General features: G+C 73.1%; 49 protein-coding genes and 1 pseudogene (2 of these 50 running past the window's edge). 27 read left to right on the top strand and 23 right to left on the bottom strand.

The window, feature by feature from the left end; translation table 11 throughout:
- Together E4623_RS01510 and E4623_RS01505 are read right to left on the bottom strand one after the other, a co-directional pair.
- A protein-coding gene (locus tag E4623_RS01510) for a hypothetical protein (RefSeq protein ID WP_134764753.1) crosses the window boundary here: on the bottom strand, positions 1-1,095 show its 5' portion. 288 nt of this gene lie to the left of the window's left edge; only the first 1,095 of its 1,383 coding nucleotides appear in the window; it begins with the start codon at positions 1,093-1,095; the stop codon falls past the left edge of the window.
- Positions 1,095-1,535 carry a hypothetical protein gene (locus E4623_RS01505; RefSeq protein WP_134764752.1) on the bottom strand — a complete coding sequence of 147 codons (441 nt, stop codon included), beginning with the start codon at positions 1,533-1,535 and terminating at the stop codon, positions 1,095-1,097. The genes E4623_RS01510 and E4623_RS01505 overlap by 1 nt, the downstream gene beginning before the upstream one ends.
- Before the next feature lie 153 nt (positions 1,536-1,688).
- On the opposite strand from E4623_RS01505, the gene E4623_RS22430 reads away from it, so the two are divergent.
- Positions 1,689-2,318: a hypothetical protein gene (locus E4623_RS22430; RefSeq protein WP_167736424.1), complete on the top strand. Its 630-nt coding sequence runs from the start codon at positions 1,689-1,691 to the stop codon at positions 2,316-2,318.
- A gap of 7 nt (positions 2,319-2,325) precedes the next feature.
- Here E4623_RS22430 and E4623_RS01490 read toward each other — a convergent pair whose 3' ends face one another.
- The 3 genes from E4623_RS01490 to E4623_RS01480 form a co-directional block, all read right to left on the bottom strand.
- Positions 2,326-3,525 carry a hypothetical protein gene (locus tag E4623_RS01490; protein ID WP_134764750.1) on the bottom strand — a complete coding sequence of 400 codons (1,200 nt, stop codon included), beginning with the start codon at positions 3,523-3,525 and terminating at the stop codon, positions 2,326-2,328.
- Positions 3,522-4,046, bottom strand: a complete 525-nt coding sequence (locus E4623_RS01485; protein ID WP_134764749.1) for a SigE family RNA polymerase sigma factor — start codon at positions 4,044-4,046, stop codon at positions 3,522-3,524. Before E4623_RS01485 ends, E4623_RS01490 begins: the two co-directional genes overlap by 4 nt.
- Positions 4,047-4,171: 125 nt before the next feature.
- Entirely contained in the window at positions 4,172-4,702 is a 531-nt protein-coding gene (locus E4623_RS01480) for a hypothetical protein (protein WP_134764748.1), read from the bottom strand.
- 88 nt (positions 4,703-4,790) lie between these two features.
- On the opposite strand from E4623_RS01480, the gene E4623_RS01475 reads away from it, so the two are divergent.
- Together E4623_RS01475 and E4623_RS01470 are read left to right on the top strand one after the other, a co-directional pair.
- Positions 4,791-5,903, top strand: coding sequence for an S-(hydroxymethyl)mycothiol dehydrogenase (locus E4623_RS01475; RefSeq protein ID WP_134764747.1), 1,113 nt, complete (start codon positions 4,791-4,793; stop codon positions 5,901-5,903).
- Positions 5,900-6,538, top strand: a complete 639-nt coding sequence (locus E4623_RS01470; protein ID WP_134764746.1) for an MBL fold metallo-hydrolase — start codon at positions 5,900-5,902, stop codon at positions 6,536-6,538. Before E4623_RS01475 ends, E4623_RS01470 begins: the two co-directional genes overlap by 4 nt.
- 60 nt (positions 6,539-6,598) lie before the next feature.
- On the opposite strand, the gene E4623_RS01465 is transcribed toward E4623_RS01470, so the two are convergent.
- Positions 6,599-7,774 (bottom strand): class I SAM-dependent methyltransferase, encoded by a 1,176-nt coding sequence (locus tag E4623_RS01465; RefSeq protein WP_134764745.1) that lies wholly within the window; start codon positions 7,772-7,774, stop codon positions 6,599-6,601.
- Positions 7,775-7,829: 55 nt separating this feature from the next.
- On the opposite strand from E4623_RS01465, the gene E4623_RS01460 reads away from it, so the two are divergent.
- The 7 genes from E4623_RS01460 (at position 7,830) to E4623_RS01430 (ending at position 14,507) form a co-directional block, all read left to right on the top strand.
- Positions 7,830-8,876, top strand: a complete 1,047-nt coding sequence (locus tag E4623_RS01460; RefSeq protein WP_134764744.1) for a hypothetical protein — start codon at positions 7,830-7,832, stop codon at positions 8,874-8,876.
- A 48-nt stretch (positions 8,877-8,924) separates the two neighbouring features.
- Complete coding sequence (locus E4623_RS01455; RefSeq protein WP_134764743.1) at positions 8,925-9,998, top strand: hypothetical protein; 1,074 nt, start codon at positions 8,925-8,927, stop codon at positions 9,996-9,998.
- Positions 9,999-10,172: 174 nt separating this feature from the next.
- A complete protein-coding gene (gene groES / locus E4623_RS01450) occupies positions 10,173-10,466 on the top strand; it encodes a co-chaperone GroES (protein ID WP_134765380.1) in 294 nt (97 codons plus the stop codon).
- A 138-nt stretch (positions 10,467-10,604) separates the two neighbouring features.
- Entirely contained in the window at positions 10,605-12,227 is a 1,623-nt protein-coding gene (gene groL, locus E4623_RS01445) for a chaperonin GroEL (RefSeq protein WP_134764742.1), read from the top strand.
- A 202-nt stretch (positions 12,228-12,429) separates the two neighbouring features.
- On the top strand, positions 12,430-13,008 hold the full coding sequence (locus E4623_RS01440) for a hypothetical protein (protein ID WP_134764741.1): 579 nt from the start codon (positions 12,430-12,432) through the stop codon (positions 13,006-13,008).
- A complete protein-coding gene (locus E4623_RS01435; protein WP_134764740.1) occupies positions 13,008-13,544 on the top strand; it encodes a hypothetical protein in 537 nt (178 codons plus the stop codon). The genes E4623_RS01440 and E4623_RS01435 overlap by 1 nt, the downstream gene beginning before the upstream one ends.
- 78 nt (positions 13,545-13,622) lie before the next feature.
- A complete protein-coding gene (locus E4623_RS01430; RefSeq protein ID WP_245154774.1) occupies positions 13,623-14,507 on the top strand; it encodes a GNAT family N-acetyltransferase in 885 nt (294 codons plus the stop codon).
- 157 nt (positions 14,508-14,664) lie between these two features.
- On the opposite strand, the gene E4623_RS01425 is transcribed toward E4623_RS01430, so the two are convergent.
- Together E4623_RS01425 and zwf are read right to left on the bottom strand one after the other, a co-directional pair.
- On the bottom strand, positions 14,665-16,509 hold the full coding sequence (locus E4623_RS01425) for a glycoside hydrolase family 15 protein (protein WP_245154773.1): 1,845 nt from the start codon (positions 16,507-16,509) through the stop codon (positions 14,665-14,667).
- On the bottom strand, positions 16,506-17,921 hold the full coding sequence (gene zwf / locus E4623_RS01420; RefSeq protein ID WP_134764737.1) for a glucose-6-phosphate dehydrogenase: 1,416 nt from the start codon (positions 17,919-17,921) through the stop codon (positions 16,506-16,508). Before zwf ends, E4623_RS01425 begins: the two co-directional genes overlap by 4 nt.
- Positions 17,922-18,008: 87 nt before the next feature.
- On the opposite strand from zwf, the gene guaB reads away from it, so the two are divergent.
- A complete protein-coding gene (gene guaB, locus E4623_RS01415; RefSeq protein ID WP_134764736.1) occupies positions 18,009-19,511 on the top strand; it encodes an IMP dehydrogenase in 1,503 nt (500 codons plus the stop codon).
- Between the two features lie 80 nt (positions 19,512-19,591).
- Here the strand turns inward: guaB and E4623_RS01410 are convergent, their stop codons facing one another.
- A complete protein-coding gene (locus E4623_RS01410) occupies positions 19,592-20,272 on the bottom strand; it encodes a hypothetical protein (RefSeq protein WP_134764735.1) in 681 nt (226 codons plus the stop codon).
- Between the two features lie 126 nt (positions 20,273-20,398).
- On the opposite strand from E4623_RS01410, the gene rnhA reads away from it, so the two are divergent.
- The 5 genes from rnhA to E4623_RS01385 all read left to right on the top strand — a co-directional run bounded on the left by rnhA (position 20,399) and on the right by E4623_RS01385 (position 26,375).
- Positions 20,399-20,860: a ribonuclease HI gene (gene rnhA / locus E4623_RS01405; RefSeq protein WP_134764734.1), complete on the top strand. Its 462-nt coding sequence runs from the start codon at positions 20,399-20,401 to the stop codon at positions 20,858-20,860.
- Between the two features lie 117 nt (positions 20,861-20,977).
- On the top strand, positions 20,978-21,793 hold the full coding sequence (locus E4623_RS01400; RefSeq protein ID WP_134764733.1) for a hypothetical protein: 816 nt from the start codon (positions 20,978-20,980) through the stop codon (positions 21,791-21,793).
- Between the two features lie 25 nt (positions 21,794-21,818).
- Entirely contained in the window at positions 21,819-22,925 is a 1,107-nt protein-coding gene (locus E4623_RS01395) for a GuaB3 family IMP dehydrogenase-related protein (protein ID WP_134764732.1), read from the top strand.
- Between the two features lie 183 nt (positions 22,926-23,108).
- Positions 23,109-25,082: a PPC domain-containing protein gene (locus E4623_RS01390; protein ID WP_134764731.1), complete on the top strand. Its 1,974-nt coding sequence runs from the start codon at positions 23,109-23,111 to the stop codon at positions 25,080-25,082.
- 354 nt (positions 25,083-25,436) lie between these two features.
- Positions 25,437-26,375: a DMT family transporter gene (locus tag E4623_RS01385; RefSeq protein WP_134764730.1), complete on the top strand. Its 939-nt coding sequence runs from the start codon at positions 25,437-25,439 to the stop codon at positions 26,373-26,375.
- Here the strand turns inward: E4623_RS01385 and E4623_RS01380 are convergent.
- Entirely contained in the window at positions 26,335-27,573 is a 1,239-nt protein-coding gene (locus E4623_RS01380) for a CapA family protein (protein ID WP_167736423.1), read from the bottom strand. The two genes, E4623_RS01385 and E4623_RS01380, sit on opposite strands and share 41 nt — an antisense overlap.
- A 198-nt stretch (positions 27,574-27,771) precedes the next feature.
- Here E4623_RS01380 and E4623_RS22425 point away from each other — a divergent pair, with 198 nt between their 5' ends.
- The 3 genes from E4623_RS22425 to E4623_RS01365 are packed head-to-tail and all read left to right on the top strand — an operon-like array spanning position 27,772 to position 30,217.
- Positions 27,772-28,527: a serine hydrolase gene (locus E4623_RS22425; protein ID WP_167736422.1), complete on the top strand. Its 756-nt coding sequence runs from the start codon at positions 27,772-27,774 to the stop codon at positions 28,525-28,527.
- On the top strand, positions 28,524-29,651 hold the full coding sequence (locus E4623_RS01370) for a dipeptide epimerase (RefSeq protein WP_134764727.1): 1,128 nt from the start codon (positions 28,524-28,526) through the stop codon (positions 29,649-29,651). The genes E4623_RS22425 and E4623_RS01370 overlap by 4 nt, the downstream gene beginning before the upstream one ends.
- Positions 29,648-30,217 carry an NlpC/P60 family protein gene (locus tag E4623_RS01365; RefSeq protein ID WP_134764726.1) on the top strand — a complete coding sequence of 190 codons (570 nt, stop codon included), beginning with the start codon at positions 29,648-29,650 and terminating at the stop codon, positions 30,215-30,217. Before E4623_RS01370 ends, E4623_RS01365 begins: the two co-directional genes overlap by 4 nt.
- 96 nt (positions 30,218-30,313) lie before the next feature.
- Here E4623_RS01365 and E4623_RS01360 read toward each other — a convergent pair whose 3' ends face one another.
- Both E4623_RS01360 and E4623_RS01355 read right to left on the bottom strand, forming a co-directional pair.
- Entirely contained in the window at positions 30,314-31,945 is a 1,632-nt protein-coding gene (locus tag E4623_RS01360) for an acyl-CoA dehydrogenase family protein (RefSeq protein WP_134764725.1), read from the bottom strand.
- A gap of 125 nt (positions 31,946-32,070) precedes the next feature.
- The gene (locus E4623_RS01355; protein WP_134764724.1) at positions 32,071-33,690 is read right to left on the bottom strand and encodes a sulfatase-like hydrolase/transferase; all 1,620 of its coding nucleotides are present in this window, start codon (positions 33,688-33,690) and stop codon (positions 32,071-32,073) included.
- Positions 33,691-33,839: 149 nt separating this feature from the next.
- On the opposite strand from E4623_RS01355, the gene E4623_RS01350 reads away from it, so the two are divergent.
- From E4623_RS01350 to guaA, 3 genes are all read left to right on the top strand, one after another.
- Positions 33,840-35,462, top strand: coding sequence for a succinic semialdehyde dehydrogenase (locus E4623_RS01350; RefSeq protein ID WP_134764723.1), 1,623 nt, complete (start codon positions 33,840-33,842; stop codon positions 35,460-35,462).
- 13 nt (positions 35,463-35,475) lie between these two features.
- A complete protein-coding gene (locus E4623_RS01345; RefSeq protein ID WP_209020441.1) occupies positions 35,476-37,188 on the top strand; it encodes a GMC family oxidoreductase in 1,713 nt (570 codons plus the stop codon).
- 231 nt (positions 37,189-37,419) lie between these two features.
- Complete coding sequence (gene guaA, locus E4623_RS01340; protein WP_134764721.1) at positions 37,420-38,982, top strand: glutamine-hydrolyzing GMP synthase; 1,563 nt, start codon at positions 37,420-37,422, stop codon at positions 38,980-38,982.
- A 54-nt stretch (positions 38,983-39,036) separates the two neighbouring features.
- Here the strand turns inward: guaA and E4623_RS01335 are convergent, their stop codons facing one another.
- Together E4623_RS01335 and E4623_RS23095 are read right to left on the bottom strand one after the other, a co-directional pair.
- On the bottom strand, positions 39,037-40,368 hold the full coding sequence (locus E4623_RS01335) for a cation:proton antiporter (RefSeq protein ID WP_134764720.1): 1,332 nt from the start codon (positions 40,366-40,368) through the stop codon (positions 39,037-39,039).
- A 230-nt stretch (positions 40,369-40,598) separates the two neighbouring features.
- A pseudogene (locus E4623_RS23095) lies at positions 40,599-40,862 on the bottom strand (integrase core domain-containing protein); the annotation flags it as partial.
- A 175-nt stretch (positions 40,863-41,037) separates the two neighbouring features.
- On the opposite strand from E4623_RS23095, the gene E4623_RS23090 reads away from it, so the two are divergent.
- The gene (locus tag E4623_RS23090) at positions 41,038-42,300 is read left to right on the top strand and encodes an HNH endonuclease signature motif containing protein (protein WP_134764719.1); all 1,263 of its coding nucleotides are present in this window, start codon (positions 41,038-41,040) and stop codon (positions 42,298-42,300) included.
- Between the two features lie 184 nt (positions 42,301-42,484).
- On the opposite strand, the gene E4623_RS01325 is transcribed toward E4623_RS23090, so the two are convergent.
- Entirely contained in the window at positions 42,485-42,958 is a 474-nt protein-coding gene (locus E4623_RS01325) for a DUF5709 domain-containing protein (RefSeq protein ID WP_134764718.1), read from the bottom strand.
- A gap of 21 nt (positions 42,959-42,979) precedes the next feature.
- On the opposite strand from E4623_RS01325, the gene E4623_RS01320 reads away from it, so the two are divergent.
- The gene (locus E4623_RS01320; protein WP_134764717.1) at positions 42,980-43,366 is read left to right on the top strand and encodes a VOC family protein; all 387 of its coding nucleotides are present in this window, start codon (positions 42,980-42,982) and stop codon (positions 43,364-43,366) included.
- 70 nt (positions 43,367-43,436) lie between these two features.
- On the opposite strand, the gene E4623_RS22420 is transcribed toward E4623_RS01320, so the two are convergent.
- From E4623_RS22420 to E4623_RS01310, 3 genes are all read right to left on the bottom strand, one after another.
- Entirely contained in the window at positions 43,437-43,598 is a 162-nt protein-coding gene (locus E4623_RS22420) for a GPGG-motif small membrane protein (RefSeq protein ID WP_167736421.1), read from the bottom strand.
- 119 nt (positions 43,599-43,717) lie between these two features.
- On the bottom strand, positions 43,718-46,303 hold the full coding sequence (locus tag E4623_RS01315; RefSeq protein ID WP_209020440.1) for a bifunctional FO biosynthesis protein CofGH: 2,586 nt from the start codon (positions 46,301-46,303) through the stop codon (positions 43,718-43,720).
- 67 nt (positions 46,304-46,370) lie between these two features.
- Positions 46,371-48,539: an MMPL family transporter gene (locus tag E4623_RS01310; protein ID WP_134764715.1), complete on the bottom strand. Its 2,169-nt coding sequence runs from the start codon at positions 48,537-48,539 to the stop codon at positions 46,371-46,373.
- A gap of 148 nt (positions 48,540-48,687) precedes the next feature.
- Between E4623_RS01310 and E4623_RS01305 the strand changes: the two genes are divergently transcribed.
- On the top strand, positions 48,688-50,226 hold the full coding sequence (locus tag E4623_RS01305) for an acyl-CoA synthetase (RefSeq protein ID WP_134764714.1): 1,539 nt from the start codon (positions 48,688-48,690) through the stop codon (positions 50,224-50,226).
- Positions 50,227-50,244: 18 nt separating this feature from the next.
- On the opposite strand, the gene E4623_RS01300 is transcribed toward E4623_RS01305, so the two are convergent.
- From E4623_RS01300 to E4623_RS01290, 3 genes are all read right to left on the bottom strand, one after another.
- Positions 50,245-51,078: a class I SAM-dependent methyltransferase gene (locus tag E4623_RS01300; protein WP_134764713.1), complete on the bottom strand. Its 834-nt coding sequence runs from the start codon at positions 51,076-51,078 to the stop codon at positions 50,245-50,247.
- Positions 51,079-51,082: 4 nt separating this feature from the next.
- Positions 51,083-52,960 carry an AMP-dependent synthetase/ligase gene (locus tag E4623_RS01295; protein WP_134764712.1) on the bottom strand — a complete coding sequence of 626 codons (1,878 nt, stop codon included), beginning with the start codon at positions 52,958-52,960 and terminating at the stop codon, positions 51,083-51,085.
- A 76-nt stretch (positions 52,961-53,036) separates the two neighbouring features.
- Positions 53,037-54,185 carry an acyl-CoA dehydrogenase family protein gene (locus E4623_RS01290; RefSeq protein WP_134764711.1) on the bottom strand — a complete coding sequence of 383 codons (1,149 nt, stop codon included), beginning with the start codon at positions 54,183-54,185 and terminating at the stop codon, positions 53,037-53,039.
- A 59-nt stretch (positions 54,186-54,244) separates the two neighbouring features.
- On the opposite strand from E4623_RS01290, the gene E4623_RS22885 reads away from it, so the two are divergent.
- A complete protein-coding gene (locus E4623_RS22885) occupies positions 54,245-54,976 on the top strand; it encodes a MerR family transcriptional regulator (protein WP_209020439.1) in 732 nt (243 codons plus the stop codon).
- Between the two features lie 66 nt (positions 54,977-55,042).
- Here E4623_RS22885 and E4623_RS01280 read toward each other — a convergent pair whose 3' ends face one another.
- A complete protein-coding gene (locus tag E4623_RS01280; protein WP_280633618.1) occupies positions 55,043-56,083 on the bottom strand; it encodes an LLM class F420-dependent oxidoreductase in 1,041 nt (346 codons plus the stop codon).
- Positions 56,084-56,151: 68 nt separating this feature from the next.
- Here E4623_RS01280 and npdG point away from each other — a divergent pair, with 68 nt between their 5' ends.
- Positions 56,152-56,829 (top strand): NADPH-dependent F420 reductase, encoded by a 678-nt coding sequence (gene npdG, locus E4623_RS01275; RefSeq protein ID WP_134764709.1) that lies wholly within the window; start codon positions 56,152-56,154, stop codon positions 56,827-56,829.
- Positions 56,830-56,850: 21 nt separating this feature from the next.
- Here the strand turns inward: npdG and E4623_RS01270 are convergent, their stop codons facing one another.
- Positions 56,851-57,103, bottom strand: the final stretch of a protein-coding gene (locus E4623_RS01270) for an ABC transporter ATP-binding protein (protein WP_134764708.1). 1,493 nt of this gene lie beyond the right edge of the window; 253 of the gene's 1,746 nt are visible here — the last part of the coding sequence; its start codon lies off the right edge, out of view — the gene reads right to left on this strand; it ends in the stop codon at positions 56,851-56,853.

The raw sequence follows: 57,103 nt of genomic DNA, 5'->3' as shown, positions 1-57,103 counted from the left end.
CGGCACGGCACCCGCCGCGCCTCCGCGTCCGAGGGCGCCGGTCGTGCCGGCCGGCCGTCCGCTCGCACCGATGGGGCGCGCCCCGGCCGGCGTGCCGGGCGTGACGACGCCGGGACGCACGCCGGCACCGATCGCGGCACCGGCCGCGGCGCCACCGGCGCCGATCCCGGCCGCCGCGGCGGGCGACACGCCTCCCGGTGCCCCGCCGGACCCCGGGCTCGGCGGCATCGCCGACGGCGAGACGGGTGAGATCGGGGCGATCGGGGTGGTGGACCCCGGCGTCGTGGGCGTGATCGGGGCGGTCGGTGCGGGTGCCCCCGGGGCGGTCGGCGGGAGCGGCGCACCGGGTCCCTGGGGCGTGCCCGGGGTCGGGCCCTGCGGGTAGCCCGGCTGCGTCGGGGTGCCCGGCGGCGGCGAGGACGGCGGCGGCGCGGTCGGCGGCGGCGCCGTCGGCGGTGTGGGGGGCGAGGACGTCGGCGGGCGCGGCGAGGTCGGTGCCTCGGGCGCGTTGCCCCCCGGGGTGGTCGGTCCGGTCGGCGGCACCTTCACGGGCGGCTCGGAGCTCCCCTGCTCGCCGTGGATCCGCTTGATGTCGCCGAGCTCGGCCCCGAACACCTCGTCGAGGCGGCGGGTCCACTCCCCGGAGATCCGCTCACGGGCCTCGAGGTTGTCGTTGTACTCCTTCACGGACTCACCGTGCTTGCGCTGCGCGGTGACGTCCTCCTTCGTCGCCGGCCCGACCGGACGACGGTAGGGGCCGGGCTTGTCCAGCTCGGGGCTGCTGACGTCCATCTGCCGGCGCGCCTCCCTGGCCTCCCGGATCGCCTTGGCGGTCCGGTCGAGCGCCCGGCTGCCGTCGCGCAGCAGCTCGACGCGCTCGTCGAGGCCCCGCGCGGTCTCCACGAAGGAGCGCCCCATCGCGGGACCCGTCTCGCCGCCGATGACCTTGTCGCGCTGGGCCGCCTGGCGCATGGACGCGGCCACCACGTTGAGGAGCTCGGCGCACCGGTACCACTCCGCCGACCCCTCGTCGATCTGCTCGTCGTCGGCGCCGTCGAGGTAGCGCCGGAACTCGATCTCGGACGGTCCGGCCATCAGTCCTCCTCCGCCGGGATCTCGCAGGTGTTGTTGCTGAAGTCGGGCGGGGCGGTGCAGCTCTCGACCGCCTCCAGGGTCGGGACGGGGGCGCCGGCCACGCGGTCGGTCGAGCGCCGCGAGCCGTCGCCGCTGGTCTCGTCGGTGAAGACCATGTCGTCGTGGAAGCGGTGGATCTTCACGACGTAGCCCTCGAGCCCGGCGACCAGGTCGCGCATCGCGTCGGTCACGTGCTGGTGGGCGAGGTTCACGTGGTGGCCGAACTGCTGGCCGGGGTCCGAGGCGCCGAAGACGGCCGGGGCCACGCCCTTCGGGCGGGAGTTCCGGTCGACGTCGTCGGCGTTCTCGGTGAGGATCTTGACGATCTCGCGGATCGTCTCCTCCTCGACGTTGATCGCGCCCAGCGCTGCGCCTGCCTGTGCGGCCAGACCGATGGTCATCCGTCAACTCTCCTCTGCTGGTCTGCTGCGGGTCCCGGGACGCGGTTCGCCTACCCCTGGCCCACACCGGTAAACCTGCGGCGCCCCGCCGGCCGCGCGGCACCGCACTGGCTAGGGTCGGCGTAGTCCCGATCTCGGAAAGGGGTCCCGCTCGTGCGATCCGTGTCCCGCTGCAAGGCGCTTCCCGCTGCCGTCCTGGTGGCCGTGCTCGTGCTGTCCGGCTGCGACGGTGGTGACGGCGGGGACGGCGGTGGCGGCGGGGGAGCGGAGGCGTCCTCGTCCGCGAGCGCCACCCCGTCCGAGGCGGGCTCCCCGTCCGAGGAGCCGACGACGGCGGAGCCGACCGAGCCGGCCGTCGTCCCGGCGTCCGGTCCCGAGCTGACGATGGACGTCGCCACGGTGCGGCTCCCCGAGGGGTGGGAGCTGACCGACGGCCAGGCCAGCTTCCTGGCCACGGGCACCGACCCCGGGGCCGGTGCGACGAGCTTCATCGGGCTCTCGCAGTTCCCCTCGCTGACGCCCGACCCGACGCCGGCCGAGCTCGAGGAGACGGTGCTCGACGGCGACCTCCGCGGTCGCGGGGAGGTGCAGGACCCGGTCGAGGTCGACGGGGTCGAGATGCGCCGGCTGACGGGCCGGGACGGTTCGTCGTCCCTCGAGGTGTTCATCGCCCTCGTCGACGGCGACCTGGTCACGCTCAAGATCCGGCAGGGCAAGGACATCCCGCAGGACGCCCGCGACGAGGTCGTCGCGAGCGTCCTGGCGAGCTTCAGCTGGACCTGAGTGCCGCTCAGTCGGCCAGCACGAACGGCGGGTCGAGGTCCTCGCCCGGCTCCGGGCCGAGCACGGTGGTGGGCTCGCCGCCGACGTCCTGGGTGATCACCGTCCAGGCCCCGTCGTAGGCGGTGGCGATGATGGTGTCGTCGTCGAGGAAGCGGACGTTCGGGAAAGAAGTGCCCTCGACCTCGAGGCGTCCGACCTCGTTCAGGTCGGTGTCGAGGACGGAGACCCACGTGTTCCCGAAGCCGTCGGCCTGCGGGTCGCCGGCGAGCAGGTAGCGGCCGTCGGGGGAGACCTCGAGGAACCTGTAGTCGCACGTCTCCGGGATGACCGCCCGCTGCTCGGCCGGGTCCCACAGCGCGTTGCAGCCCGTGAGGTCGTCCTCGAGCACCCGGGTGGCGACGACCAGCAGGTCGCCCTCGGACGTCGCGCTGGTCACGTTGAGCGTGCCGGGGGCGGGACTGCTCTCGCGGCCGTCCTGGTTCACCTCGATCGGGTCGACCTTGTACTCGTACAGGAAGACCCGGCAGTCGACGGTGCAGTCGTCGCCGGTGGCGACCATCGGGGACTGCACCTCCGGGTCGTAGCCCTCGGCGATCACCTTCTGGCCGTCGTCCCACACCGTCTGCAGGTCGCCGTCGGGTGTCATGAAGACGACGTAGGTGCCGGTGACCGAGACGATCGGCGGGTTGGAGGCCGAGTAGCTGTCGACCACGGCGCCGTCCTCGACGACGTCGACGACGGTGTCGCCGTTGTCGGCCTGCGACACGGCGACGACCCGGTCACCGAGGTCGGTGGCTGAGGTGTAGTCACCCGGGAGCGTGACGACGGTGCCGTCGGCGCGGTGCAGGTCGCCGTCCTGGAGGTAGGCGAAGCCGGGCCCCGCGGGCTCGGGCGGGGCCGGCGTCTCGCTGTCGATGGCGGTCGGGGTCTGCGTGGCGACCGGGGCGTCGTTGCTCCGGTCGCTGCCGAAGCCACCGCCGGCGGCGACGGCGACGGGGGTGATGACGGCCGCGGCGGCCACCAGGCTCGCCGCGACGACGGTACGGCGGCGGCGCTTGATGCTCACGGCCCTGCCTCTCACGTGCTCGAAGGTCAACGGGGACTCGCGGAGGTCGCGGACGCGGCGGTCGAACTCGCTGCTCATCTCGCTCTCCCACTGGTCGTCAGGCTGGTCGTCCGGGTGCTGGTCGGGTCGGTTCTCGTTCATCGGTCCTCCTCCGGTCGTCCGGGGTGCAGGTCGGCGGGCACGCGCTCACGCAGCGCCGCGATGGCGCGGCTGCACTGCGACTTGACGGTGCCGACCGAGATGCCGAGGACGTCGGCGGTCTCGGCCTCGCTCAGCTGCTCGTAGTAGCGCAGCACCACCACGGCGCGGGCCTTCGGTGGCAACGACGTCACGACCTCCCAGAGCGCGGCGCTGCGCCCCTCGTCGTAGGCGTCGACGTGGGGGCTCTCGGGGAGCACCTCGGTGGCGTGCTCCTTGCGCTTCCACGCCCGGCGCCACAGCGAGTTGTTCTCGTTGACCATGATCCGGCGCACGTAGGCGTCGACCGAGGCGCGGTCGTTGACCTTGTCCCAGGCCAGGTAGAGCTTGGCCAGCGACGTCTGCAGGACGTCCTCGGCCTGGTGCCGGTCGCCGGTCAGCAGGTACGCCGTCCGCAGCAGGCTGGGCTGGCGCGCCTCCAGGTACGCCGTGAACTCGGCGTCGCGGCGTCCGTGCCGGGTCATGTCTCCAGTGTCGGGTCTGTCCCGGCCGTGCAGCAGCATCATCGCGGCTCCTCCCTCACGTTCATGCCACCAAGACGCGAACGTGCTCGGGAAGGTTGCAGTCGTGGGCCGGTGGGCCGTCGTCCTCAGTCGACGAGCAGGTGGCCGGTGCCCCGTCCCGGCCGGAGGACCGGCGTCGTCCGCTCCAGGGAACCGTCGAGGCCGAGCCGGACGACGGCCTGCCTCCCGGCGCTCGCGCACCCGTCGAGCTCCTCGACCCCGTCGGCGGTGACCACGCTCAGGGCGGTCGTGCCCTCGAAGTAACGGCCCTCGTCCACGAGCAGCCCGCCGTCGAACGCGGCCGCCCCGCCGAGGACGAAGCGGCTCCGCGGCAGCTCGACGTCGCCACCGTCCGGGTCGACGTACGTCGTGCCGACGACGTAGCCCACCCGCGGGGCGGCGCCCGGCGGGAGGTCGTCGAGCGGCCGCGGCGACCCGGACGGGGCAGCCGGGCCGGGCGGTGCGGTCGGCGCGGGGGCACCGGACGGCGGCCGGGCAGCGGCGGCCGGCCCGCCGCCGTCCGACGGTGCGGAACAGGCTCCGAGGGCGAGGACCGCCGCCACCGCGACCGCCGGGAGGTGGCGGGCGAGCACGGGGGTGGGGACGCGCGGCATCATGTGCGTAGGACGCCGGAGACACCCCCGGGGTTGACCGGTGCGGGTGCCCACCACGCATCGGGTCAGGTCAACGGAAAGAGAGCAGCGCATGCAGCAGGTCAAGGCCGTCGTCGCGAAGGCCAAGGGAGCGCCCGTCGAGCTGGTCACGATCAACGTGCCGGACCCCGGCCCGGGTGAGGCCGTGGTGAAGGTGCAGGCCTGCGGCGTGTGCCACACCGACCTCCACTACCGCGAGGGTGGGATCAACGACGACTTCCCGTTCCTGCTGGGCCACGAGGCGGCCGGCGTGGTCGAGGCCGTCGGACCCGACGTCACCGGCGTCGCACCGGGCGACTTCGTCGTCCTGAACTGGCGCGCGGTCTGCGGGCAGTGCCGCGCCTGCAAGCGGGGCGAGGCGCAGTACTGCTTCGCCACCCACAACGCCACCCAGAAGATGACCCTCGCCGACGGCGACGACGCGGGCACGGAGCTCTCGCCGGCGCTGGGGATCGGCGCGTTCGCCGAGAAGACCCTGGTCGCGGCCGGGCAGTGCACGAAGGTCGACCCCGAGGCGCGGCCCGCGGCCGTGGGCCTGCTGGGCTGCGGCGTGATGGCCGGCATCGGTGCGGCGATCAACACCGGCGCCGTGACCCGCGGCAAGTCCGTCGCGGTCATCGGCTGCGGCGGGGTGGGCGTCGCGGCGATCGCGGGCTCCGCGCTGGCCGGGGCCAGCCCGGTCATCGCCGTCGACATCGACCCGAAGAAGCTCGAGGCGGCCACGCGGATGGGCGCGACCCACACCGTCGACTCGAGCGAGGTCGACGCCGTCGAGGAGATCAAGCGGATCTGCGCGGAGACCTACGAGGGCGCCGACGGCGCCGACGTCGTGATCGAGGCCGTGGGTCGCCCGGAGACGTGGAAGCAGGCGTTCTACGCCCGCGACCTGGCCGGCACCGTGGTCCTGGTCGGCGTCCCGACGCCCGACATGGTGGTGCCCGACCTGCCGCTGATCGACGTGTTCGGTCGCGGTGGCTCGCTCAAGTCGAGCTGGTACGGCGACTGCCTTCCGAGCCGCGACTTCCCGATGCTGGTCGACCTCTACCGCCAGGGCCGGCTCGACCTCGACGCGTTCGTCACCGAGGAGATCGGGATCGACGACGTCGAGGCCGCCTTCGCCAAGATGCACGACGGCGACGTCCTGCGGTCGGTCGTGATCCTGTGACGGCCCGGGTCGACCACGCGGTCTCCTCCGGCACGTTCAGCCTCGACGGTGGGACCTTCGACGTCGACAACAACATCTGGGTCGTCGGCGACGACTCCGAGTGCGTCGTCATCGACGCCCCGCACTCCGTCGACGACATCCTCGCGGTGGTGGGGGACCGCACGATCAAGGCGATCGTGCTGACCCACGCCCACGACGACCACTGCCGGGTCGCGCCGGCGCTGCGCGAGGCCGCCAACGGCGGGTCCGGCGCGCCGATCATGCTGCACCCGGCCGACCGGCCGCTGTGGGAGCTCACCCACGGCGGTCCGGACGACGAGACCGCGACGCTCTGGGACCTCGACCTCGCCGACGGCGCCACGATCGAGGTCGGCGGGACGACCCTGCAGGTGCTGCACACCCCGGGCCACGCGCCCGGCGCGGTCTGCCTGTTCGCCCCCGACCTGGGCTGCGTCTTCACCGGCGACACCCTGTTCAACGGCGGTCCCGGCGCGACCGGGCGCAGCTTCAGCGACGAGGAGCTCATCAAGGACTCCATCCGCGCCCGGCTCTTCGCCCTGCCCGGCGAGACCGTGGTGCACACCGGCCACGGCGACGACACCACGATCGCCGCCGAGCAGGCCGGTCTCGGCTGAGCCGACCCACCCCACGGTGGCCGCCGGGCCCCCTCGTCCACACCTGGTCGAGGGGGCCGGTCAGAACGGGTCGACCAGGTACGCCGCGCCCCGGCCGGCGACCCGGGTCATCACGATGGTGGCCTCGGCGTCACCGGTGAGGGCGAGCCGCTTGCGCAGCTGCTCCGGCACGACGTCGACGCCGCGCTTCTTGATCGTCAGCGTGCCGACCCCGCGCTCGCGCAGCGCCGCCTTCAGCTGCTTCTCGCGGTAGGGGAGCTCCTCGAGCACCCGGTAGCCGCGGGCGAACGGCGTGCGGAACGAGCCGTCGGAGGTGACGTAGGCGATGTGCTCGTCGACCAGGCCGCCGTCGACCCCGGCCGCGACGGCGGTGACCAGGCCCGCGCGGATGACGGCGCCGTCGGGCTCGTAGAGGTAGCCGCCGACCTCGCGGACGCCGACCTGGGCCGGACCCGGGTCGTCGTCCTCGGTGAGGGTGGCCAGGCCGCCGTCGCCGATGACCGTGGCCCGGCGCCGCGTCGAGGCCAGGCTGCCCGACCACAGCGCTGCCTCCTTGACCTCGCCGTGGTCGCTGACCCACTCGGCCTCGACGCCCTCGGGCACCAGGTCGTGGGGGATGCCGGGGGCGACCTTCACGCAGGCGTCGCGGGTGAGCAGCCGCTCGACGAACGTCCAGGGCGGCGTCCAGGCGTCCGGGCTCCACGTGCGGCCCGCGCCGGTGCGGCGGGCGGGGTCGGCGAAGGCGACGTCGAACGGCGAGGTGTCGATCCGGGTCGCGTCGGCGACGCTCACCGCGCCCGGGAGGCCCAGTGCGGCCAGGTTGGCCTCGGCCACCGCGACCCGGACCGGGTCGAGGTCGACGCCGACGCAGGTGATCCCCGCCTCGGCGGCGGCGAGCAGGTCGCCGCCGATGCCGCAGCCGAGGTCGACGAGGGTGCGGGTGGCGAACGCCGTCAGCCGGCCGGCGCGGTGTCGCGCGACCGCGGCGCGGGTGGCCTGCTCGAGCCCGTCGGGCGTGAAGTACAGGACGGCGGCCCGCGCGCCGAGCTTGGCCTCGGCGCGTCGGCGCAGCGTCACCTGGGTGAGCGCGGCGGCGACCCGGTCCGGCGTCGCCGTCCGGCGCAGCGCCGTCTGGACCGCGAGCTCGTCGTCGCCGCCGGCCACGAGGTCGGTCGCCGCCGTCAGCAGGGCTCGACCGTCGTCGGTCAGCAGCCAGCGGAAGGCGTCGAGGTCCATGTCACGATCCTCGCAGGCGGGTTTGCCGTGGCTGCGCCGGTGGGCACAGGGGGCCATGCGTCGTCCCGTTCCCGCCCTCGCGGTCCCCACCCTGGCCGTGGTCCTGACCGCCACCCTGCTCGGCTGCTCGGGCCCGGGGGGCGACGAGGGCCGGGCGGCGCCGGTCGGCACGGTCGTCGACCTGTCGACGTCGTCGGTGGCGGGGCGGCTCGTCACCGTCCAGACGCCCGACGGGCGGATCGACTTCACCGTCAGCGCGCCGCTCGACGACCTGCCGGCCCACGACGAGACCTACGACCGGCCCGCCGACGACGCGTCGTTCGTCGGCGTCGCGTGGACCTGGGACTTCACCGGCGGTTTCGCCGCGATGCGGGCGCCGCAGGGCGAGCGGGTCGAGCCGCACGTGTGGCTCGTCGCCGACGGACGCGAGTACTCCCTCGACGAGGCGACGCTCGTGAGGAACGACGAGGACGCCGTCGCCGACGCCGAGGACACACCGTTCGAGTTCTCCGGCAGCGCCTACGTCGCGGTCGAGGGCGAGCCGGACGACCTGGCGGTGAAGGTCGACTTCGACGGCCTCGAGCAGGTCGTCGAGGTCGGCGACGTCACCGTCGTCCACGAGGGGCCGGCCGCCGACCTGTACGGGCCGCCCGACAGCCTGGCCCGGAGCGAGGTCCGCTGCGGGCCGCCACGGTCGACGCCGAGCGCGGCGGCGGCGGGCAACGACCTGAGCCACTGTCTCCTGCAGGTGGCCCGGGTGCCCTGGGCGCCCGGGCACGGGTGGGTGACGTCGCAGGACGACCGGTGGCTGGTGCTCGAGACGTCCCTCTGGCCCGACGGGGTCGCCGAGATCGCCGGCCGCGACGGGTGCTCCGGGTCGACCGAGACCACGGACTTCCGGTACCGGCTGGGGGACGCCGAGCCGGTCGAGGCGCGCCCGGCCGACCCCGCCGACGGATCCGCGCCCCTCGGGCGCGACCACGTCGTCTTCGACTCCTCGGCCGACGACGGGGAGGTCCTCACCGTCACCGCCGTCCAGCGCTTCGAGGCCGCCGACGCCGCCTGCCCCGACATCCGCGTGACCTGGAGCATCGAGGTCTGACGCGAGGACGTCGTTTGCGGAGCCGGGGCGCGCGGAAGGAGGAACCTCGTGCCCCCCGCCGTCCCCACCTCCCGTCGCACCGTCGCCGCGGGTGTCGCCCTGGTCCTCGTCGTCGCCGTCGCCGCCGTGGTGTGGTTCCAGCGCGACGACCGGCCGAGGGTGGCCGCGGGTGACCAGGTGGCCGCCACCGACGGCCAGGCCGTTCCCGGGTGGACCGTCGACCTCCGGGTCCCGACCGGCAGCTACCGCCTCACGGTGGGTGAGCCCACCGAGGAGATGCCGGCCTCGTGCTGCACCGACGAGCCCGCCGACCGGAGACCGCCCGAGGACGGCAGCTTCGTCGGCGTCGAGCTGGCGCAGGTCCAGGTCGGTCCCGCGCCGGCCCTGGAGCCGGGGAGCGAGCCGGTCTCGCCGACGTTCACGCTGGTGGTCGGGTCGTCCTCGCCCGCCGACGAGACAGCGCGGGAGTACCCGCTGCGGCTTCTCGACGAGGCCTTCGACGGGGGCACGATGACGACCAGCCGGGTCCGGGGCTACGTCGCCGTCGACGAGGTGCCCGACGCCGACGAGGTCACGGTGGCGGTGGACTACGACGGGGTCACCCAGGTCGTCGACCCCACCGGCCTCCGGGTCGACCGCGCCGGTGCCGACCAGCTCTACCTCGACGCCCACGACGAGGAGGGTGCGGTGCGGTGCGGGCCGCGGGCGCGCGCGGCCGGAGGGCTGACGTTCGTGCGCGAGGGCGAGCCGGGCTGCACGGTCACGGTCCAGCGGCGGCCCTGGGTCGGCGGGCTCGGGTGGGCCGGCGAGGGACGCGAGTGGCTCGTGCTGAGCGTCGGGGTCGACGCCTACTTCTCGGCCGAGCGCCGGGTGGGCGCCCGGTCCTACCGCTACTACACCTCCGCTGCCGGGCCGGCGGCGTCGCTGGGGGTGACCGTCGACGGCGAGGCGCCGCGGACGACGTGGGCCGACGGTGACGGCCTCCTGGTCGCGGTGACCCCGGTCGCGGCGAACACGGTCGATCAGCACCGGGTCGACACCACGGCCAGCTACAGCAGCGTGATCGCCGAGGACCCCGACCCGGTGCGCGTCGTCGTGGCCTCCTGGCGCCGCGACATCTGACCACGCACCCACCCTCCCTGGCACTCGTCAGGGGGGAGTGCTAGTTTCAGAACTGGCACTCTCGACCCGAGGGTGCCAGCGCTTGCGAAGAGGTACGACCCCCGCGACGGCGTACCACCGAGCAGGCCCACCACGTGAGCCCGCAGAGTTACAACGAAAGTGGAGGTCGACATCGTGTCGGTCAACATCAAGCCTCTCGAGGACCGGATCGTCGTCAAGCCCCTCGAGGCCGAGCAGACCACGGCTTCCGGCCTGGTCATCCCGGACACCGCCAAGGAGAAGCCCCAGGAGGGCGAGGTCGTGGCCCTGGGTCCCGGTCGCATCGACGACAACGGCAACCGCGTCCCGCTCGACGTCGCCGTCGGCGACAAGGTCATCTACAGCAAGTACGGCGGCACCGAGGTCAAGTACGCCGGGGACGAGTTCCTCATCCTCTCGGCGCGCGACGTCCTCGCCGTCGTCTCCTGATCACTCCCTGATCTCTCCAGATCAGCTGCGCGGGTCGTCCGCCTGACGAGCGCCTCGTGCGTACGTCGGCGGGCGACCCGTTCGCCGTTCTGGCCCTGAACCACACCCCGCACCACATCCGGCAAGGAGCACCACCGCATGCCCAAGATCCTGGAGTTCGACGAGAACGCCCGCCGCGCGCTCGAGCGTGGCGTCGACGCCCTCGCCAACGCCGTCAAGGTCACCCTCGGCCCGAAGGGCCGTTACGTCGTCCTCGACAAGAAGTGGGGCGCGCCGACCATCACCAACGACGGTGTCACCGTCGCCCGTGAGATCGAGCTCGACGACCCCTTCGAGAACCTCGGCGCCCAGCTGACGAAGGAGGTCGCCACCAAGACCAACGACGTCGCCGGTGACGGCACCACCACCGCGACCGTGCTCGCCCAGGCGATGGTCCACGAGGGCCTGCGCGCCGTCGCGGCCGGCGCCAACCCGATGGGCCTCAAGCGCGGCATGGACCTCGCCGCCCAGGCCGTCTCCGACGCCCTGCTCGAGGCCGCCCGCGAGGTCGAGACCCGCGCCGACATGGCCTCGGTCGCCACCATCTCGAGCCGCGACGCCCACATCGGCGACCTGCTCGCCGACGCCTTCGACAAGGTCGGCAAGGACGGCGTGATCACGGTCGAGGAGTCCAACACCATGGGCACCGAGCTCGAGTTCACCGAGGGCATGCAGTTCGACAAGGGCTACATCAGCCAGTACTTCGTCACCGACCCGGAGCGCATGGAGGCCGTCCTCGACGACCCCTACATCCTCCTGCACCAGGGCAAGATCTCCGCGATCTCCGACCTGCTCCCGCTGCTCGAGAAGGTCATCCAGGCCGGCAAGCCGCTCTTCATCCTCGCCGAGGACGTCGACGGCGAGGCGCTCTCGACCCTGGTCGTCAACAAGATCCGCGGCACCTTCAACGCCGTCGCGGTGAAGGCTCCGGCCTTCGGCGACCGCCGCAAGGCGATGATGCAGGACATCGCGACGCTGACCGGTGGGCAGGTCATCGCCCCCGAGGTCGGCCTCAAGCTCGACCAGGTCGGCCTCGAGGTGCTCGGCACCGCCCGTCGCGTCGTCATCACCAAGGACAACACGACCATCGTCGACGGCGCGGGCGACTCCGCCGAGGTCGAGGGCCGGGTCAACCAGATCAAGGCCGAGATCGAGAACACCGACTCCGACTGGGACCGCGAGAAGCTCCAGGAGCGCCTCGCCAAGCTCGCCGGCGGTGTCTGCGTGATCAAGGTCGGCGCCGCCACCGAGGTGGAGCTGAAGGAGAAGAAGCACCGCATCGAGGACGCCGTCTCCGCGACCCGTGCGGCCATCGAGGAGGGCATCGTCCCCGGCGGTGGCTCGGCGCTCATCCACGCCGTCGCCGTCCTCGACAAGGACCTCGGCCTCACCGGCGACGAGGCGTTCGGCGTCCGCGTCGTCCGCAAGGCCGCCGACGAGCCGCTTCGCTGGATCGCCGAGAACGGCGGCGTCAACGGCTACGTCGTCACCTCCAAGGTCCGCGAGCTCGGCCTGGGCAACGGCTACAACGCCGCCGACGACACCTACGGCGACCTGGTCGCCCAGGGCGTCCTCGACCCGGTCAAGGTCACCCGCTCGGCCCTCATCAACGCGACGTCCATCGCCGCGATGCTGCTGACCACCGAGACGCTGATCGTCGAGAAGCCCGAGGACGAGGACGAGTCCGCCGCCGGCGGCCACGGGCACGGCCACGGTCACTGATCCACCCCCGCCGGTCCGCCGGCTGATCCGACCCGTCGCGGGTGACCGCGGCGGGTCGGTCCGCTTTTCGGGGCCGGTCCCGGGGCTGGTCCCGGGGCCGGTCCCGGCGTCGGTCCGAGTGCGGGTCTGCACGACGCGCCGGGGTCGAGGTGCCCGAGAACCTCACGCCGACCCACTCGCTCTGACAAGGTGAGCGGGCACCGTGCCGACCTGGGGAGGGAGGGCGATGGTCAACGACGCGCCGACCCGGCGGACGGCGGGAGGATCCCGCCTGCTCACCGCCGTCCTCGCGCTCCTCCTGCTCGCGGTCCTCGCCACCTCGGCGGTGCTGCTCCTCGAGCGCCGCAACGACCCCGACGACTCCCCGCAGCGACCGGCCGACATCGGCGCGGACGGCTGGGAGGACGACGTCGAGGGCCGGGCGGTCGTCGCGGCGCGTCGGGCGGCGCGGACGTACTTCACCCTCGACCACCGTCACGTCGAGCGCGACATGGACGCGATGCGGGCCCTGGGCACCGACAGCTTCGTCGCGTCGTACGACGCCGGCGCCGCGGCCCTCGCCGACCGGGTCGCCGAGCGGCGGCTGCGGCTCAGCGCGGCGCTCGAGCGCGACGGCGCCGCCACCGAGCTCCTCCTCGCCGATCGGGCCCAGGTCCTGGTCACCCTCGACGTGACGACCACGGCGCCGACCGGCCGGCGCACGGCGCCGTACCGCACCCGCGTCGTGCTCGACCTCGTCGGCGGCGACTGGCTGGTCGCGGCGCTCGAGGAGGTGCGCTGATGGGCCCCCTGCGGCGTCCCGTGGTCGTCCTGCTCGTGCTGGTCCTGCTGGGCTCGGCCCTCACGGTCGCGCTCGCGCTCACCCGCCCCGACGTCGCCCGGAGCGCGCCCGACAGCCGCGGCGGCTACGAGGTCGCCGACCTCCTCGGACCCGGCGGCGACGGGCTCGAGGCGGCGGTCGCGGCCGTCCCGCTCGCCCTCGGCTACGACCACGCCGACCTCGCCGGCAGCCTGAGGGCCGCCTCGGCGACCATGACGCCGGCCTACGCCGCCCGCTTCGCCCGGGTCTTCGGTCGCGAGGTCCGCCCCTTCGCCCGCGAGCGCGAGGCCGTCACCGAGGCGCGGGTGCGGGGCGCGGGCGTGGTCCGCACCCGCGGGGGCGAGGACGTCGTCTGCCTCCTCTACGTCGACCAGGTGCTCGTCTCGGGGCGCGGTCTCGCGGCCGGCGAGAGCGAGGTGCTCGGGCGCAACCGGGTGCTCGTCGACGTCGTCCTCACCGACGGCGTCTGGAAGGTCGACGACATCCGCGTCCTCTGAGCCGGGTGCGAGGCAGACGCAATGTCGTCGCAACCGGTCGGACTTGCGGGCGCAACGACGGCCGAGGACCCTGGAAGCATGCTGTGGAGAGTGCGTGTCACCCTGCCCGACCGTCCGGGCGCCCTGGCCGAGCTGGCGGCGGAGTGCGGCAAGGCCGGCGCGAACATCGTCGGCGTCCAGGCCTTCCCCGACAACGACCGGGTGACCGACGAGCTCGTGCTGCGGACCCCCGACGAGTGGACCGCCGAGGACCTCGTCGTCCTGCACGAGCGCTCCGGCGGCCGGGACATCGTGGCCGCGACGTGCACCGAGGAGGCGCTGCTCGACCAGCCGACCCGCTACGTGCAGGCCGCGCGGTCGGTGCTGGCCCAGCCGGCGTCGTTCCCCGACGTCGTGGCCCACCTGTTCGACGCCGACGTCCTGCCGGGCGAGGGGCCGCAGGACGTGATGGAGATGGCGGTCGGCGACGTCCAGGTGCAGATCCGTCGGGTCGCGCCGTTCACCGCGGTCGAGCACGCCCGCGGTGCGGCGATGGCCGAGCTCGTCAGCGACGTGCTGGGCCGCGACCGCCCGGCCTTCGCGCCGTCCGGCGGACGGCGGATCGGGGCCGGCGCGGTGCCGACGTACGTCGTCGACGGCGGCACGGTGACGGCGCTCGCCGACGGCGTCGCCGCCGGTCGCGCCGCCGTGGTCGCGAGCACCGAGGACCCCACCGTCTTCACCGTCGACATCCGGGTCGACGCCGCCTGGCAGCGCCGCGGCATCGGGACCCGGCTGCTGGGCGACTCCGCCCGCCTCGCCCGCGGCCTCGGCGCCTCCGAGATCGTCCTCACCACCGCCCACGACAACCGCGCGGTGATGCCGATGGTGCTCTCCGCGGGCATGCGGGGCCGGATCCGGATGGCCGGCGAGACCCTGACCGTCCGCATCTCCGTTTCCGACCTCCGTCCCCTCGACCGCTGACCCGTCACCTATCGGTGACGGGTCGGCGTCCAGGTCGCGGTGACCCGTCGCCTATGGGTGACGGGTCGGCGTCCAGGTCGCGCTGACCCGTCGCCTATGGGTGACGGGTCAGCGTCGAGATCGCGGTGACCCGTCGCCTATGGGTGACGGGTCAGCGTCAGACGAGGCGGCGGTCGAGGTTCATCGCGGCGCTGATGAGCGACAGGTGGGTGAAGGCCTGGGGGAAGTTGCCGAGCTGGTCGCCGGTCAGCCCGACCTGCTCGGCGTACAGCCCGAGGTGGTTGGCGTAGGTGAACATCTTCTCCAGCGCCAACCGGGCGTCGTCGAGCCGGTCCGCGCGGGTCAGCGCCTCGACGTACCAGAACGAGCAGAGCGAGAAGGTGCCCTCCGGCCCGTCGAGGCCGTCGGTCGTGTGGCCCAGGTCGTAGCGGAAGACCAGGCTGTCGGAGACGAGCCGCTCCTCGAGCACCTGCAGCGTCGAGAGCCAGCGCGGGTCGTTGGGCGCGAGGAACTTCACCAGCGGCATCAGCAGGACGCCGGCGTCGACGGTGTCGGCGCCCTCGGCGGCCATGAACGCGCCGACCTCGTCGTCCCAGCACTCCTCGACGATGCGGCGGTGGATCGCGTCGCGGGCCTCGCCCCACCGCGCCAGGTCACCGGGCAGCCCGCGCTGCCGCGCGGTTCGCATCATCCGCTCGATCGCCACCCAGCACATCAGGCGCGACACGGTGTGCGGTCGCGGGTCGTCGCGGATCTCCCACATGCCGGCGTCGGGACGCTCCCAGTTCTCGATCAGCCACTCGACCACCCGGGTCAGGTCGGCCCACGCGTCGAGGCTGATGCCGGCGCTGTACTTGTTGAACAGGTAGACCGAGTCGATCAGCTCGCCGTAGATGTCGAGCTGGAGCTGCTCGGCGGCGGCGTTGCCGACCCGCACCGGGCGTGAGCCGGCGTAGCCGCGCAGGTGGTCGAGCTCGTGCTCCTCGGCGGGCACGGCGCCGTCGATGTCGTAGAGGTTGCGCAGCGGGCCGACGTCGTCGTTGCCCTGGTCGTCGCCGAGCCGCTCGGACAGCCACCGCATGAACGACTCGGCCTCGTCGGTGAAGCCCAGCCGCAGCAGCGCGTAGAGGCTGAACGCCGCGTCGCGGATCCACACGTAGCGGTAGTCCCAGTTGCGCTCGCCGCCGATCTCCTCCGGCAGGCTGGTCGTCGGGGCGGCGACGATCGCACCGCTCGGCTCGTGGGTGAGCAGCTTCAGGGTGATGGCGGAGCGGTCGACCATCTCGCGCCAGCGGCCGCGGTACGTCGACTGCGCCAGCCAGCCGCGCCAGAACCGCGCGGTGCGGTCGAGCGCGCCGGCCACGTCCTCGTCGTCGGGCAGGTCCGCGCCGGCGTCCAGCACGTGCAGGCAGAACCTGGCCTCCTCGCCGGCGCGCAGCACCCACTCGGCCGACAGGACGCCGTCCCCGACCTCGACGTCGTGGCTCGCGCTCAGCCCGAGGCACAGGTCGCCGGCGCGGAGAACGAGCCGGCGGGGGTCGAGGACCTCGACGTCCGGGACGACGCGTCCGTAGTCGGGCCGCGCCCGCAGCTCGGTGCGGACCCGGACCGTCCCCCGGACGGCCACGACCCGGCGCACGATCCGCTGGCGGTGGTCGGGGTCGTGCGCCCGCTCGAGCGGGAAGAGGTCGTGCACCTCCGCGACGCCGTCCTCGGTGAGGAAGCGGGTCACCAGGATCGCGGAGTCGGGAAGGTAGAACTGGGTCGTCCGCGTGTGCCCGTCGACCACCCACGTCCGCCAGGAGCCGGCGGCGGGGTCGAGCAGGCCCCCGAACACGCTCGGCGCGTCGAAGCGGCCGGCACAGAACCAGTCGATGGTCGCCTCCGTCGACACCAGCGCGCAGGTGCGCAGGTCCCCGATGACGCCGTGGTCGGCGATCTGGGCCTGCTGGTCACCGTGCTCGTGGGTGCGCCCGGACTCGTCGTGCTCGGCCCGGCTCACCGCAGCCGCCACCCGCCCTCGGCCAGGTCGAGCGCGGCCTGCGGACCCCACGAGCCCTGCTCGTAGGCGTGGACCGGCGGCCGCTCGTCGAGCAGCGGCTGCACCACCTGCCAGAGCCGGTCGACCTCGTCGGAACGGGTGAAGAAGGTCTGGTCGCCGCGCATCACGTCGAGCAGCAGCCGCTCGTAGGCCTCGAGCGGGTCCGACACCTCGTCGGGGACGTCGTCGGCGAGCGCCAGGTGGAAGGCACCCTCGACGAGGGCGAGATCGGGGCCGGGGCGCTTGGCGCGGACGTCGACCCGGATCTGGACGTCGTCGGTCAGCTCGAGCACCAGGTCGTTGGGCGGCTGCGCGGTCGCGGCCTCGTCGCCGAACAGCGAACCCCCGGCGTCGCGGAAGCGGAGCGTGATCGTGCGCCGGGTCTCGGCGAGCGCCTTGCCGGTGCGCAGGTAGAACGGGACGTCGCGCCAGCGCTCGTTGTCGACGTACATCTCGAGGGCGACGAAGGTCTCGACGTCGGAGTCGGCGTCGACGTCGTCCTCGTCGCGGTAGCCGTCGTACTGGCCGTAGACGGCACGGCTCGCGTCCAGCGGCCGCAGCGCCTCGAAGACCGCGGACTTCGCGTCGCGCACGGCCTGCGCGCTCAGCTCGCCCGGCTCCTCGAGCGCGATGAACCCGAGCAGCTGCGACAGGTGGGTCGAGACCATGTCGCGCAGGCAGCCGGTGGACTCGTAGAAGCTGCCGCGGCCCTCCATCGCGAGCGTCTCGGGGACGTCGATCTGCACCGACGCGATGCTGCGGCGGTCCCACGCGGGCTCGAACAGGCCGTTGGCGAAGCGCAGCGCCAGGATGTTCTGCACCGCCTCCTTGCCGAGGAAGTGGTCGATGCGGAAGACCTGCTCCTCCTCGACGACGCCCTTGAGGGCGGCGTCGAGGCTCCGCGAGCTCTCGAGGTCGAGGCCGAACGGCTTCTCCACGACGAGCCGGGCCCGGTCGGTGAGGCCCTCGCGGCCGAGCATCCCGATCATCGGCTCCATCGCGGCCGGCGGGACGGAGAGGTACACGAGCCGGCGCACGTCGTCGCCGCCGAGCCGGTCCTCGGCGTCGCGGACGGCGGCCGCGAGGTCGGCACCGTCGTCGGCGTCGGAGGTCTGGAAGCGCACCCGCGCCAGGAGGTCGTCGGCGACCTCGTCGTCGAGGTCGTCGACGGTCTCCGCGAGGCCCTCGCGGACCTGGTCGCGGAACTCGGCGTCGGTGCCGGGGGAGTGCCGACCGGAGCCGATGACGGCGTACTCCTCGGGCATCCGGCCGGCCGCCGCGAGGCGGTAGAGACCCGGGAAGAGCTTGCGTGCCGCGAGGTCGCCGGTGGCGCCGAAGAGCACGAGGACGTGGGGTGGGAGCTGGTCGGTCACCCGACCAGCCTGGCGGTGGGCCGCCGGGAGCGGTTCATCCAGAAGGCCACGACCGGTGCGGCGCAGGTCACGCCGTAGGCTGGGTCCGTGGAGGTTCCTGAGAAGTTCGCCGCACTCGGTCTGACCTACGACGACGTGCTGCTGCTGCCCGGTCATTCCGACCTCGCGCCCGACGACATCGACACGACCACGCGGTTGACCCGCGAGATCAGCCTCCGGGTGCCGATGCTCAGCGCCGCGATGGACACCGTGACCGAGTCGCGGATGGCGATCGCGATGGCGCGCCAGGGCGGGCTCGGCGTGCTGCACCGGAACCTGTCGATCACCGACCAGGCCTACCAGGTCGACCTCGTGAAGCGGACCCAGACCGGGATCATCTCCAACCCCGTGACGATCGGCCCCGACGCGACGCTCGAGGAGCTCGACCGGATCTGCGGCGAGTACCGCGTCTCCGGGCTGCCGGTCGTCGACGGCGACAACCGCCTGCTCGGCATCTGCACCAACCGCGACCTGCGGTTCACCCCGGTCGCGGAGTGGGCCAGCACGAAGGTCGACGAGGTGATGACGCCGATGCCGCTCGTCACCGGCGCCGTCGGGATCTCCCGCGAGGAGGCGACGCTGCTGCTGCGCAGGCACAAGCGCGAGCGGCTGCCCCTCGTCGACGAGCAGGGGCGCCTCGGTGGGCTGATCACCGTCAAGGACTTCGTCAAGGGCGAGCAGTTCCCGATGGCCTCGAACGACGCCCACGGCCGCCTCATGGTCGGCGCCGCCATCGGCTACTTCGGCGACGCGTGGCTGCGCGCGACCACCCTCGTGGAGGCCGGCGTCGACGTGCTCGTGGCCGACACCGCCCACGGCAACGTGCGGATGCTCCTCGACATGGTCCAGCGGCTCAAGACCGACCCGGCGACCAGGCACGTCCAGGTCATCGGCGGCAACGTCGCCACCCGCGAGGGCGCCCAGGCGTTCGTCGACGCCGGGGCCGACGCGATCAAGGTCGGCGTCGGCCCGGGCTCGATCTGCACCACGCGGGTCGTCACCGGCGTCGGCGTCCCGCAGGTCACCGCCGTCTACGAGGCGTCGCTGGCCGCCCGGCCGGCCGGTGTCCCGGTCATCGCCGACGGCGGCATGAAGCACTCCGGCGAGATCGCCAAGGCGATCGTCGCCGGCGCCGACAGCGTCATGGTCGGCTCGCTGCTCGCCGGCTGCGACGAGTCGCCCGGCGAGCTGGTCTTCGTCAACGGCAAGCAGTTCAAGTCCTACCGCGGCATGGGCTCCCTCGGTGCCATGTCGAGCCGCGGCAAGAAGTCCTACTCCAAGGACCGCTACTTCCAGGCCGAGGTCACCAGCGACGACATGATCGTGCCCGAGGGCATCGAGGGCCAGGTCGCCTACCGCGGCCCGCTGTCCGCGGTCGCCCACCAGCTCATCGGCGGCCTCACGCAGTCGATGTTCTACGTCGGCGCCCGGACCGTCCCCGAGCTGCAGGAGAAGGGCCGGTTCGTCCGGATCACCTCCGCCTCGCTCAAGGAGAGCCACCCGCACGGCGTCCAGATGACCGTCGAGGCGCCCAACTACACCGGCTCCTAGACGGTTCCTGGACGGCTCCGGGACGGCTGCTGGAGGGCTCCTCCGGAGCAGGTGCGGTCGGACGCCGTCGCGGGTCGGCGTCAGGCGGCCGCGGTGCCGACGTACCAGGCGGCTCGCACGTGGCGCCGGACCAGGACGTCCTGGGGCTCGAGCAGGAGCCGCACCCGCCAGGCGTCGGCGGTGCGGTCGATCCCGTCGGCCAGGTCCGGCGGCCCGTAGACCGAGGCGTCCTGGGTGCACGAGTAGTAGCCGATCCAGTCGGGGTGCTGGGACGGCGCGCCCCACGCGCCGCCGACGCGGGAGAGGCAACGACGGCCGCCGTCGAGGGCCAGCGTGACCGGCGTCGGCTCCGTGGGAGCCTGCAGGCGGCGGGGGAAGCGCCCCTCGTGGCGGACCCGGAACAGCTGCTTGCCGCGGGCGTCGCGCACGCACAGGACGGTGTGGCCCGACGACTTCCAGCAGGCCTGCAGGCCGTAGGCCGTCGGGTAGCAGCTGGCGATGCCGGGGCTCACGGCGCCCGGAGCGGCCCCGTCGCACGTCACCGAGCCGGTCAGGCGGGACGTCGTCCAGCCCGGCGCCGGCCGGCCCTCGGTGGTCACGGGGCGCACGACCGTCAGCCGGGTGTCGGGCGCGGCTGTCGAGGTGGCGGGCGCTGCGGCCGGGGGCTGGCCTGCGGCCGGCCCGGAAGCGGGCAACGAGGTCAGGGTGGCGGCGACCACGAGGGTCGCGAGGAGGGCGGCGATGCTGGGGAGACGGCGCACGGCGACGTCCTTCCGGGTCCGAGAACAGGGTCAGGTGCTACCAGGGAGACGCACTCCGGCCCCGATGGGTTGCATCGGATCGACCGCGGTCCGGTCGTCGTCGGGTCAGGCCCTACGCTCGCCACCGTGAGCGAGGTCGTGATCTACACCGACGGAGCCTGCGTGCCCAACCCCGGCCCCGGCGGGTGGGGGGCCTTCCTGCGGCACGGCGGGCACGAGAAGGAGCTGTGCGGCGGCGAGGCCGGCACCACCACCAACAACCGGATGGAGCTGCTGGCGCCGATCATGGCGTTGGAGGCGCTGACCCGCCGTTCGCAGGTCGAGCTGTTCACCGACAGCGTCTACGTGCGCAGCGGCATCACGAAGTGGGTCGCCGGCTGGCAGCGCAACGGCTGGAAGACCTCGGCCAAGCAGCCGGTGAAGAACGTCGACCTCTGGCAGCGTCTCGTCACCGCGTGCGCCGAGCACGACGTCGAGTGGCACTGGGTCAAGGGCCACTCCGGCATCGACGGCAACGAGCGCGCCGACCGGCTCGCCAGCCGAGGGCTGCGCGAGGCGGTCGCGACGGCTGCGGGCACCGCGGGCTGAGCGGTCGGTCCGGCCCGAGGTCCCCGACGTCCGGCGGTGCCGACCCACGCGAAACCGCCCGCCGTCGTGTCCCGCCGTGAGACGCTTCCGCACCGTCTCGTCCTCGGAAGGTTCGTCGTGTCCCTCGCCCGCCTCGCCCGCCTCGCCCGCCTCGCCCGCCTCGCGCTCGTCGCGCTCGTCGCGCTCGTCGCGCTCGTCGCGTCTCTCGTGGGTCTCGTCCCGTCCGCGCCGGGAACGGCGGCCGCGTCGTCCGTCGCGCCCCGGTCCGCCATCCCGGAGCCGTTCGTCGCGATCGGCGGCGCGGTCGGGGGCCTCGTGGTCGACCGGGCCGAGGTGCCGGTCTGGTTCAGCTCGAACGACGTCGGCGAGGACGTCTTCGACGAGTACCTCTTCGACGTCCAGGTCCGCCGCGGCAGCGTGCTCGGCACGGACCGGCCGGCGTGGCGCGACGTCCGCCCGGTCCGCGGGAGCGACCGCACGATGCGCTCGTCCATGCGGATCGCGCCCGGGACGGCCCTGTGCGTCCGGGCGCGCCAGCGGTACCCGGTGGCGGACGGGTCGGTGTCGCCGTGGTCGCGGTCCGGCTGCGTCGTCCGTCCCGTCGACGACGCCCGGGCCCGGGCCGTCGGCGGCCGTCGGTTCGTGCGCGCCCGGGCGCTCCACGACGACCGTGCCTCGGAGCTGGGCGACTCCGGTCGCCTCCTCCTGCACGGGGTGCCGGCCGGGACCGTCGTCGGCGTGCTGGTCGTCGGGTACCGGGTGCCGGAGTGGCGGGTCGGGCGGTCGGCCTTCTCCTCCAGCGGCACCGGCAGCACCGGCGGCGGCCTCGGCTGGCTGGCACGGAGCACCAGCGTGGGAGGCACGCTCGAGGTGCGGGGAGTCGGCCGCGACCCCGTCGGCGGGCTGTTCGTCTTCCCTCGGTGGCTGTGGTGAGCATCGGTCGTGGGAAACTCGGGCCATGACCGAGATCCAGATCGGCCAGGCGAAGCGCGCCCGGCGTGCGTACTCCTTCGACGACATCGCGATCGTGCCCTCGCGGCGCACCCGCGACCCCGAGGAGGTCAACATCGACTGGCAGATCGACGCCTACCGCTTCGAGCTGCCCGTGCTCGCCGCCCCGATGGACTCGGTGATGTCGCCGGAGACCGCCATCGCCCTCGGCCGGCACGGCGGGCTCGGCGTCCTCAACCTCGAGGGCCTGTGGACCCGCTACGACGACCCGCGCGACCTGCTCGCCGAGGTCGCCGGCCTCGAGGGCATCGAGGCGACGGCGCGGATGCAGGAGATCTACGCCGAGCCGATCCGGCACGAGCTCATCACCGAGCGCCTGCGGGAGGTCCGCGACGCCGGCGTCACGGTCGCCGGCGCGCTGTCGCCGCAGCGCACCAAGGAGTTCGCGAAGGTCGTCGTCGACGCCGGTGTCGACATGTTCGTGATCCGCGGGACGACGGTGAGCGCCGAGCACGTCTCGAGCCAGGCCGAGCCCCTGAACCTCAAGGAGTTCATCTACGAGCTCGACGTCCCGGTCATCGTCGGCGGCTGCGCGACCCACCAGGCCGCGCTGCACCTGATGCGCACCGGTGCCGCCGGCGTCCTCGTCGGGTTCGGTGGGGGAGCGGCGCACACGACGCGCACCGTGCTCGGCGTCGCTGTCCCGATGGCCAGCTCCGTGGCCGACGTCGCCGCCGCCCGTCGCGACTACCTCGACGAGTCCGGGGGCCGCTACGTCCACGTCATCGCCGACGGCTCGATCGGCAAGTCCGGCGACCTCGCCAAGGCGATCGCCTGCGGCGCGGACGCCGTCATGGTCGGCTCGCCGTTCGCCCGGGCCACCGACGCCCCCGGGCACGGGTTCCACTGGGGCACCGAGGCCCACCACGAGGCGCTGCCCCGCGGCCGCCGGGTCAAGCTCGACCAGGTCGGCTCGCTCGAGGAGATCCTGTTCGGCCCCTCGCGCGTGGCCGACGGCACGATGAACCTGATCGGCGCCCTGCGTCGGTCGATGGCCACGACCGGCTACACCGACCTCAAGGAGTTCCAGCGCGTCGAGGTCGTCCTCGGCTGACGCTCCGGCCGAAAGTCGTCGAGCAGCGTCGATTTCCGGGGCTCAACCCTGGCGCTCGACGCCCCAGCAGTCGTACGTTCGGGATCCGGGCCATCGGGGGCCTGCTCGACTCGTGACGGTGCACGTCGGTCGTCGTGGCGCGCGTTCCTCCCTGGCCACTCTCTACTCGGAGGGACAACGCACATGGTTCGTTCTCGTCGTCGATCTCGCACGATCGGCACCGTCGGCCTCACCCTGACCACCCTGGTGGTCTCGGGGGCAGCCCTGGCCGCCCCGGCCTCGCAGGACCTGACCGCCGACCAGGAGCGGGCCCTCGCGGCCGGGTTCCAGGTCGCGCCCAAGTCCTCCCCGGACGCGCGCGGCGCGATCGGCGCCAACCCCTACCTCGCGAACGTCGCCGACGCCACCGCCGCCGACTACGCGGCGTGGCGCACGCGGATGGCCGCGAGCGCGGACAAGCGGGTGGCCACCCAGGCCTACAAGTCGGCCCGCACCCAGGCCAACCAGGTGACGCCGGCGGCCGCAGCGGTCGTCGTCCACGACGAGCAGGAGCCCGCCGGCACGTCGGGCTCCAACGACTCCATCGCCAACGCCGAGCGGATCAGCGCCTTCGGCACCGCCCAGGCGAGGAACAACGTCGTCCGGATCATCGGTGAGCGGGCCGAGCTGTCGGTCCCGGCGGCCGAGGAGCTCGCACCGGTCCCCGAGGACAACGGGTCCATCCCGCTCGCCGGCGACACCGGCATCGACGGCGTCTCGGCCGTCACCACCACCGGGGTCCTCGGCGACGGGCCGCACGGTTCCGAGGGTGACGGCACCAACGACTTCGACGTCTACTCCGTCGACCTCGAGGCCGGCCTCTCCCTGGTCGCCGACACCTCCGGCCAGACCACGGACACCATCCTCGCCCTGTACGACGCCGCCGGCGAGGTCGTCGCCGCCGACGACGACGGGGGCGTCGGGGTCGCGAGCCTCCTCGAGTTCACCCCCGAGGCCGACGGCACCTACTACCTGCTGGTCGGCGGGTACTCCTTCCTCGGCCCGCTCCCGGCCGACCCGGACGACAGCGGGTCGGGCGCCGGCGGCGCCGACGAGGGCCCCTACGACCTCGCCATCACCCAGACCGAGGTCGACCGCGACTTCTACGCCGTCAGGCTGCGTCCCGGCGACGTCGTCGGCGGCGTCGCCAACGGCGGCGCCGACGAGCTGACCGTCACCCGCCCGAACGGCGAGCAGGCGGTGGGCGCCCCCGGCACCGACGCGTCGTCGCTGTACGCGCCCGAGTCGCCGCTGCCCGGTGGCGGCAACACGACCTTCGCCTACGTCGCGGAGGAGGCCGGCTGGTACGTCCTCGAGGTCGCCGGCCAGGTCGGCGACTACTCGGTGCAGGTCGAGGGCTACCGGCCCGGCGCCCAGCTCGACAAGAACAAGAACCAGACCGTCTACCTCGACTTCGAGGGCGGCCGGGTCAACACCGGCCTGTGGGGTGGTCCCGGCGTGCGCCAGCTGTCGCCGTTCTCGGCGTTCCTCGGCAAGTGGGGGATCACCCGGGCGCGGGAGCGGGCGATGATCACCAAGATCACCAACGCCGTGCGCCGCAACCTCGAGGAGGTCGGCGACCACGGTGGCCTTAACGACCCGCGGGTCACCGTCGTCAACTCGCGCACCCACCCCGAGCTCCAGGGCCGGACGAACGTGTCGCGCGTCGTCGTCGGCGGCACCATCGACGAGTCCGGGATCTCCACGATCGGCATCGCGCAGTACATCGACCCGGGCAACTACGGCCACGAGGACACCGCGCTGGTGCTGCTCGACGTGCTGAGCGACCCGTCCGGCCCCGCGTCGCTGAACACCTACATCACCGACGCCAGTGACGTCGAGGCGTTCGTGGCCAACGGCGTCGGCAACGTGACCGCGCACGAGGTCGGCCACATGATCGGCAGCTACCACACCGACAACCTCTCGGAGGAGGTCAACCTGATGGACTCGGGTGGCGCCAACTTCCAGAACCTGTTCGGTGTCGGGCCCGACGGCGTGGGCGGCACCGCCGACGACCCGAACGTCCGGTTCGTCGAGGACACCTACTCCCCGGCCGAGGGCTTCACCGGGACGGAGGACACCCAGAACGTGACCGCGTGGGCCTACCCCGGCCTGTGACCCGGCCTGTGACCCGGCCTGTGACCCGGCACTGACGGACTGATCCGACCACGGCTGCGGCCCGGGACCCCTCTGGGGTCCCGGGCCGCGGCGCGTCCGGCCGGCGGCGCGCGGCCAGTCGGTCCCGGGCGGGGTCAGACCCGCGCAATTGCCGCGAATCGCTCGGTCCGGGGCGCGAGAACCGAGCCATCTGCGGCAATTGCACGGGATGGGCGGGGGCGACACGTGCCAGAATCGGCCCATGACGCGGCACGAGCAGCACGGGAGCGCCGTCCTTCCGCCTCCGGTCGACTGAGACCGGGGCGCCGTCCGGCTCCGGAGACGCCATCGTCCGCGACTCCCGAAAGCACCGTCATGTCCTCCTCCTCCCTGGTCGGGACCCGCGCCGGCCTGCTCCAGATCTGTCTCGCCGGCGTCCTGTGGGGCACCGGCGGCCTCGCCGTCCAGGTGGTCCGCGACCACGCGCCGCTCTCCGCGCTGACCATCAGCGGCTGGCGCACCGGACTGGCCGCCGTCGTCCTGCTCGCCGCGGCGCTCGCGGTCGGTCGGCTCGGCAACGTCCGCCGGCTGCTGCGCGCGCGACCCGGCCGGGTCGCCGTCGTCGGCCTGTGCACCGCGGCGTACCAGGCGCTGTACTTCGCCTCCGTCGTGCTCGTCGGGGTCACCGTCTCGACGGTCGTCAGCCTCGGCCTCGCGCCGGTGCTCCTCGTGGCGCGCGACGCCGTCGTCGCGCGGTCCCGCCCGGGCGGCGTCCTCCCGGTGCTCGCCGCGCTGACCGGGCTGGTGCTGGTCAGCGGTGCGGCCGGCCTCGGCGAGACCGGACCGTCACCGGCGCTCGGCGTCCTGGCCGCCGTCGCCTCCGGGACGGCGTACGCCGCCGCGACCGCGCTGGGCGAGCCGCTCGCCCGCGAGAGCGACCCCCTCGCGCTCACCGCCGCGACGACGAGCGTCGGTGCGGTCGGGCTGGTGCCGCTCGCGCTGCTGCTCGGTGGCCCGGCCGGCACGTCGGACCCGGTCGCGCTGGCGACGCTGGTCTACCTGGGCACGCTGACCTTCGCGCTCGCCTACGCGCTGCTGTACGCCGGCCTGCGGACGACGCCGAGCAGCGCGGCCGTCGTCGCGACCCTGGTCGAACCGGTGACGGCGGGCCTGGTGGCGGCGGCGTTCCTCGACGAGCGGCTCGGGGTGCTCGGCGTCGTGGGGATGGCGCTGGTGCTGTCGGCGATCGCGTCGCTGTCGCGGTCCGGCCGGCCTAGCGCTCCCGCAGCCCCGGCGTCCGCCCCAGCCCGGTGACGGCGGCGCGGACCGAGGCGCGGGCGGCCCGGAGCCGCGCGCGGTCGTCCGGGCCGGTGCTCGCGTCGGCGAGCGCCGCGACCACGCGGCGCACGCGGACGGGTCCGCCGGCGCCGTACACGTTCCAGGCGATCGGCACGTAGGAGGCGTCGCTGACGACGAACCGGCCGTCGGCTCGCTCGCGGAGCTCGAACCGGACCGTGATGCCCTCGTAGGTGTCGGTGCGCCACGGCTCCTGCTGGGCGACCAGGTTGCCCATCCCGTAGACGACCCAGGTGCCGTTGACCCTGGTGATCGGCTGCACGACGTGCGCGTGCTCGCCGAGCACCAGGTCGACGTCGGCCGAACGGGTCAGCCGCTCGACGAGCGCGACCTGCTCCTCGCTCGGCAGGTGGTCGTACTCGTTGCCGCCATGCAGGTGCACGACGACGACGTCGGCCCCCGCGCGACGGGCCCGGCGCGCCTGGGCGAGCAGATCGCCCGCGTCCCACATCGAGACCGACCACGGTCTTCCCTCGGGGAGGGGGAAGCCGTTCAGCCCGTAGGTGCCGGCGACCACGCCGACCCGCACGCCGTCCTCGGTCGTCAGGATGACCGGACGACGTCGCTCGGCCGCGCTGCGGAACGTGCCGATCGGAGCGACACCGTGCCGCTCGAGCAGGTCGGCGGTGTGCACGAGGCCCTCCCAGCCCTGGTCGACGGCGTGGTTGGACGCCGTCGTGCAGCCGTCGAAGCCCATGCTCGCGAGCCACGGCGCGACCTGCGGGGGAGCGGCGAAGACGGGGTAGCTCTGGAGAGCCTGTCCCGGCCGCGCGAAGGGGACCTCCTCGTGGCACAGCGCCAGGTCGGCGTCCTCGATCATCGGCTTCAGGTCGGCGAACATCGGGTCGAAGTCGTAGCGCCCCCTGCCCGTCACCTCGGCGTCGGCCGCGGCGCTGAGCCAGACCGTGTCGTGCCACAGCAGGTCGCCGCCCATCACGATGCTGACGCTTCGACGGGGGAGCTCGGGGGCTGGCGCGGGGGCGGGCGCTGGAGGCGGGTCGGCTGGTCCGTCGGTCGTCGTGGTGTCGACCAGGACGGCGCGGGGCTGCGTCCAACGGGCCGTGGGCGCGCTCTCCGGCGGCCCGGACACCCCTGCGGTCGCGACGCCCGCGCAGACGAGGACGGTGGCGCAGGCCAGGCGCCAGTGGGAGCTCACCTGAGGGAGACGCCGGACGCCGCCGATCGGTTGCCACGCGGCCAGGGGACGGTCGTGGGCCCGAGAACGAGCCCTGGACCGTTCCCAGGCACACGACTCGCCGCCGCAACGACCTCGGTGGCCCCGCCCCGGGTGACCGCCGGGACGACGCGCTGGGCATCGCCGAGGGGCACGGCGCGACACCCTAGGGTGGTCGACGTGGCAGATCTCGTGGCGTGGTGGCTCGGCCCGCTCGACGGCGACGGCGCCACCGGTGGCACCGACAGCTGGTGGGAGCAGGACGCCGACGAGCCGGCGTACGCCGCGAGCCTGGTGAAGGTGCCGCTGGCGGTCGCCGCCGAGGACGTCGACCTCGACCGCGAGGTCCTCGTGCACGCCGACTTCGCCTCCGTCGCCGGGGGCCGGTTCGTGCTCGACCGCGACGACGACCAGGACGACGCCACGTGGGACGCCGTCGGCGAGCGCGTCAGCCTCCGCGAGCTGCGCCGACGGGCGATCGTCGACTCCAGCAACATCGCCACCAACCTGCTGCTCGAGGAGGTCGGGGTGCCCGCGGTGCAGCGGGTCCTGGCCGCCGCCGGCTGCAGCGACCGCACCACCGTCACCCGCGGCATCGGCGACCTCGCCGGCCGCGACGCCGGGCTGGCCAACGACGTCACCGCCCGTGACCTGGCGCGGCTGCTCCGGCACGTGCCGCCCGCGGTCGAGGACGTCATGCGCGGGCAGACCTACCGCGACGCGATCCCTGCCGGCCTCCCGTCCGGACCCGACGGACCCGCGGTCGCCAACAAGACCGGCTGGGTCGACGGGATCACCCACGACATGGCGATCGTCCGGCCGGTCGACGCCCCGCCGTTCGTGCTGGTCGTCCTGACCCGCACCGACGAGCCGCACGAGGCCGCCGAGGAGCGGATCGCCGCGATCGCCGCCGAGGCCTGGGAGCGACGCCGATGACGACCATCCGCGAGGTCCGCACCCGGCGGCTGAGCGTGCCGCTGCACACGCCGTTCGTCACCGCGCTGCGCCGGACGACGACGATCGAGACCGTGCTGGTCGAGGTCGTCGACAGCGACGGCGTCAGCGGCTGGGGCGAGGCGCCCCAGGTCTGGCAGGTCACCGGCGACTCGCTCGCCGGCTCGCAGGCCTGCCTCGACGGCCCGATCGCGGACGCCGTCGTCGGCCGCGACACCGACCCGCGCGAGACCGCACCCCTCGTCCAGCGCTGCGTGGTCGGCAACCGGTCGGCCAAGATGGCCGCCGACATCGCCCTGCACGACCTCGCCGCCCGTCGTGCCGGCGTGCCGCTCGCGGCGCACCTCGCGTCGTACGCCGGCGTCACGGCCCCGGCGGCCACGCAGGTGCGCACCGACGTCACGCTGTCGGCCGGCAGTGCCGACGAGCTCGCCAGGGCCGCGATCGCCCGGGTCGCCGACGGCTTCGGCACCCTCAAGCTCAAGGTCGGTACCGACGCCGCGACCGACCTCGGCCGGGTCCGCGCGGTCCGCGAGGTCGTCGGTCCGCACGTCGCGCTCCGGCTCGACGCCAACCAGGGCTGGGACGCCTTCGAGGCCGTCCGCGTCATCACCGCGCTCGAGGACGCCGGCACCGACATCGAGGTCGTCGAGCAGCCGGTGCCGGCCCGCGACGTCCTCGGCCTCGCCCACGTCACCGCCCACGTCGAGACGCCGGTGATGGCCGACGAGTCGCTGTTCGTGCTGGAGGACCTGGTCGAGATCATCCGGCTCGACGCCGCCGACCTGGTCAACGTCAAGCTCGCCAAGTGCGGCGGCCTGACCCCGGCGCTCGAGCTGCTGCGCGTCGCCGACCTGCACGGGTTCGGCACGTTCGTCGGCTCGATGATGGAGTCGCACGTCGGGCTCGGTGCCGCGGCGTCGCTGGTCGCCGCCGTCGGCACCACCAGCCTGCCCGACCTGGACGCCGCGTGGTGGGCCACCGCGTCGCCGTACGCCGGCGGCCCGCGCTACGTCGGGGACCGGCTGGTCCTGTCCGCCGCCCCCGGCCTCGGCATCGACGGCCTGCTGCCCGGGAGAACACCGAACGAGGGAGAACGAGCATGAGAGCCATCCGCGCCACGGGGGTCCTGGCCGGTCCGGCTGCCGACGCCGAGCAGGTCACCCAGCTGCTGGCCGGCGAGCGGGTCGAGGTCCACGACCGCGACGGTGACTGGCTCAGGGTCACCGTGCCGGGCCAGTGGTCCTCGAAGGACGCGATGGGCTACCCCGGCTGGGCCCTCGCCGCCGACCTGGCCCACGACGAGGACAGCGTCGTCGAGATCGCCCGCACCTACCTCGGCACGCCCTACGTGTGGGGCGGGCTCACCCACGACGGCATCGACTGCTCGGGGCTGGTGCACGCCTCCTTCCGGGCCGTCGGCACGGCGGTGCCGCGGGACGCCTTCGACCAGGCCGCCACCTGCCAGCCCGTCGAGCTGGGCAGCGAGCGGCCCGGCGACCTCTGGTTCTTCGCCAAGGACGGGCCCGGCACCCGGATCACCCACGTCGGCTTCGTCACCGCGCCCGGCGTCCTCCTGCACGCCCCCGACTCCGGCCCGCGCCGCTACGTCGTCGAGGAGGAGCTCCCCGAGGAGCGTCGTCCCACCCTCGTCGCCGCCGGCCGCTTCTGACGCCTCAGGACGCCAGGGTGAGCGCGGTCTGCCACGCGACGTAGGTGCGCAGCAGCCCGCGGGCCGGGATCGGAGGATCCGTCGCGCCGTGCCGCGCTACCCGGCCGGCTCGACGACCGCCCGCTCGATGATCGCGTCGAGGTCGAGGCCCGTCGGGAGGGTGCCGAGCGCGCCGCCCCAGTCGCGGGCCAGGCGGGAGGCGCAGAAGGCGTCGGCGACGGCGGCGGGGGCGTGCCGCACCAGCAGCGAGCCCTGCAGCACGAGCGCGAGCCGCTCGACCACGCGGCGGGCGCGCACCTCGAGGTCGTCGGGGTCGGCGAGCTCCCTCTTCACCGCCGCGACGGCGTCGTCGAGCCGGTGGTCGGCGCCGGCGGCGAGCTCGACCTCGGCGAGGAACCGCTCGACCGACTCGGGCTCGCGGCCCATCGCGCGCAGGGCGTCGAGGGCGGCGACGTTGCCGGAGCCCTCCCAGATCGACAGCAGCGGGAGCTCGCGGTAGATCCGGGGCAGGCCCGACTCCTCGACGTAGCCGTTGCCGCCGAGGCACTCCATCGCCTCGCCGGCGTGGGCCGGGCCACGCTTGCAGACCCAGTACTTCGAGACGGCCAGGCCCATCCGCCGGAACGACGCCTCGTCGAGGTCGCCGCGCACGGCGCGGTCGGTGGCACCGGCCAGCCGCATCGCGACCGTGGTCGCGGCCTCCGACTCGACGACGAGGTCGGCGAGCACGTTGCGCATCAGGGGCGCCTCGACCAGCCGTCGTCCGAACGCCGAGCGGTGCCGCGCGTGGTGGACGGCGAGGACCGTGGCGTTGCGCATGCCGGACGCCGTGCCGAGGGTGCAGTCGAGGCGGGTCAGGTTGACCATCTCGACGATGGTGCGCACGCCGCGGCCCTCCTCGCCGACGAGCCAGGCGGTCGCGCCGTCGTACTCGATCTCGGCGGAGGCGTTGGACCTGTTGCCGAGCTTGTCCTTCAGCCGCACCAGCTGCATCGCGTTGCGGCTGCCGTCGGGCAGCACCCGCGGCACCAGGAAGCACGACAGGCCGCCGGGGGCCTGGGCGAGGGAGAGGAACAGGTCGCTCATCGGCGCGGAGGTGAACCACTTGTGCCCGGTCAGGCGGTAGGACCCGTCGGGCTGCGGCACCGCGCGCGTCGTGTTGGCGCGGACGTCGGACCCGCCCTGCTTCTCGGTCATCGACATGCCCGCGACCAGTCCGGCCTTGCTGCTCGGCGTCCGCAGCCCGGGGTCGTAGGTGGTCGAGGTGAGCAGCGGCTCGTAGGTCGCGGCCAGGTGTGGTCCGGCCCGGAGCGCGGGCACCACGGCGTAGGTCATCGAGATCGGGCAGCCGTGCCCGGCGTCGACGTTCCAGACGAGGAACTTGGCCGCGCGCGCGACGTGGGCGCCGGGCCGCCCGTCGGCCCACGCGGCGGCGTGCAGGCCGTGGCCGACGGCGGTCGCCATCAGCGAGTGGTAGGCCGGGACGTAGTCGACCTCGTCGACGCGGTGGCCGTAGCGGTCGTGGGTGCGCAGCACCGGCGGCACCCGCTCGGCGAGCCGACCCCACTCCTGCGCCTCCTCGGTGCCGGCGAGCCGGCCGAGCGCGCGCACGTCGTCGGTCGCCCAGCCGGCGCCCTCGCGCTCGAGCGCGGCGAGCAGGGCGGGGTCCTCCGCGGTGTCGTGACCGACCAGGGGCGGAGCCTGGTTGGTGACCTCGTGGGTGGGCATCGGCTCCTCCTGGGACGCGGGCGCGGGCGGGGTTGGCGACGGGCCCAGTGTCCCCGACGGCACCGACCGGCACCGACCGGCACCGAGCGGCACCGACCGGCACCGACCGCCCACCGGGGCGGCCGTCAGCTGCAGGGGCGGGGCGCGCCGACCTCGGCGGTGCCCCGACAGCGGCCCAGGCGCTCGAGCAGCAGGCGGAACTCTCGGATCTTCGCGCGCGAGGGCGCGTCGGCGTCGCGGGTGTGGAACAGCTTGTTCCTGGTCATCGCCCGGTCGGTGTAGAACTCGCGGAAGATGGTGCGACCGCGCGGGTCGTACCACTCGACGTAGGACTCCCGGCCGCGGCGGACCATCCGCCAGGAGCGCAGGTTCGAGGTCCGCGGGCCGGACTCCTGGCGCACCAGACCGTTGGCCTCGGCGTAGAACTCGCCGTAGACCGCCTTCCGCTCGTGGTCACCGAGCAGCGAGTGACCGTCGAGCAGGTGGCCCGGCGTGGTGCCGAGGAGGTCGTACAGGGTGGGCGCGACGTCGACGAGGGCGACGTCGCGCAGGTCGGTGGCGGGGGCCCGGCCCGGGTAGTAGGCGAGCATCGGGATGTTCATCGCTGCCGGGTAGGGGATCGACTTGCCCTCCCAGTTGACCTCGCCCTGGTCGGTGTAGCCGTTGTCGCTGAGGAAGAAGACCGCGGTCTCGTCGAGGACGCCGGCGTCCTGGAGGCGCTGGAGGACGATCGCCATCTGCTCGTCGACGCCCAGCAGCGAGCGCGCCCGCGCGGTGAAGAGCTGTCGGTAGTAGGCCCGGTCCTGGTCGGGTCGGTGGAAGAGCGGCAGCTTGTCGCGGGCGAAGCGCTCCGGCGCGTAGCGGAACGGCGGCACCGGCGCGGAGGCGAACTCCTGGGGGACCGGCGGCATGTGGCGGGGTGCGAACCGGGCGCCCTGCTTGTGCGGGGCGAAGAAGGCGTCGTAGACGAAGAACGGGGAGCCGGTGGCGAGCTGGTCGTCGAGGAACCCCGAGAGGTAGGCGCCGTTGGTCTCGGTCGAGTTGAACCCGTTCCCGGGCAGGTAGCGGCGTCCGGCGTCGTCGTAGAGACGGAACCTGCCCGGCCTGCCCTGGTAGGAGTTCCAGAAGTCGAAGTCGTCGAAGCCGGTCCTGAGGGGGGTGCGGCCGTAGTACTCGCGGGGCTTGACGCCGTTGAGGTTCTTGCCGATCCCGTAGGTGCGCAGACCTGCCCTGCCGAGGTCGTGCTGCACGGTGTCGTGGACCGTCAGCAGGTGCGCGGCCTTCTGGCGGACCACCTTGTTGTTGTGGGAGTACTGGCCGGTCTGCAGCTGGGCGCGGGCAGGGCAGCACACCGGCGTCGACGTCGTCGCGTGCTCGTAGCAGGTGCCCTGGTCGACCAGCCACGGGCTGCTGCGGGGCAGGTAGGCGCCGGCCTCGGCGCAGGAGAAGTCGTGCATGTCGTCGACGAGGAACACGATGGCGTTGCGCACCGCCCCCGGGTCCTGGCCGCGGGTGGGCTCGGCGGACGGGCCGCCCGGCGTGCCCACCGGGGCGAGGGACGCACCGACGTCGAGACCCGCCTGGTCGGTCGCCGCGCGTTCGCGCGCGACGTGGGCGACGAGCACACCGCACACGAGCAGGACGACGACCAGGACGGTGGCCAGCTGCATGCCCCGGCTGCGGGCAGGGGCCGGCGCCGCGTCGTCCGGGCGGGGAGGCAGCTCCGGTGGGCGTCCGAGTGGCACCGCGGAAGTGAATCATCCCCGGGCAAGCGCTTCGTGTCCGGGCGGTGGCGACCGGGCGAGCGGATCGAGGACGTCCGGAGGGAACCGGGATCCGAGACGAAGGTGACCGACGGGTAGCAAGGATGGCCGCCGTCACATACTGTCGGTATATGAGTGGCTCCCCGAACCCGACGCCCGGCGGCCCCCTGGTCGCCGGACCAGCCGATCCCGAGCACGACCCGACGGCGTCGTACGTCCTCGACCGCGGCTACGTCGACCGGCTCACCGCCCGCCTCCTCGCCACCTCGGGCACGACGTCGCCGGTCGACAGCCCGCTCGACGGCGCCCCGCTGGCGCACGTCCCGCAGTCCAGCGAGGCCGACGTCGCCGAGGCGTTCGTGCGGGCCCGCCGGGCCCGGGCGGCGTGGGCGCGGGTGCCGCTCGACGAGCGGGCGGCGATGCTGCTGCGGCTGCACGACCTCGTCCTCGACCGGCAGGCCGAGATCATCGACCTGATCGTGCTGGAGTCGGGCAAGGCGCGCAAGCACGCCTTCGACGAGCCGCTGCACATCGCCCTCACCGCGCGCTACTACGCCCGCACCGCGCACCAGCACCTCGACACCCGGCGCAAGCGCGGCGTCGTGCCCGGGCTGACGCGGGTCGAGGTGAACCGGGTGCCGAAGGGCGTGGTCGGGATCATCTCGCCCTGGAACTACCCGTTCACGATGGCGCTCTGCGACGGGCTCCCCGCCCTGCTCGCCGGCAACGCCGTGGTGCTGAAGCCCGACGCGCAGACGATGCTGAGCGCGCTGCTCGGTGCCCGGCTGCTCGACGAGGCCGGCTTCCCGCCCGACCTGTGGCAGGTCGTCGCGGGCCCCGGCCCCGACCTCGGGCCCGCGATCATCGCCGGCTCCGACCACGTCTGCTTCACCGGCTCCACCGCGACCGGCAGGATCATCGCCCGGCAGTGCGCGGAGCGGCTGATCGGCTGCTCGCTCGAGCTCGGCGGCAAGAACCCGCTGCTCGTGCTGCGCGACGCCGACCTCGAGAAGGCCGCCGAGGGTGCGGTCCGGGCGTCGTTCTCGAACGCCGGCCAGCTGTGCGTCTCGACGGAGCGGATGTTCGTCGCCGACCAGGTCTACGACCGGTTCGTCGAGCGGTTCGTGGCGCGCACCGAGGCGATGACCCTGGGCGCCACCCTCGACTGGGACAACGACATGGGCTCCCTGGTCAGCCAGGACCAGCTCGACACCGTCGTCGCCCATGTCGAGGACGCCGTCGCCCACGGCGCCCGGGTGCTCGCCGGCGGCCGGGCCCGCCCCGACCTCGGCCCCTACTACTTCGAGCCGACCATCCTCGAGGGCGTCACGCCCGAGATGACCTGCTTCGCCCACGAGACGTTCGGTCCGGTCGTCTCGCTCTACCGCTTCCACGACGAGGCGGACGCCGTGAGCCGCGCCAACGAGGGCCAGTACGGCCTCAACGCCTCGATCTACAGCCAGGACGGCGCCCGGGCCCGCGCCATCGCCCGGCACGTGAGGTGCGGGACGGTGAACGTGAACGAGGCGTTCGGGGCGACCTTCGCCAGCATCGACGCGCCGATGGGCGGGATGCGGGAGTCCGGCACGGGTCGCCGGCAGGGTGCCGAGGGCATCCTGCGCTACACCGAGCCGCAGTCGGTCGCCACCCAGCGGCTGGTGCGGTTCGCGCCGATGCTCGGGATGTCCGACGAGACCTACGCGAAGGTGATGACCACCAACCTCCGCCTCATGAAGAAGCTCGGGCGGGCCTGACGTGGCCGAGAACGTGAGTGAGCCCGACTTCGACGTCCTGGTGATCGGCTCCGGCTTCGGCGGCTCCGTCGCCGCGCTGCGGCTGACCGAGAAGGGCTACCGCGTCGGCGTCCTCGAGGCGGGGCCGCGCTTCGAGGACCACGAGTTCTCCTCCGGCACCCTCGACGTGCGGAGCTACCTGTGGGCACCGGCCCTCGGGTGCTACGGCATCCAGCGCATCGACGCGCTCCGCGACACGCTGATCGTCGCCGGGGCCGGTGTCGGCGGCGGCTCGCTGGTCTACGCCAACACGCTCTACGAGCCGATGGAGCAGTTCTACGCCGACCCGCAGTGGGCCGGGATCACCGACTGGCGCGACGAGCTGGCGCCGTACTACGACCAGGCCAAGCGCATGCTGGGCGTCGTCGAGAACCCGGTGCGGACGCCGGCCGACGACGTGATGGAGAAGGTCGCCACCGACATGGGCGTGGGGGAGAGCTTCCACCCGACGCCGGTCGGCGTCTTCTTCGGCGGACCCGGCCAGCAGCCCGGCGAGGAGTCCGCGGACCCGTTCTTCGGCGGCGAGGGCCCGGCGCGCAACGCCTGCACCAACTGCGGCGAGTGCATGTCCGGCTGTCGTCACAACGCCAAGAACACCCTGGTCAAGAACTACCTGTACCTCGCCGAGAAGCGCGGCGCCACGGTGCTGCCGCTCACGACGGTCACCCGGGTCAGCCCCCGTGACGGCGGCGGGTACGACGTCGCGGTCAGGTACACGAAGGCCAGGCGCGCCACCGCGCGCAGCACCCGCACCCTGACCGCGGAGCACGTGGTGATGGCGGCGGCGTCCCTCGGCACCCAGAAGCTGCTGCACCGGATGAAGGACGAGGGGCACCTGCCCCGGCTCTCGGAGCGACTCGGCTTCCTGTCGCGCACGAACTCGGAGTCGATCCTGGGCGCGATCGCGCCGTCCTCGGACCCGACCGACTACTCCTACGGCGTCGCGATCACCTCGAGCTTCCACCCCGACGAGCACACCCACATCGAGCCCTGCCGCTACGGCAGGGGCTTCAACACGATGGCGATGCTGCAGACCGTCCTCACCGACGGCGACGGCGACGAGCCGCGCTGGCGCACCTGGCTCCGGGCGATGTGGGAGCAGAAGCGGAACCTGCTCGAGCTCTACGACCTCAAGCACTGGTCCGAGCGAGCCGTGATCGCGCTGGTGATGCAGAGCCTCGACAACTCGATCACGACGTACGGCAAGAAGGGCCTGCTCGGCTGGCGGATGACGTCGCGGCAGGGCCACGGAGCGCCGAACCCGACGTGGATCCCGGCCGCCAACGACGCCGTCCGCCGGATCGCCGGCGTCCTTGGCGGGACGCCGGGCGGCAACATCGGCGAGCCGTTCAACATGCCGCTCACCGCCCACTTCATCGGCGGCTGCGCGATCGGCACCGAGCCGGCCAACGGCGTCATCGACCCCTACCAGCGGGTCTTCGGCCACCCCGGGCTGCACGTCGCTGACGGATCGGCGATCTCGGCCAACCTCGGGGTCAACCCCTCGCTCACCATCACCGCGCAGGCCGAGCGCGCGATGGCGTTGTGGCCCAACAAGGGCGAGCCCGACCAGCGCCCGCCGCTGGGTGCGGAGTACCGCCGGATCGAGCCGGTCGCGCCGCGGACCCCCGCCGTCCCGCCCCACGCGTCGGGGGCCCTGCGGCTGCCCATCGTCGGCGTCTCGTGACGCGGGACACCGAGACGTCGCGCCCGGTGGCGTAACCGCGGGACGTCGTCGTCGTTCTACCGGGCGGACCCGTGTGGATGCTGCTCCCTCCTGAGGGACGGGTTCGTCGTCGCTGCCCGTCCTCGACCGGCACCGACGCTCAGGGCCCCGCCACCTCCCCTCCCTCCCCGGCGGGGTCCTGCAGCACGCCCGGAACCGGGACGACCGCCGTGCCTCGATAGGCTGGCGGCCATGACGGCGCCCGAGCACGACCTGGTCCTCGTTGTCGACTTCGGGGCGCAGTACGCGCAGCTCATCGCGCGGCGCGTGCGCGAGGCCCGGGTCTACTCCGAGATCGTCCCGCACCACGTCCCGGTCGCCGAGATGCTCGCGCGCAAGCCCAAGGCGATCATCCTGTCCGGCGGCCCGTCGTCGGTGTACGCCGAGGGCGCTCCCGCGATCGACCGGTCGATCTTCACCGCGGACGTGCCGGTCTTCGGCATGTGCTACGGCTTCCAGCTGATGGCCGAGGGGCTCGGTGGCGAGGTCGCCGCGACGGGCGCGCGCGAGTTCGGCCGGACGCCCGTCACCGTCAGCGCCGGCGGCGCCCTGCTGGCCGACATCCCCGAGCAGCACACGGTGTGGATGTCGCACGGCGACTCGGTCGTCGCGGCGCCGTCCGGGTTCGACGTCCTTGCCTCCACCGCCGGGACGCCGGTCGCGGCGTTCGAGTCGGTCGACCGCCGGATGGCCGGCGTCCAGTGGCACCCCGAGGTGCTGCACAGCGAGCACGGCCAGCTCGTCCTGGAGCACTTCCTGCACGACATCGCCGGCTGTCGCCAGACGTGGACGATGCTCAACATCGTCGAGGAGCAGGTCGAGACGATCCGCGCCCAGGTCGGCGAGGGTCGCGCGATCTGCGCGCTGTCGGGCGGCGTCGACTCCGCGGTGGCGGCCGCCATCGTGCAGCGCGCGATCGGCGACCGGCTCACCTGCGTCTACGTCGACCACGGGATGATGCGGCAGGGCGAGACCGAGCAGGTCCGCCACGACTTCGAGGAGGTCTTCGACGTCCTCGACGTCGTCGACGCCGCCGACCAGTTCCTCGACGCGCTCGCGGGCGTGCGCGACCCCGAGGAGAAGCGCAAGATCATCGGCCGGGAGTTCATCCGCACCTTCGAGACCGCCGAGGCTCGCGTCTTCGGCGATGCCCAGTCCGGCACGACGGCCTACCTCGTCCAGGGCACCCTCTACCCGGACGTCGTCGAGTCCGGCGGGGGAGCGGGGGCCTCCACGATCAAGTCGCACCACAACGTCGGCGGACTGCCCGACGACCTGAACTTCGAGCTCGTCGAGCCGCTGCGGACGCTCTTCAAGGACGAGGTCCGCGCCGTCGGCGAGCAGCTGGGCCTGCCGTCGACCATGGTGTGGCGCCAGCCGTTCCCCGGCCCGGGCCTCGGCATCCGGATCATCGGCGAGGTCACCCGCGACCGCCTCGACATCCTGCGCCAGGCCGACGCGATCGCGCGCGAGGAGCTCACCCGCGCCGGCCTCGACCGCGACATCTGGCAGATGCCGGTCGTGCTGCTCGCCGACGTCCGCTCGGTCGGCGTCCAGGGCGACGGCCGCACGTACGGCCACCCGGTCGTGCTGCGCCCGGTCACCTCCGAGGACGCGATGACCGCCGACTGGGCCCGGCTGCCCTACGACCTGATGGAGCGGATCTCGACCCGCATCACCAACGAGGTCGCCGAGGTCAACCGGGTCACCCTCGACATCACCTCGAAGCCGCCGGGCACCATCGAGTGGGAGTGACGGCCCCGTCGTCCCGGCCGCTGCGCCGTCCGGGCGCGGGCGCCGCGACGGCGCTCAGGCCGGCTCCGACTCGATCCGCCGCATGACCGGCGTCGCCGTCACGCCGTGCACCAGCACCGAGAACGCCACGGTGAAGCCGACCGTGGCCCAGACCCAGTCGGCATCGGTGAACTCCGCGTGGCTGGTGGCCCAGGCGACGTAGTACAGGCTGCCGACGCCGCGGATCCCGAAGAACGCCACCGCCAGCCGGGCCCGCCGGTCGAGACCGCCGGCCCGGTCACCGGTGCGGGGCAGGACGCTCAGCGACAGCCACGCCGTGAGGGGGCGGATCAGGAGCACCAGGGCGGTGCCGGCGACGACGCCTCGCCAGTCGAGGGCGTCCAGGAGACCCGAGGACAGCGCGATCCCGAGCAGCAGCAGGACCACCAGGGTGAGCAGCCGCTCGAGGCGCTGGACGACGTCGTGCATCGCGCGGTGGTAGTCGTGGCGGTGCTCGGCGGCCCGCAGCGCCATCGCGCAGGCGAAGACGGCGATGAACCCGTAGCCCCGGACCAGCTCGGCGACGCCGTACGTCGTGAGGAGGGCGGCCAGCGCGAGCAGCGGCTCACCCTGCTCGGCCAGGCGGAGTGACGACGTCTTCGCGCGGAACGCCAGTCGCCCGAGGCCGCGGCCGATGAGGACGCCGACCAGGACGCCGAGGACGAGCTTGCCGACGACGTACCAGCTGGCCCACTCGGCCGCGCCGGTCAGGAAGGACCCGCCGGCGAGGACGAGCACGGCGGCGTGCACGAACGGGAACGCCAGGCCGTCGTTGAGCCCGGCCTCCGACGTCAGGGCGAACCGGATCTCGCTCGACTCCGTCGACGTGGTCTGGTCCTCGGCGTAGGGCACCTCGTCGGGCTCGTCGTCGGCGATCGAGGAGCCCGGGCCCCCGACCTGGACGTCGGAGGCCAGCACCGGGTCGGTGGGGGAGAGGACCGCGCCGAGCAGGAGCGCGGTCGCGGGCGCCAGGCCCAGCGCCGCCCAGCCCAGCAGGGCGACCGCCGCGACACAGGCGGGGAGGGCGAGGGCCAGCAGGCGCCACGTGGGCGACCACGTGCGCCACGTCGACGGGCGCAGCAGGTCCAGCGGCCGGTCGATGGCCAGCCCGACGCCCATCAGCGCGACCAGCACCGTCAGCTCGGTGACGTGCTCCACGATCGCGCGGTCGTGGTGGTCGGAGACGTCGAGGACCAGCCCGTCGCTGAGCGGCGTCAGCCCGACCACGACGCCGACCAGCAGCAGCACCATCGCCGGCGACACGGCGTACCGGTGCAGCAACGTCGGCAGCGCGACCGCCACGAGAAGACACGTGCCAGCAAGGAGGAAGTAGCCGGCGGGTTCCATTCAACCCTGTCTAGTGCACCCGGTGCCGCTCGCGGCAGACCCCTGCGGGCGGGGTCGAGCTGCGCGGCGCCTCGGCTGCTCCCTGGGTCGAGGTGGGCCGGCCGTAGGTCCGGCGGCCGGGTCGGGCTGTGGCGCCCAGCCAGGTTGTCCAACCGGGTCATCGCGTTCGACCGCAGCGGCCCCCGTGTCGAGCTGGTCGGCTGGTGGAGGGCCTGCGAGGGCTGAGTGAGCCGGTGGTGGTTGAACCGGTGGAGCCACCCTGCCAGTGCGGCGGGTGTTCTCGGAGTCGTGGAGGCGCCGGTGTGCCCAGCCGGCGGCCAGGGTGCGGTGGAAGCGCTCGATCTTGCCGTTGGTCTGGGGGCGGTAGGGCCGGTTCTCCTTTCCCGCAGGCCGGCCCCGGTAGCGCCAGCCGCCGCCGTCGGGGATGGTGCCGCGCTTCTCGAGGTCGACGTGGAGCAGCGCCCCGAGGCGTCGGGTTCGTAGCGGCGTGCAGGTTCGCCTGGCGCACCTCCGACACATGTTCTGAGCACTACCGCGCCGAAGACTCGCCGTACCCGATCGCACAACGTGGCTGGGCATGACACCTAGCTCGTGCGTCATCTGCGCGTTCGCGTTCACAGGATGTTCGAACACACTGGCGATTGAGTACGGGTCGAGGTAGAATCAGGCATGGCCGCAACCACTGCTACCCAGGACGCCGACCCGGCGCTTATGGTCGTGCGCGGCAAGCAGGACGCAGCCCGCCAGGCCGAGATCGCGACCCTGGTCGCCGTGCTCGACTGGGCCCTCGAGCACACCACCGACGACGACCCGGACGCCGTGACCTTCGGGGAGCGACCGTTGCCCCTGGGTGGTGTCGGGTGCCCGGTCATCGAGGAGTTCGCCGCCTACGACCTCGCCGCCGCGATGGGCATGAGCACCGATGCCGGGCTCGGCTACCTGGGCCGCGCCCTGGAGCTGCGCTACCGCCTCCCCCGACTCTGGGCAGCGGTCCTCGACGGACGGCTCCCGGTGTGGAAGGCCGGCCGGATCGCCGAGGCCACCATGCGGCTCCCCCTCGACGGCGCCGCCCACGTCGACGCCCGCCTCGCCCAAGCCGTGCGCACCGTCACCTTCGCCCAGCTCGACCGCCTCATCGACGAAGCCCTCGCCCGCTACGCACCCCAGGACCTCGCCCCCGCCGGAGACGAGCGACACGCCTGGATCGACCTCACCCAGCCGACCCTGGAAGGCCACGTCCACCTCGAGGGACTCCTCTCCGTCCCCGACGCCCTCGACCTCGAGGACGCCCTCCGCACCGGAGCCGCCAGGCTCGCCGACGCCGGCTGCCACGCGCCCCTCGACGTCCGACGCTCCCTCGCCCTCGGCGACCTCGCCCGCGGCGACCAACCCCTCGACCACCCCAACCAGACCAGCCAGACCGGCCGGGCGCTGGTGGTCCACCTGCACCAGGACTCACCCGACCTCGCCCGCTGCGAGACCACCCGCACCCCGGTCACCGTCGAGACCATCCAGAGCTGGTGCGCCGCGTCCACCAAGGTCGTCGTCAAGCCCGTCATCGACCTCAACGGCCACGTCCACGTCGAGGCCTACGAAGCCCCCGACCGGCTACGTGAACACATCGAGCTGCGTGACCTCACCTGCGTCTTCCCCCACTGCCGACGCCCCGCCACCCGCTGCGACCTCGACCACATCACCCCCCACGACCTCGGCGGCACCACCTCCAGCGACAACCTCGCACCCCTGTGCCGTAGGCACCACCGCGCCAAGACCCACGGACGATGGCGCTACACGATGACCGAGCCCGGCACGTTCGAGTGGACCGCACCCTCCGGCCTCACCTACCGACGCGACCACCACGGCACCACCCCACTCCACCCACCACCAGCCGAACCACCAGCCGAACCACCAGCCGAGCCAGCCGAACCCTGACCACCCCGCCCCGCCCCAGGCGGGGATGTCGGCACGTCTGGACGGGGTCGGACACGTAGCGCGCGTTGGTGCGAGGCAGCCGCGCCGTCGCGGGCGAGGCGCGGTCCTGCTCGGTGTCGGCGGTGGTGCCGCCGGTGCGCGGCCGTGCCGGTTGGACCCGACACCGACGGGGTACTCGTCGCGGTCAGTAGTCGAGGTCGGCGTCGTCCTCGTCGACGACGTGCATCGCGGCCTCCTCGGCCGAGGCGGCCGCGCCGTCGATGCCGACGTCGCGCCCGACGAGCTCGGAGTCGACGTCCTCACCGAGTCCCTGGTCGGGGGCGACCAGACGCCCGGCGCGGACCGAGCCGACCTCGCCGGCGTCGATCTCGGCCTGCTCGTCCGGCCCTTCGTCGAGGACGGCGTCCGGGTCGGCCGTCGGGTCCGGCTCCTCCTGGGCGAGGCGCTGGTCGAAGGTCTCACCGACGGCCTCCTCGTACGGCGTGTTGCCGAACCCCTGCGCGGCCGACCAGCTCTCGGGCGGCGAGTAGCCGCGGTCGAGCTCGTCGGCGACGTCGTTCGGGGCGCCGTCCGAGCCGAGAGTGTCCTCGCCGGGGAGCTGGTCCTCGTCGTCGGTGCTGTAGGTGCCGTACTCGTCGCCGCTGCTCGACTCGCTCATGCCTCCACCGTACGGTGAGGGATGGCTCGCGCGATCCACCACTGGGACCTCTGGGTCGACGACGCTGCGCTGGCGGCCGACGAGTGGGGGTGGTTGCTGGGGGAGGTGGGCTGGGAGATCGACCTCCCCGGCCAGTCGTGGGTGCACCCCGATGGCACCTACCTCTTCGTCGAGCGGTCACCCGACCAGGTCGACGAGCCCTACGACCGGCTCCGCCCCGGGGTCAACCACCTGGCCCTGACCGTCGACACCCGTGAGCTGCTCGACCGGGTCCGCGCGGAGTCCACGGCGCACGGCTGGCACGAGCTGTACGCCGCGCGCTACCCGCACGCCGGCGGCGACGACCACACGGCGCTCTACCTGGAGAACTCCGAGGGCTTCGAGGTCGAGGTCGTCCTCGAGCCCTGAGCTCGGCCCGGACGCACGAAGGGCACCCCGTGAACTCGGGGTGCCCTTCGGAGTGCCTACGACGGTGAGGTCAGGCGCGCGACTTGCGGCTGTTGAAGATGCTCCAGCCGCCGGGGCCGACCGCGAGGCCGACCACGATGCAGACGACGCCGAGCAGGATCTGACCCTGGATGAGCTGGACGACGCCGAAGACGACGAGGATGACAGCGAGAATCCACAAGAGGAAGCCCATGGTGTGCTCCTGACTACTAGCGGGCGCCCAGACATCGGGAGCCCATGACCCGGATCTCGGGCCTTTAGGAGCCTGCCGTGGCACGGGTCGGGGGGATTCACCCGCCGGGGTGCCTGCCCCTAGGGGTGAGAACCGTACGTCGTCGTGCGTTCGCGTACGGGTCGGTCGATGCCGGCGCCGATCTCGACGAGCTCGGCGACGGTCTTGGCCGAGCCGTGCTCGGAGCCGGCCATCCGCGAGATGGTCTCCTCCATGAGGGTGCCGCCGAGGTCGTTGGCGCCGCAGCGGAGCATCGCGCGGGTGCCGTCGACGCCGAGCTTGACCCAGCTGGTCTGGATGTTGGCGATCCGCCCGTGCAGCAGGATCCGGGCCAGGGCGTGGACGGCGAGGTTGTCGCGCATCGTCGGTCCGGGTCGGGCGACGCCGGCGAGGTAGATCGGCGCGGAGGTGTGCACGAACGGCAGCGGGACGAACTCGGTGAAGCCGGTGCGCCCGGCGGCGAGGGACTCGTCCTGGATCCGCGACAGCACGCGGAGGTGGCCGACCCAGTGCCGGGGGTTGTCGACGTGGCCGTACATCATCGTCGAGGTCGTGGGGATGCCGATGCGGTGCGCGGTGGAGACGATCTCGATCCAGGTGCGCGCGGGGAGCTTGCCCTTGGTCAGCACCCAGCGGACGTCGTCGTCGAGGATCTCCGCGGCGGTGCCGGGCAGCGAGCCGAGACCGGCCTCGCGGGCCTTGATGAGGAAGTCCTCGACCGAGAGCCCGGTGCGGGCGGTGCCGTTGACGATCTCCATCGGGCTGAAGGCGTGCACGTGCATGTCGGGGACCCGCTGCTTGACCGCCGAGACGAGGTCGAAGTACGCCGTCGCCGGGAGCTCGGGGTCGATGCCGCCCTGCATGCAGACCTCGGTCGCGCCGAGCTCCCAGGCCTCCTCGGCGCGGTCGGCGACCTCGTCGAGGGACAGCGAGAACGCGTCGGCGTCGGTGCGGCGCTGCGCGAAGGCGCAGAACCGGCAGCCGACGTAGCAGACGTTGGTGAAGTTGATGTTGCGGTTGACGACGTAGGTGACCTCGTCGCCGACGGCCTCGCGCCGCAGGTCGTCGGCGAGCCGGCAGACCTGGTCGAGCAGCGGGCCCTCGGCGGTCATCAGGGTCAGGGCGTGCTCGTCGGAGAGCCCGCCCGGGTCGGCCTCGGCCGCGGCGAGCGCCTCGCGGCCCTCGGCGTGCAGCACCGACGGCGCGCCGTCGATGAGCGAGGTGCCGGCGGCGGCGTCCTTGACCTGGTCCCAGTCGCCGTACACGTCCGCGAAGTCGGTACGCCGGTCCTCGGTGCGCCCCCCGCCAGGCCCCTCACGGTCGACGGCCTCGTGCAGGTCGGTGCGCCCGACGGAGGCGAAGCCGCCGTCGGGCTCCTGCCACGGCAACCCCGCCGGTCGGACGTCGGGGACGGCGAGACCGTCGTCGGTGGCCAGCGCCGCGACGTGCGCCGAGACCCGCGGGTCGAGCCACGGCTCGCCGGCGCGGACGTACTCGGGGTGGACGGTGAGCCGGGCCCGGAGGTCGAAGCCGCACTCGGCGGTGATCGAGCGGAGCCGCTCGATCGAGGGCCAGGGGCGCTCGGGGTTGACGTGGTCGGGGGTGAGCGGGGAGACACCGCCCCAGTCGTCGACGCCGGCGCCGAGGAGCGCGCGGCACTCGGAGAGGTCCACCAGGTTGGGCGGGGCCTGCACGCGGGCCTTCGGTCCCAGCACGAGACGGGTCACGGCGATGCTGGCGCGGTACTCGTCGAGGCCGAGGTCGTCGCTGTGGCGCATCGCGGTGTCGGGCTTGGCCCGGAAGTTCTGGACGATCACCTCCTGCACGGCGCCGAACTGGGTCGAGACCTTCCGCAGCGCGAAGATCGTCTCGGCGCGCTCGGCCAGCGTCTCGCCGATCCCGACGAGCAGACCGGTGGTGAAGGGGATCGAGAGGCGACCGGCGTCCTCCAGGACGCGGAGGCGGACGTCGGGGTCCTTGTCGGGGGAGCCGAAGTGGGCCTCGCCCCTGGTCTCGTACAGCCGCCGCGAGGTGGTCTCGAGCATCATCCCCATCGACGGGGAGACGGGCTTGAGCCGGTTCATCTCCTCCCACGACATGACACCGGGGTTGAGGTGGGGCAGCAGCCCGGTCTCCTCCAGCACCCGCACCGCCATCGCGCGGACGTAGGCCAGGGTGGAGTCGTAGCCCTGCTCGTCGAGCCACGCGCGGGCCTCGGGCCAGCGGTCCTCGGGACGGTCGCCGAGGGTGAAGAGCGCCTCGAGACACCCGAGCGCGGCACCCTGCGAGGCGATGTCGAGGATCTCGTCGGGGGACAGGAACATGGCGTGCCCCGCCCGCGCCAGCGCACCGGGGCTCTCCACGAACGTGCAGTAGTGACACCGGTCGCGGCACAGCTTGGTGACCGGGATGAACACCTTCGGGGAGTACGTCACGACCCCCCGACCGCCGGTGCTGCGGCCGGCGGCCACCAGGCCGACGTCGCGCACCGCGGCCGCGGCCGCGGTCAGCCGGTCGAGGTCGTCTCCGGTCGCGGCCAGCAGCACCGTGGCCTCGCCGACGTCGACGCGGGCGCCCCGCTCGACCCGGGCCAGCGCGCGGCGGACCTGCTGCGGCGTCGGACCGGTGGCGCTCGGCGCGCCGGCCGTCGTACGGGACTCAGTCACCCACGCCACGGTAGCCACGCGTGCGCAGGACCGGGCGGCCTGCCCACGCGACGGCACGTGATCCGGCTCACGCCCGCCCGGTCGAGCCGGTCGTCGCCGGCTCCTTGACGGGCTCCTGCGCGGGCTCGAGCGGGGCGTCCTCGGCGTCCAGCTTGCTGGGCCACCAGATCTTCCCGCCGAGGTCGAGGTTGAGCGCGGTGACCAGCACGGAGCGCACGATCATCGTGTCCAGCAGGACGCCGAGGGCGACCGCGATGCCGAGCTCGGCGAGGAAGACCACCGGGATCGTGCCGAGCACCAGGAACGTCGCCGCCAGCACCAGGCCGGCCGAGGTGATGACGCCGCCGGTCGACGCGAGGCCCACCAGGGTGCCGCGTCGCGTGCCCCGCGCGAGGGTCTCCTCGCGCACCCGCGTCATCAGGAAGATGTTGTAGTCGATCCCGAGCGCCACCAGGAACACGAACGCGAACAGCGGGAATCCCGGGTCGACGTTGGCGCCGTCGGGCCACTGGTCGAAGACGAGCGGGAGCACGTAGTCGAAGATCATCGCCGAGATGCCGAGTGCCGCGCCGAAGGACAGCACCACCGTGCCGATGAGCAGCACCGGGGCGAGGAGCGAGCGCAGGAGGCCGACGAGGATGAGGAACACCACGGCGAGCACGATCGGGATGATCACCTTGTTGTCGCGCTCGGAGGCCACCTTCGTGTCGAGGTAGAACGCCGACCCACCGCCCACCAGGGCGCCCGCGCCGTCGATCCCGTGGACGGCGTCGCGGGTGTCGGTCACCACCGTGAACGCCGCCGGCGAGGAGATGTCGTGCTCGATCGTGGCCTCGAGGTAGGAGCGCCCGCCGCCGATCTCGGTCGGCTCGGTGGCCTCGCCGAGGCCGTCGACGTCGCCCAGGGTGGTGGCGACGTCGTCCATCGCGTCGGTCGCCGCGACGACCTGCACGGTGTTGGAGGTGTCCTGGAGACCGTGCTCGACGAGCACGGCCTGGCCCTGGATGGAGTCGAGCTCCTTGGTGTAGGTGTCCTCGGTCGACAACCCGGAGGTGTCGAGCTTCAGCACGCCGAGGCAGGCGATGAGGAGCAGCCCGGCGGTGACCGCCCACACGGCGCGCGGGCGCGGGGCGATCCGGCCCCCGACGCGGGCCCAGAACCCGGTGGCGGTGGGCTCGGGCGAGTCGAACGCCGGGCGCTTGGGCCAGAAGAGCCAGCGACCGCAGATCACGAGCAGCGCGGGGAGCAGGGTGACCATCACCAGGAACGTCACCGCGACGCCGACGGCGAGCACGGGGCCGAGGCCGGCGGTGGAGTTGAGGTCGGCCACGACCAGGCAGAGCAGGCCGACCACGACGGTGGCGGCGCTCGCCAGGATCGCCGGAGCGGCCCGGTGCAGCGCGAAGGCCATCGCCTCGTGGCGGTCCTCGTGGCGGCGCAGCTCCTCGCGGTAGCGGGCGACGAGCAGCAGGGCGTAGTCGGTGCCGGCGCCGATGACCAGGATGCCGAGGATCGCCTGGCTCTGGCCGTTGACGGTGAGGTCGGCGTACTTGGCGAGCAGGTAGACCACGCCGCCGGAGATCGTGTAGGCCACCACGGCGCTGAAGATCGGCAGCATCCACAGCACCGGGCTGCGGTAGGTGAACAGCAGGATGACCACCACGACCCCGAGCGCCGTCAGCAGCAGGGCGCCGTCGATGCCCTCGAACGCCTCGGCGGCGTCGGCGGCCTGCCCGCCGTAGCCGGCGAGGTGCACCGAGCCGCCGTCGAGGGTCGCGATGTCGCGGACCTGCTCGGCGGCGTCGGGGACCTCGGTCCACCCGTCCGGACCGAAGTCCCAGACGAACGGGACGAACGCGGCCCGGCCGTCGGGGGAGACCACCACCGGCGGCTGCGACCCGGTGAGCAGGGTCTGCGACTCCTCGGTCACCCCGTCGACGCCGGCCAGCTCGGCGGCCTGGGCGGCGATCTCGGCCAGGTCGTCGGGGGTGAGCCCGGAGTCGCGCTCGTAGACCACCAGGGTCGGGATCTCGTTGGGATCGACGGTGCCGGAGAGCTCCTCGGCGACCTTGGTCGACTCGGCGGAGCCGGGCAGCCACGAGGCCGCCTCGTTGTTCTGGACCTCGGTCAGCTTGCTGCTGAACGCACCCATGCCGGCGGTGGCCACGATCACCACGGCCAGGACGACCCACTTGGACATTCGGCCGGTCAGCCGGCCCGCGATCTGACGATGCATGTTCAGGACTCTCTCAGGATCAGGCGGTGCCGGGCATCCGGATTTCCCCCTATGGACCCCTGGGGTGGTGACATTTCATCGGTCTTGTGTAGACGGACTTTTCGGACAGTGGCTGGAACGGCGACCACCGGCCTGCCAGAGTCGGCCCATGTACCCCGGAACCTGGGCCCGGACCAGCCCCGACAAGCCCGCTCTCGTGATGGCCGGCTCCGGCCGCACCCTCACCTACGCCGAGCTCGACGACCGCAGCCTGCGCCTCGCCAACCGCTTCCGGGCGGCCGGGCTGCGCCCCGGTGACGTCGTCGCCCTCCTCAGCGACAACACCCCCGAGACCTACGAGGTCTACTGGGCGGTCCTGCGCTCCGGCCTCTACGTCACCGCGGTCAACCACAACCTGAGCCCCGACGAGGCGTCCTACATCGTGCGCGACTGCGACGCGAAGGCGCTGGTCGTCTCCGCGGCGAAGGCCGACCTCGTCGCCCGCCTCGACGTCGACGTCGCGGAGCGCCTCGCCTACGGCGGCCCGGTCGAGGGGTACGGCGACTACGAGGCCGCCCTCGCGGACGCCGGCGACGACCCGCTCCCCGAGCAGCCGCACGGCGACGACCTGCTCTACTCCTCCGGCACCACCGGGCGTCCCAAGGGCATCAAGCTGCCGCTGCCCGACTACGCCGTCGACGAGCCCGGCTACAAGTACGTCGCGATCTTCGGTGGGCTCTACCGCTTCGACGAGTCGACGGTGTACCTGTCCCCGGCACCGGTCTACCACGCCGCCCCCCTGCGGTTCGGCGGCGTCGTCCACGCCCTCGGCGGCACGCTGGTGATGATGGAGAAGTTCGACGCCGAGGGGTTCCTCGCCGCCGTCCAGGAGCACCGGGTGACGCACACCCAGATGGTGCCGACCATGTTCGTGCGGCTGCTGAAGCTGCCCGACGACGTGCGCGGCTCCTACGACGTCTCGTCGCTGCGGTGCGTGGTGCACGCGGCCGCGCCCTGCCCGGTCGAGGTCAAGCACCGGATGATCGAGTGGCTCGGTCCGATCGTGAACGAGTACTACGCCTCCACCGAGGCCAACGGCGGCACCATGATCGACAGCGAGCAGTGGCTGGCGCACCCGGGCTCGGTCGGCGTGCCGCTCATCGGCATCCCCCGCGTCTGCGGCGAGGACGGCGCGGAGCTGCCCGCGAGTCAGGTCGGCACGCTCTACTTCGAGCGCGAGGAGTTCGAGGGCGCGCCGTTCGAGTACCACAAGGACCCCGAGCGGACGGCGTCGACCCAGCACCCGCAGCACCCGAACTGGACCACCGTCGGCGACCTCGGCTACCTCGACGACGACGGCTTCCTCTACCTCACCGACCGCAAGGCGTTCATGATCATCAGCGGCGGGGTGAACATCTACCCGCAGGAGATCGAGGACCTCTTCAGCCTGCACCCCGCGGTCACCGACATCGGCGTCTTCGGCGTGCCCGACGAGGAGATGGGGGAGCGGGTGGTGGCGTTCGTGCAGCCCGCCGTGCCGGGCACGCCCGAGCTCGCGGCCGAGCTGACGGCCTACGCCCGGGAGCGGATGGCGCACTTCAAGGTGCCGCGCGAGATCCACTTCCGCGCCGAGCTGCCCCGCACGCCCACCGGCAAGATGGTCAAGGGGAGGCTCAAGGACGAGTACGCCGCGGGCACCGGCCGGTAGCCGTTCGGCCGGTGGGCGTCAGGCCGGCTTGACCGCCTGCAGGGTGTAGGTGAACGGCACCCGCCAGGGCCGGTCGCGCAACCGGAGCTCGCCGTCGTCGGCGGTCGGCTCAGTGTAGCCCGGCAGGGCGTCCCACGGCGCGCTGTCGTGCTCCTCGAAGGACGTCACGACCAGGCCCGCGTCGAGCACCGCGGTCAGGGTCTGGCCGAGGCCGTGGTTCCACTCGTGGGTCAGGGTGTGCTCGAACGTCGCGTCGGTCTCGACGTAGGTGCCCGGCTCGTCCCAGACCGTCGCCTCCGCGCGCTCGACGTAGGGGTGCTCGACGGTGACGAGGCCGTCGGGTCGCGGGTCGCCGAGCGCCCAGAGCATCGGGTGGCCCTCGCGGATGAAGAGCCGGCCGCCGGGCCTCAGCAGCCGGGCGACGACGTCGGCCCAGCGACGCACCGACGGGATCCAGCACAGCGCCCCGATCCCGGTGAACACCAGGTCGAAGCCGCCCTCGGGCAGGACGTCGGCGGCGGCGTACACGTCGGACTCGACGAAGTCGACGTCCGCACCGGTCTCGGCGGCGAGCGTGCGCGCCTGCTCGAGGGCCGCCCCGCTGAAGTCGAGGCCCGTCATCCGGGCGCCGAGGCGGGCCAGCGAGATCGTGTCCGTGCCGAGGTGGCACTGCAGGTGGACGCCGCGCAGCCCGTCGACGCTGCCCAGCCGCGGCAGGTCGAAGCGGACGACGTCGGAGAGGTGGGCCGGGTCGTCGCGGAAGCGCTGGAGCGCGTAGTCGGGTGAGGCCGCGTGCGCCGGCACGCGCTCGTCCCAGCTCGCCCGGTTGACGCGGCGGTAGTCCTCGCTCACCGGATCAGCCGTACAGCCGGTCGAGGACGTCGGCGTACTTGGTGTTGACGACGCGCCGCTTGAGCTTGAGGGTCGGGGTGAGCTCCTCGGACTCGGCGGTCCACTCGGCCGGCAGCAGCTCGAACGCCTTGACCTGCTCGGGGCGGGAGAGCCGCTCGTTGGCGGCGTCGACGGCGGCCTGCGCCAGCGCGCGGACCTGCGGGTGCTGGGCGAGCTCGGCGAGGTCGGTGACCTCGATTCCCATCGACGCGGCGACGAGGGGCGCGATCTCGCCGTCGAGGGTGAGCACCGCGACGACGTAGGGACGGCCGTCGCCGACGGCCATCGCGTGGCCGATGATCGGGGACTCCTTGAGGAGGTTCTCGATGTTGGAGGGGGCGATGTTCTTGCCCGAGGAGGTGATGATCAGCTCCTTCTTGCGGTCGACGATCGCCACGAACCCGTCGTCGTCGATGGTGCCGATGTCGCCGGTGTGCACCCACCCGTCGGCGTCGATGAGCGCCCTGGTCTGCTCGGCGTCCTCGTGGTAGCCGGACGTCGTCACCGGGCCGCGCACCAGCACCTCGCCGTCGTCGGCGATCCGCACCTCCATGCCGGGCGTCGCGCGGCCGACCGTGCCGAGCTTGAACCCGGCGGGACCGTTGGCGGTGACCGCGCCGCAGGTCTCGGTCATCCCGTAGACGTCGTAGACCTTGAGGCCCAGGCCGGCCATGAACCTGGCGACCTCGAGCGGCATCGGCGCGGCGGCGGAGGCCGCCCACTGCACCTGGTCGAGGCCGAGCACCAGGCGCAGGAAGCCGAGGATCGCGGCGTCCGCGTCGGCGTGGGCCTGCTCGATCTCGGGCGTCATCGTGCCGCCGACCTGCTGGGCCTCGACCCAGGCGAGCCCGGCCGCCATCGACTGCTCGACCATCGCCCGACCCGCCGGGTCGGGGTCGGCGGCGAGCTTGGCCGAGATGCCGGTCTTGATCTTCTCCCACACCCGGGGGACGCCGAAGAACGACGTGGGGTGGACCTCCCCGAGCGCCGCGAGCAGCTCGGCGGGGTCGCCGATGGCGTGGGTGTGGCTGCCCAGGAACTGCGGGATGTAGATCCCCAGCGTGCGCTCGGCGATGTGCGCCAGCGGCAGGTAGCTCACCGAGCGCTGCGGTCCCTCGAGCCGGGCGTCCTCGAGCGTGCTGACCGCCTCGTACATGACGTTGCGGTGCGACAGCACGACGCCCTTCGGGTTCCCGGTGGTGCCGGAGGTGTAGAGGATGGTCGCGGGGGCGTCGGGCGAGAGCTCGGCGGTGCGGGCCGCGACGGCGTCCGGGTGCTCGGCGCGGTGGGCACGGCCCCGCTCGACGAGGTCGTCCCACGTGAGGTGCCGCGCGCCGGGCGCCTCGCTGCGCGCGGTCGGGTCGAGCAGGACGACGGTCAGCGCGTCGCCGGCCTCGTCGACGGCCCGCTGCCAGCGGGACAGGTGGTCGGCGTTCTCGAGGATCGCGACGGCTGGCCTCGACTGCGCGGCGATGAACGCGACCTGCTCGACCGACAGCGTGTTGTAGATCGACATCGGCGTCGCCGCCGCGTGCACGACGCCGATGTCGGCGACGACGTGCTCGATCCGGTTGGTCGCCATGATCGCGACCCGGGCGCCGGTCGCGACGCCCAACGAGATCAGCCCGGCCGCGACGTCGAGGCCGAGCTCGCGGGTCTGCTGCCAGGTGAGGGTCCGCCAGCCGCCGTCGCCGGCGTCCTCGGGCACGTGGTGCCGGTCCGAGAACGCCGGCGCGTCGGCGTGCTCGGCCACGGTGGCCGCGAGCACGTCGGCGAGCGTGCGCTCGCCGACCGCCTCCTCGATCCGGGCACGGGTGGTCAGGACGGCGGGGTCGGCGCTCATGGGCGCCAGTGTGACGGGCACCACGCGTCGCGGACAAGCGCGCCCGGTCCGGCCCGTGGTCCGGCCCGTGGTCCGCTCAGATGCCGAGCATCCGCCCGATGATCTCCTTCTGGATCTCGGTCGTGCCGCCGTAGATCGTCTGGATCCGGGAGTCGGTGTAGGCCTTCGAGATCGGGTACTCGGTCATGTAGCCGTAGCCGCCGTGCAGCTGGACGCCCTGGTCGGCGAACTTCTTCTGCAGCTCGGTCGTCCACCACTTGGCCATCGAGGCGAGCGCGGTGTCGACCTCGCCGGCGTTCAGCTTGAGGATGCAGTCGTTGACGAAGAGCCGGGCGATGTAGACCTCGGTGGCCATCTCGGCCAGCATGAACCGGTTGTGCTGGAACTTGCCGATCGGCTTGCCGAAGGCCTCGCGCTCCTTGGCGTAGCGCAGGCAGAGCTCCATGATGTGCTCCATCGCGGCGACGGCGATGGCGGCGATGGAGATCCGCTCCTGGGGCAGGTTGAGCATCAGGTTCACGAAGCCGCTGCCCTCCTCGCCGAGCAGGTTCTCCTTGGGCACCACGACGTTGTCGAAGAACAGCTCGGCGGTGTCCTGGGCCTTGAGCCCCATCTTGTCGAGGTTGCGGCCGCGCTCGAAGCCCTCCATGCCGCGCTCGACGACGAGCAGGCTGATGCCCTGGTGGCCGGCGTCCGGGTTGGTCCGGCACACCACGACGACCAGGTCGCTCATGATGCCGTTGGAGATGAAGGTCTTGGAACCGTTGAGGACGTAGTGGTCGCCCTTGTCGACCGCGCTGGTGCGCACGCCCTGCAGGTCGGAGCCGGCGCCCGGCTCGGTCATCGCGATGGCCGAGATGAGCTCGCCGCCGACCAGCCCGGGCAGCCAGCGCTGCTTCTGCTCGTCGGTGCCGAGCTGGCTGATGTAGGGGACGATGATGTCGGTGTGCACGGGGAAGCCGAGCCCGCTGGCGCCGACCTTGCTGATCTCCTCGGCCACGACGGCGTTGTAGCGGAAGTCGCGGATCCCGGCGCCGCCGTACTGCTCGTCGACGTCGAAGCAGAGCAGGCCCATCTCGCCGGCCCTCGCCCAGACCTCGCGGCTGACCTGGCCGTCCTTCTCCCACTGGTCGTGGTGCGGCACGACCTCCTTCTCGAGGAACGAGCGCACGGTGGCCCGGAAGTCCTCGTGCTCCTGCTCGTAGATCGACGGGGTCTCGGGCATGCGGTGCTCCTCGGGTCGGTGCTCGCCAGTATTGGTGTGACAGTAATACTGTCATCCTCATGGCGACACCCACCACCGATCTCGCGGACGAGCTGCTCACCATCGACGAGCTCGCCGCCGCGGTCGGGACGACGGTGCGCACGACGCGGTACTACGCCAGCCTCGGCCTGGTGCCGGCGCCGCTCCGACGGGGGCGGATCGCCTACTACGGCCCGGTGCACCGGGGGCGGCTCGAGCTGGCCCGGGCCCTGCAGGACCACGGCTTCACGCTGCAGGCCGTCGAGCGGGTGCTCGCGGCGATCCCGGCCGAGGCGGGCGTCGAGGACCTCGCCCTCCAGCGGGCGATGCTCACGTCGTGGACGCCCGAGCCCGCCGCCGTCCTGACCCGCGCGGAGCTCGAGGCGCGGGCCGGTCGGGTGCTGAGCGACGCCGACGTCCGGCGGCTCGTGACGGTCGGCGCGGTCGAGCCGGACCCCGCGAGCGGCGGCTACCGGGCCCAGCCGCACCTCGCGGTCGGCGTCCAGGTGCTCGACGTCGACGTGCCCGACGAGAGCCTCGGCCTCGCCGACGCCGCGATCCGCCGGCACATGGACGCGCTCGCCGACGAGCTGACGACCATCCTGCACACCCAGGTGCTCGAGCCCTACCGCCGCAGTGCGACGTCCCCGGACGACGCCGTGCGGCTGGAGCGCACCGTCGCCCAGCTGCGCCGGCTCACGCTCGAGGCCGTCGTCTCCGGCTTCCAGCGGGCCGCGAACGCCGTCATCCAGCGCTCCCTCGACCGCCCCTGATCGCCGAGTCGGCGTTCGCGCTCAACGCGAACGCCGACTCGGCGCGGAATGCGGGTCGGCTCGTTCTCAGAGCCAGCCCTTGACCTGCGCGACGGTGGCGGCGGGGTCGGCGGTGGCGGGCAGGACCTGGAGGTGGGTGACGCCGGCCCCGCGGAAGGCGGCGATCCGCTCCTTGACGTAGGACTCCGGGCCGACGAGGTTGCCGGCCTCGAGCCACTCGTCGGGGACCAGTGCCTCGGCCTCCTTCTTCTTGCCGGAGAGGTAGAGGTCCTGGATCTTCGTGGCCTCCTCCTCGTAGCCGTACTGGCAGGCGAGGTCGTTGTAGAAGTTCTTCCCCTTGGCGCCCATGCCGCCGACGTACAGCGCGTACATCGGGCGGGCGAGGTCGAGCATGCCCTTGACGTCCTCGCCGATCGCGAGCATGCCGCCGGCGGTGACCTGGAGCGGGCCGAGGTCGGCCGAGCGCCGGGCGGCACCCGCGGCGAGCGACTCGCCCCAGACCTCCTGGGCCTTCTCCGGGTAGAACAGGTGCGGCATCCAGCCGTCGGCGACCTCCGCGGTCATCGCGACGTTCTTGTCGCCGAGCGCGGCGACCCAGAGCGGCACCTGGGGGCGCTCGGGGCGGGTGAGCAGCTTGAGCGGCTTGCCGAGGCCGAGGCCCTGGTCGGCGGGCAGCGGCAGGGTGAAGTTGCGGCCGGTGTGGGCCAGCGGCTCACGGCGCAGGCCCTGGCGCAGGATGTCGATGACCTCGCGGGTGCGGCCGAGCGGGCGCTCGTAGGGCATCCCGTGGAAGCCCTCGATGACCTGGGGGCCGGAGGCGCCGAGGCCGATCACGGCGCGCCCGGCGGAGACGTTGTCGAGGCCGGCGGCGGTCTGGAGCAGGGCGCCGGGGGTGCGGGAGAAGACGTTGAGGATGCCCGAGCCGATCTCCACGGTCTCGGTCTTCGCGGCGAGGTAGCCCATCAGCGTGGGGGAGTCGAAGCCGTAGGCCTCGGCCACCCAGACCAGGTCGAGGCCGGCCTTCTCGAGGGCGGCGACCTGGTCGGCCGCGGCGCGCGGGTTGCCGTCGTACATCAGCATCGTGGTCAGCTTCATGAGGTCCAGCACTCCTGCGGTCGACTCTGACAGTGGTTGTGTCACGATAGCCGAACCAGACCGACCGAGAGGAACCACCTGTGAGCGAGCCCACCCCCTACCGCATCGCCGTGATCGGCGGCACCGGCCCGCAGGGCAAGGGCCTCGGCTACCGCTTCGCCCGGCACGGCCACAGCGTCGTCCTCGGCTCGCGCGCGGCCGAGAAGGCCCAGCCCGTCGCGACCGAGGTCACCGAGCGGCTGAGCGGGGTCAAGGGTGCCGGCGAGGTCACCGGCGCGACGAACGCCGACGCGGTCGCCGCCGCCGACGTCGTCCTGCTCGCCGTCCCCTACGACGGCCACGACGAGCTCGTCGCGACCCTGCCGCTGGCCGGCAAGACCGTCATCTCGTGCGTCAACCCGCTGGCCTTCGACAAGCGCGGCGCGCACGGCCGGGTCGTCAACGGCGGCGAGGGCTCGGCCGCCGAGTCGGCCCAGGAGCTGGCTCCCGAGGCCACCGTCGTCGGCGCGTTCCACAACGTGTCCGCGGTGCTGCTCTGGGGCGACGAGGAGTTCCTCGACGAGGACGTCCTCGTCGTCGGCGACGTCGTCGAGGCCAAGGAGGTCGCCATGGACCTCGCGGCCGCCGTCACCGGGCGCCGCGGCATCGACGCCGGCAAGCTGCGGCTGGCCCGCCAGCTCGAGCCGTTCACCGCGGTGCTGATCTCGATCAACCGCAAGTACAAGACCCACGCCGGCGTGCGGATCTCCGGCCTCTGACCCGACCGGGTCCGCCGCCGCTCAGGTCCCGTTCCAGCTGCGCCACAGCGCGGCGTAGGACCCGTCGGCGGCGACCAGGTCGTCGTGCGAGCCGAGCTCGGCGATGACGCCGTCCTCGACGACGGCGACCCGGTCGGCGTCGTGCGCGGAGAACAGGCGGTGCGCGATCGCGATGACCGTCCGGCCCTCGAGGACGGCGGCCAGCGACCGCTCCAGGTGCCGAGCGGCGCGCGGGTCGATCAGCGAGGTCGCCTCGTCGAGGACCAGCGTGTGC

The organism is Nocardioides sp. 1609 (assembly GCF_004522105.1).
Lineage (GTDB): Bacteria > Actinomycetota > Actinomycetes > Propionibacteriales > Nocardioidaceae > Nocardioides.
Note: the sequence above shows the minus strand (reverse complement) of the source record. Positions and strands in the feature narration are given on the sequence as shown.

Excerpts from the sequence above, each read along its gene's own strand:
- E4623_RS01365 (WP_134764726.1), top strand. The coding sequence starts at position 29,648 with ATGAGAGCCATCCGCGCCACGGGGGTCCTGGCCGGTCCGGCTGCCGAC.
- E4623_RS01385 (WP_134764730.1), top strand. The coding sequence starts at position 25,437 with ATGTCCTCCTCCTCCCTGGTCGGGACCCGCGCCGGCCTGCTCCAGATC.
- E4623_RS01480 (WP_134764748.1), bottom strand. The coding sequence starts at position 4,702 with ATGATGCCGCGCGTCCCCACCCCCGTGCTCGCCCGCCACCTCCCGGCG.
- guaA (WP_134764721.1), top strand. The coding sequence starts at position 37,420 with ATGACGGCGCCCGAGCACGACCTGGTCCTCGTTGTCGACTTCGGGGCG.
- E4623_RS01310 (WP_134764715.1), bottom strand. The coding sequence starts at position 48,539 with ATGCATCGTCAGATCGCGGGCCGGCTGACCGGCCGAATGTCCAAGTGG.
- E4623_RS01430 (WP_245154774.1), top strand. The coding sequence starts at position 13,623 with ATGCTGTGGAGAGTGCGTGTCACCCTGCCCGACCGTCCGGGCGCCCTG.
- E4623_RS01295 (WP_134764712.1), bottom strand. The coding sequence starts at position 52,960 with ATGAGCGCCGACCCCGCCGTCCTGACCACCCGTGCCCGGATCGAGGAG.
- E4623_RS22885 (WP_209020439.1), top strand. The coding sequence starts at position 54,245 with ATGGCGACACCCACCACCGATCTCGCGGACGAGCTGCTCACCATCGAC.
- E4623_RS01325 (WP_134764718.1), bottom strand. The coding sequence starts at position 42,958 with ATGAGCGAGTCGAGCAGCGGCGACGAGTACGGCACCTACAGCACCGAC.
- E4623_RS01335 (WP_134764720.1), bottom strand. The coding sequence starts at position 40,368 with ATGGAACCCGCCGGCTACTTCCTCCTTGCTGGCACGTGTCTTCTCGTG.
- E4623_RS01505 (WP_134764752.1), bottom strand. The coding sequence starts at position 1,535 with ATGACCATCGGTCTGGCCGCACAGGCAGGCGCAGCGCTGGGCGCGATC.
- E4623_RS01485 (WP_134764749.1), bottom strand. The coding sequence starts at position 4,046 with ATGACCCGGCACGGACGCCGCGACGCCGAGTTCACGGCGTACCTGGAG.
- E4623_RS01475 (WP_134764747.1), top strand. The coding sequence starts at position 4,791 with ATGCAGCAGGTCAAGGCCGTCGTCGCGAAGGCCAAGGGAGCGCCCGTC.
- E4623_RS01360 (WP_134764725.1), bottom strand. The coding sequence starts at position 31,945 with ATGCCCACCCACGAGGTCACCAACCAGGCTCCGCCCCTGGTCGGTCAC.
- E4623_RS01350 (WP_134764723.1), top strand. The coding sequence starts at position 33,840 with ATGAGTGGCTCCCCGAACCCGACGCCCGGCGGCCCCCTGGTCGCCGGA.
- E4623_RS01435 (WP_134764740.1), top strand. The coding sequence starts at position 13,008 with ATGGGCCCCCTGCGGCGTCCCGTGGTCGTCCTGCTCGTGCTGGTCCTG.
- E4623_RS01370 (WP_134764727.1), top strand. The coding sequence starts at position 28,524 with ATGACGACCATCCGCGAGGTCCGCACCCGGCGGCTGAGCGTGCCGCTG.
- E4623_RS01465 (WP_134764745.1), bottom strand. The coding sequence starts at position 7,774 with ATGGACCTCGACGCCTTCCGCTGGCTGCTGACCGACGACGGTCGAGCC.
- E4623_RS01490 (WP_134764750.1), bottom strand. The coding sequence starts at position 3,525 with ATGAACGAGAACCGACCCGACCAGCACCCGGACGACCAGCCTGACGAC.
- E4623_RS01320 (WP_134764717.1), top strand. The coding sequence starts at position 42,980 with ATGGCTCGCGCGATCCACCACTGGGACCTCTGGGTCGACGACGCTGCG.
- groL (WP_134764742.1), top strand. The coding sequence starts at position 10,605 with ATGCCCAAGATCCTGGAGTTCGACGAGAACGCCCGCCGCGCGCTCGAG.
- E4623_RS22420 (WP_167736421.1), bottom strand. The coding sequence starts at position 43,598 with ATGGGCTTCCTCTTGTGGATTCTCGCTGTCATCCTCGTCGTCTTCGGC.
- E4623_RS01390 (WP_134764731.1), top strand. The coding sequence starts at position 23,109 with ATGGTTCGTTCTCGTCGTCGATCTCGCACGATCGGCACCGTCGGCCTC.
- E4623_RS01395 (WP_134764732.1), top strand. The coding sequence starts at position 21,819 with ATGACCGAGATCCAGATCGGCCAGGCGAAGCGCGCCCGGCGTGCGTAC.
- E4623_RS23090 (WP_134764719.1), top strand. The coding sequence starts at position 41,038 with ATGGCCGCAACCACTGCTACCCAGGACGCCGACCCGGCGCTTATGGTC.
- E4623_RS01460 (WP_134764744.1), top strand. The coding sequence starts at position 7,830 with ATGCGTCGTCCCGTTCCCGCCCTCGCGGTCCCCACCCTGGCCGTGGTC.
- E4623_RS01290 (WP_134764711.1), bottom strand. The coding sequence starts at position 54,185 with ATGCCCGAGACCCCGTCGATCTACGAGCAGGAGCACGAGGACTTCCGG.
- E4623_RS01305 (WP_134764714.1), top strand. The coding sequence starts at position 48,688 with ATGTACCCCGGAACCTGGGCCCGGACCAGCCCCGACAAGCCCGCTCTC.